The sequence below is a fragment of the Enterococcus dispar ATCC 51266 genome (genome assembly GCF_000406945.1).
In the GTDB taxonomy this organism is placed as follows: Bacteria; Bacillota; Bacilli; order Lactobacillales; family Enterococcaceae; genus Enterococcus_C; species Enterococcus_C dispar.
Window position 1 is genome coordinate 2,297,245 of sequence record NZ_KE136354.1, and the last position, 57,671, is coordinate 2,354,915.

The window sequence follows — 57,671 nt, forward strand, 5'->3', positions numbered from 1 at the left end:
ATCAATCTGTTGGTTCAGAGCATTTATTATTGGCTTTGATTATTGAACAAGACGGTATTGGTGGGAAAGTTTTACGGGAAATGAATATTTCGGAAAATGATGTCAGAGAAGAAATCGAACACTTAACAGGCTATGGAACGATGAAATCTTATCCGGCAGGGGCATATTTACCTTATTCACCTCGGGCAAAACAAATTTTTGCTTATGCTGGTGACGAAGCCAAACGCCTTGGGGCACCTAATATTGGGACAGAACATTTATTGTTAGGCCTTTTACGTGATGATGAAATTTTAGCTTCTCGCATTATGGTCAATCTTGGTTTGAGTTTAGCCAGAATGCGCCAAATTTTGAAAAAGAAAATGGGTGTCAGTGAAAGTAAAGCACCAAATAATGGTCTGGGAGGACGCCGTCGCCAAGCACCACAAGGGTCAAAAGGCACACAGCAAGGCACTCCTACTTTAGATGGGTTGGCGCGCGATCTTACCAAATTAGCGCGAGAAAGCCGTTTAGATCCCGTAGTTGGGCGTAGTAAAGAAGTAAAACGTCTGATTCAAATTCTTTCCCGTCGGACAAAAAACAATCCGGTTTTGGTAGGTGAACCAGGTGTTGGTAAAACGGCTATTGCTGAAGGACTCGCACAACAAATCATCCGTGGCGAAGTCCCGGAAGATATGCAGCAAAAACGTTTGATGATGCTCGATATGGGTTCTCTTGTTGCTGGTACAAAATACCGGGGCGAATTTGAAGATCGTATGAAAAAGATTATTGATGAAATTTACCATGATGGGCAAATCATTTTATTTATTGATGAATTACACACGTTGATTGGGGCTGGGGGAGCAGAAGGCGCCATTGATGCTTCCAATATTTTAAAACCGGCTTTAGCTCGCGGTGAATTGCAAACAATTGGTGCGACAACACTAGACGAATATCAAAAATATATTGAAAAAGACTCCGCTTTGGAACGTCGTTTTGCTCGTATTCAAGTAGATGAACCGACACCAGAAGAAGCTGAAGAAATCTTAAAAGGGCTGCGTCCCCGCTATGAAGAACATCATGGCGTTGAAATTTCTGATGATGCGCTTCATGCGGCTGTTCAATTGTCCGTGCGTTACATCAACTCCCGGCAATTACCAGATAAAGCGATTGACTTAATGGATGAATCTGCGGCGAAAGTCCGCTTGGATAAAGCTGATGAACCTTCTGAAATCATTGGGTTACAAGAGGATATTGCCAATTTAATGAGTGAAAAAGAAGAAGCGATTCAAAACCAAAACTTTGAAGCGGCTGCTCGTCTACGACAAAAGGAGAAGAAATTAAGCCAACGTTTAGCAGAATTAGCCTTTGCGGAAACAAAAGAAGCATCCGGCTTTGCCGATCGGGTCACCGCAGAAGATGTAGCTTCTGTCGTTTCCCAATGGACGGGTGTGCCGTTGCAACAAATGGAGAAAAAAGAAAGCGAACGCTTATTGGATTTAGAAAAAATTCTTCACCAACGTGTTGTCGGGCAAGATGAAGCGGTGAAAGCTGTGGCGCGCTCCATTCGTCGTGCTAGAAGCGGGTTGAAAGATCCAAACCGTCCAATTGGTTCGTTTATGTTCTTAGGGCCAACAGGTGTCGGTAAAACGGAATTAGCCAAAACCTTAGCTGAAGCGATGTTTGGGAGTGAAGACGCCTTAATCCGCGTCGATATGTCAGAATTCATGGAAAAATATAGTACCAGCCGTTTGATTGGTTCACCTCCAGGTTATGTAGGATATGATGAAGGGGGCCAACTAACAGAAAAAGTCCGTTCTAAACCTTATTCGGTAATCTTATTAGATGAAGTAGAAAAAGCGCATCCAGATGTCTTTAATATTTTATTACAAGTCTTAGATGATGGACATTTGACTGATTCTAAAGGTCGAAAAGTCGATTTTCGCAATACGATCTTAATTATGACCTCAAATATTGGTGCCACTCAAATTCGTGAAGAAAAAAATGTCGGTTTTAACGTGACCGATCTTACGAAAGATCATGGGGCTATGCAAAAACGCATTTTAGAAGAGTTGAAAAAAGCGTTCCGTCCTGAATTTTTAAACCGAATTGATGAAACTGTGGTCTTCCGTTCATTAGGTGAAGCTGAGATTCAACAAATCGTGAAGATTATGAGTAAATCCATTGTGAAACGTTTAGACGAACAAGATATTCACTTGAAGATTACGCCAGCTGCTAATGAAGTAATTGGTAAAGCTGGTTTTGACCCGGAATATGGCGCACGTCCAATTCGGCGGGCGCTCCAAAAAGAAGTGGAAGACCGTTTATCTGAAGCCTTGTTATCTGGCCAAATTCATTTAGGGGATAACGTCACAATTGGTGCAAAAAAAGGCAAGATTACCTTAACAGTGAAAGAAGCTGCAGAAAATCGCAAATTGCAAAAAGCTTAATTTTTGACTGAATTTGTAAAAGCCACAATGTTACGAAATTTCGTAGCGTTGTGGCTTTTTTTGGGGGGTAAAGAGAATTATATGCTTTTCATAAGGAATAAGGCCGCTATACAAAAGTTGTCGGTGTTTCGTGCCACAAACGAACGTTTAACGACATTAAGAAAAAAGAGTAAAACGCGTTTGGTTCATTTTTCTTGGTATTTAGTTTTTCTTCAATAATAAACTTTTAAAAATAGTAGGATTTTTGATTGCTACTTCTAAAATGACACACCCTGTGATAAGATAATTGAGTTATTAAAGGGGGAAGAAGATGATTGAACTAATCACAACGGTAGCTTCAGTTGATCAAGCCAAAGCAATGTTGGCTGCTGGCGTGGATACCATTTATTTTGGGGAAGAAACATTTGGGTTACGCCTACCGTATTCATTTTCACGTACAGAACAACAGGAATTAGTTAATTTAGCCCATGCTGCCGGGAAAAAAGCAGCGATTGCCGTCAATGGCATTATGCATCCCGAAAAGATGAAAATTGTGCCGGAATACTTAGCCTTTGTCAAAGAAATCGGTACTGATCAAATCGTCGTAGGAGATCCCGGGGTCGTTTATGTCATGATGCAAGATGAAAAACTAGCAACTCCTTTTATTTATGACGGCGAAACTTTGGTCACCAGTGCACGGCAAATTAATTTTTGGGGTAAAAAAGGCGCAGTTGGGGCCGTATTAGCCAGAGAAGTTCCTTTTGCTGAAATGAAAGAATTAGCACCACAATTAACAATACCAACGGAAGTTTTGGTCTATGGCGCCACTTGTATTCACCAATCCAAGCGCCCGCTTTTACAAAACTATTATAATTATACAAAACAAGATGAAAGTACCAGTAAAGAACGTAATTTATTCTTATCTGAGCCGAAAAAGCCCGAGACCCATTACTCGATTTATGAAGACAGTCATGGCACCCATATTTTTGCCGATAATGATGTGGACTTGATGAATGAGTTGGCGCAATTAGCCCAAACTGGCTTTAGGACTTGGAAATTAGAAGGTTTATTTACCGATGAAGAAAACTTTGTGGCTGTAGCGCAATTATTTGTAACGGCAAAAGCCGCAATTTTAGCTGGTACTTGGGATGAAACGCAAGCCAAAGCCCTAGACGAAAAACTTCGCGCTTTGCATCCAGACAAGCGGGGATTAGATACCGGATTTTACTATTTAGACCCGAATAAAATTCGTTAAAGTTAAAAGTAACTGTAACTTAAACTTAGTTGCAGTATGAAATTAAGTGAAAAAGAGCAAAAAAGTATGTCAATAAGTGGGAACTGAAATAAGCATAGACCGCTTCATCAGCTTCAGCTTTATTGCATTCTTTTAAGCGAGCTTTTTTCACAGCTAAGAAATTGAGGTGACAAAAGACCTGACAACGGGCTTTAAGCCCATTTCTTGAATGAGAGAAACGTATTAAGAGAGTGCAAGCTTAATGCAGGTATCAATGTGGTCTTTTAACATCTAAAGTAGGAGTGACAGGAAAACATGACACAAAAAGTCTTGAAGCGCCCGGAGGTTTTGGCTCCGGCAGGGACATTGGAAAAATTAAAAACGGCAATTCACTATGGCGCTGATGCGGTTTATATCGGTGGAAATGCCTATGGTTTACGTAGCCGTGCGGGTAATTTTACGTATGAAGATATGCAAGAAGGAGTAGCCTTTGCCAAAGCCCACAATGCCAAAGTGTATGTGGCGGCGAATATGGTAACGCATGAAGGCAATGAAGAAGGGGCGGGGGATTTTTTCCGGGAATTACGCGATGTTGGGATTAGTGCAGTTATCGTATCGGATCCAGCTTTAATTGAAATTTGTGCTACTGAAGCTCCAGGTTTACCGATTCATTTATCAACCCAAGCATCTGCCACGAATTTTGAAACATTGGAATTTTGGAAAAATGAAGGTTTGGAACGTGTTGTTTTAGCCCGAGAAGTTTCAATGGCCGAAGTAGCGGAAATTCGCAAAAATACAGATATTGAAATTGAAGCCTTTATTCATGGGGCAATGTGCATTTCGTATTCGGGACGTTGTACATTATCAAACCATATGTCGATGCGGGATGCCAATCGCGGGGGGTGTTCCCAATCTTGCCGCTGGAAATATGAATTGTACGATATGCCCTTTGGAACGGAACAACACCGCAGTTTGACTGATAAAGGACAAGTAACTGAAGAATTTTCCATGAGTGCAGTCGACATGACCATGATTGAACATATTCCAGATTTAATTGAAAATGGCGTTGACAGTTTAAAAATTGAAGGACGGATGAAATCCATTCATTATGTTTCAACTGTTTCCAATGTTTATAAAGCAGCAGTTGATAGTTATATAGCTGATCCGGAAAATTATGTGTGCAAACAAGAGTGGATCGATGAATTGTGGAAAGTGGCTCAACGGGAGCTTTCTACGGGCTTTTACTACCATACTCCAAGTGAAAATGAACAATTATTTGGTCCCCGTCGCAAGATTCCGCAATACCAATTTGTCGGAGAAGTAATGGCATATGATCCGGCCACAAAAATTGCCACCATTCGCCAACGGAATCATTTTTCAGTTGGGGATGAAATTGAATTTTATTCACCAGGCTTTAAACATTTTGAACAATCCGTCGAATGGATGAAAAATGATGAAGATGAAATGATTGATCGGGCACCAAATCCAATGATGATTTTAACGATGCCTGTCGTACAGGATGTCGCTGTTGGAGATATGATTCGTAAGAAAAAAGAATAATTGCTGTAAATAAAAAACTCCTGTCTAAATGTGCAGATTGTGAAGCGTTCGATTTTTGACGAACGTTTGGCGATTGCGACCAATAGGCAGGCGTTTTTTTTATAGGTAAAGAGGCTCTTTGTTTTCTCCAAGAAATAAGAGCATAAAGCATTTCTAAAATCCAGCTTCATGAACTAGCTTATTGCTAGCGAGCTGAACGAGTTCATTTGGCTTTTCTTTGATCTAGCTTCCCAAACGAACTCTGTACGGTAATAAGCTGAAATTTGAAGAAATTTGGAAAACAATTTATTAAAATTCCATCTTATTACTTGAGAGTTACCCACGTTTGCTCAGCTTTTCTGACCTTATTCATGTAATTCAAGGGGCAGACCATTGGGATCAAAGAAAAATGTCATTTTCTCATTGGTGAAAGTATCATGACGGATTTCTTCACAGCGGACACCATTTGCTTTTAAGTAAGCGACTTGGGCTGTGATGTCATCTGTTTTAAAAGCTAAGTGGCGTAATCCAGCAGCTTCAGGAAAACTGGGGCGCTCAGGAGGATTTGGTACGGCAAAGATTTCCAACTCGCAATTTTCTAATTGTAAATCGAGTTTGGTATCCTTTTTTTCCGGACGGTAATGTTCACGGATAATGGGTAAGCCTAGAATATCGACATAAAAATGTTTGGCCGCAGCCAAATCGGAGACGATAATGGCAACGTGATGAATTCGGGTAAATTTTAGCATGGTTTTCCTCCGTTTATAGTCTAATAAATATTACGTAAACAGCAGATGCAATAAAGACAAATTTAAAATAAGTTTAGCCTATAAACAGCCTACTAGCTTATCATTTTTCTTTCAAGTACAATACAGATATTGAAAAATATGGTAATCCTGAAGTGATGAAGGGGAGAATAGTGTGAAAAGTTATGATTATATTGTTATCGGCGGCGGCAGTGGCGGGATTGCATCAGCAAACCGCGCTGGGATGCATGGTCAAAAAGTGCTACTGATTGAAGGAAAAGCACTTGGCGGAACTTGTGTTAATGTCGGTTGTGTGCCAAAAAAAGTAATGTGGCAAGCGAGTGAAATGTTGGAAATGATACATCGGGATGCCCCGAGTTATGGTATTACAGCAGATGTGAAAAAGTTTGATTTTACTGAACTGGTAAATCGCAGAGAAAAATACATTTCATTTTTACATGGTGCATATCAAAAAGGCTTGGATAGCAATAAAGTGGATGTAGTAACCGGCTACGCCAAATTTGTCGATGCTCAAACAGTTGTGGTAGGTGATGAAGAATTTTCTGCCCCTCACATTTTGATTGCAACCGGCGGACGTCCCAGCCAAATGAATATCCCTGGGGGCGAGTATGCCATTGATTCAGACGGATTTTTTGCAATGACTGAAAAACCGGCCAGCATGATTGTATTGGGTGCAGGTTATATTGCAGCTGAGCTTTCTGGTATGGCCCAACAAATGGGAATTAAAACTACATGGGCTTATCGGCAAGGTCGGCCTTTGCGAACGTTTGATACTATGTTAAGCGACAATATTGTGGAAATGTATCAAGAAAACGGCGTGACGTTGTGCCCTGAGCACGTCGCCAAAGAGATTATTAAAAATGAAGACGCCACATTTACTGTTGTTTTTGAAAATGGTGCAACTCACACAGCAGCACAAGTTTTGTTTGCCGGGGGACGCTTACCCAATAGTCAAAAACTTGGATTAGAAAAAATTGGCGTAAAATTAGACGAGCGCGGCTTTATTGTCGTGGACAAATTTCAAAATACTTCTGTAGCTGGTATCTATGCAGTCGGCGATATTATTGGCAAGGTGGAGTTGACCCCAGTTGCAATTGCGGCTGGCCGGCGTTTATCAGAACGCCTGTTTAATGGCAAGAAAGATTTGCATTTAGATTATGATTTGATTCCAACTGTCATTTTCACGCATCCACCCATTGCGACAATTGGCTTAACAGAAGAACAAACCTATGAAAAATATCCAGATGAAAAAATAAAAGTCTATCGCTCGCGCTTTACACCAATGTATTTTGCTTTAAATGATTACCGCCAAAAATGCGAAATGAAACTGATTTGCGTCGGTGAAGAAGAACGAATTGTCGGCTTACACGCGATTGGTATCGGAGTCGATGAAATGTTACAAGGTTTTGCTGTCGCCATTAAAATGGGCGCAACGAAAGCTGATTTTGACAATACCGTTGCTATTCACCCCACTGGTGCTGAAGAATTTGTCACGATGCGCTAAGAGCTTGCTAGTATAGCGGTAGATGTTTTTGCAGAAATATGTTCTATTTCATTAAGTTTTAGGCTTTAACGGATGAAATTAAGACTTATAATTTAAAAGAACCCGTCCCATGTCAGCTTTTCTACTAACGGGAGTCGGGTTCTTTTTTGTGGTTATTTCAAAATAAGTATAATCTTTTGTTAATTTTTCCGCTCTAAAATCGTCTGAGTCAAGCGTAAAAGGATCGCTTTGGTATTTAAATCGTTGTCTGGAAGCTTTTTAATGCCTTTTAGGGCTTTATCTGTATAGTCTTCGGCATAGGCTTTAGCAGCCTCTACGCCACCAAATTCGTGGACATAACCATATAGGGTTTCCACTTCTTCATCTGTTATTTCCCCACGCTTTTCTAAAAGAGGCAACACTTGTTGGGGAGCTTTTTGCAAAGCCAACAATAAAGGCAGAGAGTATACTCCTTGGCGCACATCTTCTAGGACTGGTTTGCCGATAGCGGTTGCCGGTTGTGAATAGTCTAAAATATCATCAATGATTTGAAAGGCCATACCAATATTTTGACCGATATCCCCACATTGTTTGGCAAAACGTTCGCCAGTACCACTTTCTAAGGCCCCTACAGAACAACTTAAGGAAAACAATTCTGCAGTTTTTCCCGAAATATTTTCTAAATAATCATTAATGGTGACGTTTGTATCAAAACGTGTATCCATTTGACCTAATTCACCGTTTAAGATTTTTTCCATACTGCGAGAATTAATTTGTAAGCTGCGCATTGAACTTGCGTAATCCGCCATTAACTTAAAGCAGCAGACAAAGAGAAAATCACCGGCATAAACGGCTACGGCATTGCCAAACTCTGAGCGAATCGTTTGGAGACCGCGGCGCAAATCCGCTTCATCGACAATGTCGTCATGAACTAAAGTAGCGGTGTGGAGCATTTCAATCGAGGCAGCTAAAGAAACAGCTTTTTTACGGTCTTGTTCTGGGCCAAATTGAGAAAAAAGGAGTTGATAGGCCGGGCGCAGTAATTTGCCTCCTGAGTGAATCATACTTAAAATGGCATCGGCGACAGGTTTGTTTTTCAATTTAATCGAATCTTCCATTAGCGTCAATGTTTGGCGCAATTCGGGTTGTAAGGCAGGATATTCCTGCCAAAGTGGATGTAACTTCATAAAATTCTCCTTTAGGTTTTAAAAGGCAAGAAATGCAGGTCCTTTCAATAATCAGTGGTAACAAGTATCAAAGAAAGCGTAACTAACGCCAACTTTGTTTGGTTTGGTTTTCATAGGCAATTTGGAATTTTTGCAACGTTTGGACGCGACGCAACAAAAAGTTCGCGGCAATCCCAATGGCAATTCCGGATAAAATACCAAAAAATGATAAGATTGGCAGATATAACATCACGGTCCATGATTGGGCAATAAAAGAAGCAGTGAGGAGTTGTCCTACATTATGCATAAAACCGCCTGCAGCACTAATGCCAATAATACTAATGCGTTTTGGACCCAAAATGCGTAAGAAAGCCATCGCAAAATAGCTTAACATGGCACCGCTCATACTATAAAGAAAAGTTGAAAGGGTCCCGCCTAGCAGAGTGGTTAAAATCAAGCGCATCCAGACTAAAGTAAAGCTGTCTTTTTTAGGCATTGTGAAAAGGGAGATAATCGTAATTAAATTAGCTAAGCCCAATTTAGCACCAGGCGCAAAGGCAAACGGATAAGGAATCATATTTTCAACCAGACCAATAACCACGCCTTGAGCCACTAAAAGGGCAATATAAATCATTTTTTGTGTACGACTCATTTGATAGGACGTTTAATTAATAAATTAAATCGTCGCTGTCACCTCCTTGACTACCTTGTACTTCAATGACAAGTTTATGAGGCAAACAGACAATGGTCTCACCATTTTCTTTGGCCCAACCGCGTCTTACGCAGACTTGGTCGCCACAATTGGCTTCTTTGATTCTGATTTGATCGTCTTTTACTTCAATTAAATTGTAATCCCCATCGGCATCTTCGTAACGATAGGATTCGTTTTGGCCTTTAAAGAGTTTAAAGGACTTGATTTCTTTGCCATCGACACGTAAAACAGCTACTTTGGTGGTAACCGGCGCGTCTGTTTGTTGCAAACCAAAAATAATCGTTGGAATAAACGAAGCAATAATTAAAAAGACAACGATAATAAAATCCCAGGGTTTTAGTTTGCTGGCTTTGATAAATTCTTTTATTTTCAAAGGGGTCACCTTTCTAACTGCTTTTAAAACTGTGTTGCTGCAAAAAATAGACGTTTTATTCTATTGTAAGGTAGTGCTGCTGTTAAAAACTCGCGAATTTTAGTCCGGAATAAACAACTGATTTGTTAAATTGCAACCGAATTTTAGCGCGAACTTTTAAGCAATCTTTATTTTAACATAGGAACTTGTCAGAGAACTAAGAAAAGACCCAGACAACAACTGCCCGGGTCTTTTTTACGTGCCTTACAGCAAGTTTATTTTTGATTGTAAAGTGATTTCGGCTTGCCGTACCACCAGCCGCCTAGTTTTTTCTGAATCCAAGGAATTACCCAGCGGTCTAAACCGACTGCACGGCCAGAACCGTTCATTAAGGCAAAGGCAACTGGAATAAACCAAATGTTAACCCAGTAGAACATCCCAGACATACAAAACATTGCGACTAAGATAATTGTTGTTCCGTTCATTAACCAAGTGAATAAACCGGCCATGATACAAAGTGCAATACCGATTTCAACAAAGACCATCATTTTTTGGAAGAACATTGCAACATCCATGTTTGGCATCATAACTTTCATAATACTGCTAAACCAGTCAGGTGCTTTATCTAACACAGCCATTGGTTCTTCACCGTAAGCATAACTTAAACCAAAGTGAGCCGCATGTGTTGCCGCTTCAGCGCCACCACTTGTCGCAGCATCAGCAGCCCCAGAAGCACCACCGACAGCATCGGCAACACTTGAAGCACTTGTGGCAGCAGTAGCAGAAGCGCCACCGACAGCGTCAGCTGCACCAGAAGATGCTGTTGTTGCAGCTTCTTTGGCGTAATCCCAAGTCCAAGGGAAGACAGAGTTGCCAGTAAACCATGAACCTTCACCAAACCAAGTGGATGGTTTTAATACTTCGCCATTGCCGACGATTTTTTTGAAGGCTTCAATAAACCAAACTAAACCATAAAAGATACGCAGTGGAACACTCCACAAAACATTACCATAACGAGAAGAATGGCCACGAGTAACGTTGCGGTCATCTTTAATATGGAAGAATTCATGCATCATGTATTGGAACATATAGTAACCAGAACGAATATCAAAGAAATATTTCAAGTTGACGACATGTTTCATAATAATGGCTAAGAAACCACTTAAATGGATTTTGCCGAATAATTCTGCGACACCCCATTTTGAACCAACAGAAACCATGAAACCTTGGTAGTTACTCTTAAATTTGTGTTTTTCACCGTCGCCTTTAATTGCTGAAACGACATTAGCTGCAGCACAATGTCCTGTTTGTTCAGCCGCTTGAACGATTTGTGGTGTTGGTGTATTTGGTTGTTCTTCGTAATAAACCAAATCTCCGATGATATAAATATTTTTATCTTCGTAACCTTTAGCTTCCATATATTCATTGGCAACTAAACGGTTCCCGCGAGCAGCTTCTAAACCAAAGTCGGCTGCATCAGAAGTTGCTTTAACACCAGCAGTCCAGATTAATGTGTGGGTGGGAATAGTTGAGCCGTCTTTTAATTGAATATGATCTGCATCAACTTCAACGATTGGGGCGTTTAAAACAAGTTCAACATTTTTCTTTTCCAAGTAACGAACTGCTTTGTTGGCATCATTACGATTTAACATGTTCAAAATTGTTGGCATTGCTTCAACAACTTTTAAAGTAAATTCATTTGGATCTAATTTGTAGTCTTCTGCCAAGCGGTCTTTCCATTCCACTAATTCACCGATCATTTCAATCCCGGTAAAACCAGAACCACAGACAACAAATGTTAACATTGCTTTACGTTTTGTTGCATCTGGTTCAATCGCAGCTTTGGCTACTGTGTGTTCGATGTGTTCGCGAATCCGAACAGAATCTTCAAACGACCACAATGTGAAGCCGTGTTCTTTCACACCAGGGGTACCAAAATCGTTTGGTTCGCCACCCATACCAATTATTAAATGATCAAACGCGTAACTACCAGCTTGTGTTTTTACAACTTTTTGTTCTTTGTCGATTCCAACTACAGTATCTGTTACCAATTTGACATTTTTCTTACGGGAAAATAACCGTTGTAAGTCATATTGAATCGCAGTTGGTTCCACGCGGCCACCGGCAACTTCGTGTAGTTCTGTCATCATGGTGTGATAAGAATGACGATCGATTAATGTGATTTCCACATCATCTTTCTTCAATTTCTTAGCCATGAATTTAGTAGCGGCTACACCTGCGTAACCCGCACCCACAACGACAATGTTTTTCTTTGTCATTGAATATCGCTCCTTAAAATATAAAAATAGTATGATAATTATTACACAATCCACCCTATTATACAGACAGAAAGACGGTTTGTCTATCCTAAAAAAATTATGAGAACGTGCTTTTTTTGAAAAAATAAGCTTGTGAAGATAGACCATTATTGTGAAATTTTCTCAATATTGAAAACGGTTGACTTTTAGGTAGCTTTAATTACAATGTAATGTGCATCACAAGTACTTCATAAAAAAACAAACGGAAGAGGGGAAACACAAAAATGAAATCGAAAAAATTAGTAGTAGGGTTTACAGTTTTAACTTTTTCTGCCTTAGTATTGGGCGCTTGCAGTCCCGATAATAAAGATGACAGCGCAAGTTCATCATCTAAGACAGAACAAACAACAGCTTCATCAACCACTGCTTCAACAACAGCTGCCAATGCAGATGTAAAAATCGCTGACGGTAAAACAGCCAACGCTGAAGTGCCAGGTGCTGGGACTATCGTTATGCGTCAATTATACACAGCACCCCATGGGGACAAATCATTTGCCGTTGTCAATGTAACGTTAGATGGCGACAAAATTCTTTCCGCACGTATGGATGAATTCCAATACGTTGAAAAAGGCGATGATTGGACTGGCGTTCCAAATGCCGATGCAAAATTAGGCGAAAACTTCCCGGAAGGCAATATTTTAGTTGCCAAAGAAGAAAACAGCAAAGCTTACTCAGCTATGATGAAAGATCATGGTGGCGCAACCCAAACATGGGATGAAAGCATGACTGCAATCACCAACTTTGTTAAAGGTAAAACAATCGCTGAAGTGGAAAAAGCGGTAAAAGATCTTGATGCACAAGGAGAGGACGCAAAAGTTTCTGACGTAGTATCAGGTGCGACATTCTCTGATACAAAGGGTTACTTACAATCTATCGTCGATGCTGCTAAATCTGGTATGGTTTCTGTTGGTGAAAAAACGAGCAATACAGATTTAAAAGAAGCGATAATTTTAGCTGCTCCTCATGGTGATCAATCCTTTGCAACTGTAACAGTTGCCTTAGACGGTGATAAAGTAGCGGCAACATTTGTCGATGAATTCCAATATGTTGATCCAGCCGATTTTGGTGGCGTACCAAATTCTAATGCTGCATTTGGCGAAGGCATTAAAGACAATTTGGTTTTAGGTTCGAAATATGCTAACAATGAAGCTTATTCAGCTCTTATGAAAGACCATGCAAAAGCAACGCAAACATGGGAAGAAAATATTCATGCTGTTGATGCCTTTGCTAAAGGTAAAACAGTAGCCGAATTAGAAACGGCAGTGAAGGATCTGAAAGGCCAAGGCGAAGATGCTAAAGTTTCTGACGTCGTTTCTGGTGCAACTTTTGCTGATACTGCTGGTTACTTACAAGCGATTATTGATGCAGCAAAAAAAGCCGCTGAATAATTTTAGTTAAATAATTTTACAACTTCCAGTCGCTCGCAGGCTGGAAGTTTTTTTGTGAAAAATTGGTGGCTAATCCCTTACTTAGCTAAAAATACAAAATGTACAATAGTCGATCTGACACAGCTTTGGCAGTTATTGAAGAAAGCCGTGGAAGACCCAAAACCATGTGAATTTTATTTCAAAATGAATGATAGATAAGAACAATGGCGAAAAAAAGATACAATAACAGTCATTGTAAATCGTTAATAAGCGTGGAAACGTTTGACTTTTTAGCAACTTTAATTACAATGTAATATGTATCACATACTCGGTGTGTGACAAGAATAAGTGAAATGAAGAGGGGAAATACAAAATGAAATCGAAAAAATTAGTAGCAGGTTTTACAGTCTTAGCTTTTTCTGCCTTATTATTAGGTGCATGTAGCTCAGACAATAAAGATGACAGCGCAGCAAGCTCATCTTCTGCGACAGAACAAACAACAGCATCATCTTCAAAAGAAGAAGCTAAAGTAATTGCTGGTGGCGAAATGAAAGACGGCACTTACAAATTAGAAGAAAAAAATTATTCAAATGGCTACCGTGCAACATTTGAAATGACTGTTAAAGACGGCAAAATTACAGATTCTAAATATGATAACGTCAACAAAGACGGCAAATCAAAAACAGAAGATGCTGATTACAACAAACAAATGAAAGACAAAGCTGGAATTTCACCGGAAGAATTTATTCCTAAATTCAACGAAGAATTCGTTGCAGCACAAGATCCATCAAACATGGACGTTGTAACTGGTGCGACTCACTCATTTGAATCATTCCAAAACTATGCACAACAATTAATTCAAGCAGCACAAGCTGGAAATACAGATACAATTGAAATTGACAATGGTGCAGCACTTCAAGACGGCACTTACTCATTGAAAGAAAAAAATGATAAAAACGGCTACCACGTTGACTTCTCAATCGTAGTAAAAGACGGTAAAATTACAGAATCTAACTACGATAACTTAAACGCAGACGGTAAATCTAAAAAAGATGATGCGGACTACGAAAAGAACATGAAAGACAAATCTGGCGTTGGTCCTAAAGAATATATCGAAGATTTGAACAAAAACTTCTTAGCTGCAATGGGCAAAGAAGACGGTTCACCTGCTGATATGGACGTTGTAACTGGTGCAACTCACAGCTCACATACATTCATCATCTATGCTGAACAATTAATCAATGCCGCTGAAAAAGGCGACACTACACCAATCGAAATTGACAACATTGTAACTGAATAATTGTTTGTCTACTGAAAACCCGACCGCACTTTTCTATGCGGTCGGGTTTTTTGCGACTTCAACTAGGCGTTCTCTGCCGTAGTTGAATCGTATGGGAAACGAGGAAAAGGATTTTTGCTAAAAAAATCATCTCCTTAATTGGAGATAGCTGCGACTTCAACTAGGCGTTTTCTGCCGTAGTTGAATCGTATGGGAAGCGAGGAAAAGGATTTTGGTTTAACGAAAAGACGCTATTATTGCAAAAAACGAGCCTCAAAATGAAAAATCTTTTTGCATTTTTCTGATTAAAAAATAATGAAATAGTATTAAATATCTTGTTTTGTTAAAAATAAGTGATAGCTTTCATTTTTTATTAATGCGTAAGAATTACTTGTGAAAAAAACAAAAGTAAATTTTAAAATTATTGGTGTATCAAGTTATCTGTGGAATTGTTATTTTGCACAAGAGCTTTTTTTGATATTGATGTTATTTCAAATTATGTTTAAATTTGGCTGATAACGCTTTTTTGACAAACTTGTGACTTTGCAAACAAGCCAAAAACAGCTATGATGTAAACGTTGATTTTAAGGAGGAAAGAACATGAAAAAATATTGGCACCTCATGCTGGTTGCCTTCATCGGTATTTTCTTTTTAGCCGCTTGTGGCAAAGGCGACAGCGAAAAAAAGACGGCAAAATTAAGAGAAGAACCTTATTACCAAGAAAAATTTTTGATGGGAACTTACGTTAGAATTCGCGTTTACGATGAAGGCAAAGAAGATGCATTGAAACCAGCCTTTGATCGGGTCAAAGAATTAGCGGATAAAATTACCATTAATCAAAAAGGCTCAGAAATTGATGCGATTAATGCACAAGCCGGTGTGAAACCAGTCAAAGTGACCAGTGATATGTATTATCTATTAAAAGAAGCATACAAATATAGTGAAGAAACCAATGAAGCATTTAATATGACCATTGGTGCGATTACGCAATTGTGGCGGATTGGTTTTGATGATGCTAGAAAACCGGCTCAAAGTGAAATTGATGCGGCATTGAAGAAAATTGATTTCCATAAAGTAAAATTCAATGACAAAGATCAAACCGTTTATTTAGAAGAAAAAGGAATGATCATTGATCTAGGGGCAATTGCCAAGGGCTATATCACCGATGAAGTGGTCAAAGTCCTAAAAGAAAAAGGCGTGACTTCAGCCATTGTCGATTTAGGCGGAAATGTCTACGTCTTAGGTCACAGTAATCGCGGTGAGAGTGATCCGTGGAATGTGGGGATTCAAGACCCTAATAAAGATCGCGGTTCGATTGTGGGTAGTATCAAAGAAAAAAATCGGACAATTGTTACTTCCGGAATTTATGAACGATTTTTAGAAGTCGACGGTAAAAAATACCATCATATTTTTGATTCAAAAACCGGCTATCCTTATGATAACGATATTGCCGGTGTGTCAATTATTACCAATAAATCAATTGACGGCGATGCCCTGTCAACTTCTGTTTTTGCGATGGGAGTTAAAGAGGGTCTAGAATTTGTGGAAGAGCACGAAAAAGGCAGCGATGCGATTTTTGTTACGAAAGATGATAAAATTTATGTTACCAATGGGATTAAAGACAATTTCAAAATTGGTAAAGATTCGGGTTACACTATGGGAAATCGCAGCGAGTTGAAATAAGCAAAAGCTGCCAACTTGTTGGCAGCTTTTCTTCATAATGTGATGGGGAATTTTGATATGTTTTAAAAGAAAAGGAGTTTGGTTTATGTCTTTAAAGGTTTTTTTGGAAGTTGTTGAGATTAAAACAAAAATTGCCAGTGTTTTTCCCTTTTTAGTAGGAGCTTTGTTTTCTGCTACTTTTTACCATTCATTTCATTTAGGGTATACGTTGTTGTTTTTTGTCGCCATGTTAATTTTTGATTTGACGACAACGGCCATTAACAATTATATGGACTTTGAAAAAGCCCATTCCAAAACGTATAAGTATCAAGAAAATGTTATCGGCAGAGAAAATGTTTCGCCACGCTTGGTGCGTCAAATGATTGTCGCAATGCTGATTATTGCGGCTGTTTTGGGTTTTATTTTAGCGTATCAGACGGGATGGTTATTGCTTGTCTTAGGTTTTGTATGTTGCTTTATCGGTGTGTTTTATACGTATGGCCCCATTCCTTTATCGCGTATGCCTCTGGGAGAAGTTTTCAGCGGGGTGACGATGGGCTTAGGGATTACGGCTATGGTCGTTTATATCAATACCACTAGTCCTGAGATAATGTATTTGAATCTTGATATTGCAAGTGGAAAATTCTCCTTAACTGGTAATTTTTGGTTAGTAGCTGCGCTGGTTTTAGCCGCAGTACCGCTAATTTGTACGATTGCCAATATTATGTTGGCGAATAATTTGAGAGATTTAGAAACAGATATTAAAAATCACCGCTATACATTAGTCTATTATATTGGTCGTGAACACGGGATTCACTTATTTTCTTACCTGATGTATGCCAGTTATGTGGCCATTTTAGCCGGCGTAATCTTGCAAGTATTCTCTTGGCCTTTACTACTTGTCTTTTTGACATTGCCAAAAGTGCGGCAAAACTTAGCAGCTCATAAAAAAGAATTACCAGCACCTCATAGCTTTGTCTATGCACTAAAAAATATGGTGCTTTTTAACAGCGCATATGTGATTTGTTTAGGACTGTCTCTAGTTTGGCAACTTCTCAGCTAATTTATCTATAAAAAACTGCCTTTTCTGCAAAAGCGGAAAAGGCAGTTTATTTCTATTAGCTAAAGGAAATGATTTTCCATAAGGGATGAGGGCGCGATATACCAAAAATTTCATCTTCTTGCTTTTGAGCTGAACACATTCATTTCGTTTTTCCAATGGCACTTAAGCTAATTTCACCAGAGTTTAAGGTAAACGTTTGTTGCGGTGTTTTCACAACGAGCTGTCCTTCATCGGTAATATCTTGGGCAATGCCGCTGTAGGTTTGGCCGTTTTGATTAAAGCTAACATTTTGACCTAAGACAAAAGAACGTTTGCGGTATTCGGTTAAAAAATCTTGCTGCGGCAAAGCTGCCAGTAGTGCAAAGAAATGTTGCCAAATCTCATGAATAAGCAGATTTCGTTCAAATGGAGCAGTGCCGTCAGCAAAAAGTGAAGTGGCTTTTGTTTGCAAATCGGCGGGGAAATCTTCTTGGGCAATGGCAAAATTTAACCCCATTCCAATAATGACATGGGAGATAATGCCAGATTCAAAGTCGCTTTGGGCTTCGGATAGGATGCCGCAAATTTTGCGTCCATCTAAATAAATGTCGTTCACCCATTTGATTTCTGGCTTGTAGGGCGTTAATTTTTCGATTGCCTGACAAACTGCGACCGCCGCTAAAATAGTATATTGTGGCAGTTCTGCAAAAGATTGGTTGGGAGTGAGTAATAAACTCATATAGATGCCTTCACCTTTTTGCGCGAAAAATGGGCGATTAAAGCGGCCATGAGCTGCTGTCTGCATATCAGCTACTACTAAAAATGGGGCTTTGACGCCGCTGACTTGCGCGAGCTTGGCATCTTTCATCGTTGATTCTGAAATGTCTTTGGTGGCCACTGCTAGGTCTGGTAATCCAGTCGCGATTGCTAGATCATCCAAGCGATCTTGTGGCAAATAACGATACCCCGTTTTTGAATGTTCAAAAGTATAGCCGCCCTTTTCTAATTCCTTAATTGCTTTCCACACAGCCGTCCGAGAAATGGCTAATTTCTGGGCGATTTTTTCACCAGACAAGGTAGTGTTACTCTGTTTTAAAAGTTTGAGAACTTGCGCTTTGGTGGTCAATAAAAAACCTCCTATCGATTTTTATGGTCATATAAAAGATAAAGGATTAAAGCCAAAAAAGAAACAAAAAGACAGCCGATGCGAATCACCAATAATGTAGGGGATTCAAAATGACGGTGGTTTAACACTTGTCGAAAGAAAAATAATAACGTTATCAATAAAGTTGCCAAGATGACTTTATGACGATTCCACTTAATAAAAAAAGCAGAGATTATCAAAAAGAGAGCGACGGGAATCCAAAAGATAAGACCGCTAAGACGTTCCATAAAAAAACACTCCAAATAAAAGATTCAAATTTAAAAGTACTCCTATTGAACAATATTTTTTGTAAAATGTCACGAAAAAATTGTTAATAATTGAACAAGAAGCGAGATTTGTTTAAAACGATTGCATTTTTAAGGGCAAATGTAGCTTTTTTGAAACGCAAATGAATAAAATTGTTTGGATAAGCCAATGAAATGAGCCAAGAAGTGTGCAAATATTTGGCCAAAAACAAATCCGCTTTTTCTAATTATTTTTTTCTTAACAAAGTATTAAGGAAAAGCCCTGATTTGCATTGCAGCCATTGACAAAACAATATTTCGTCTGTATAATCGACAGAGCAAAAACTATCTAATGAAAAGAAGGAAGCAGGAACGATCTATTGTCCGTTTCGGCTTTGCCATAGGAAAACAAAAGTAGAAAGGTCAGTTTGAACGTTCTATCTTTTGGTTTTTTTTATGCCCAAAAGCCGCAAAAAATGCTTTTTGTTACGAAGATTTAATATTTGTAATCTTTTTGTAACGAAAGTTGGATAGCCTTTTTGAAAGAAATTTTTAAGGGGTGAAGAGCTTGGCTGGACACGTAGTAAAATACGGGAAACATCGCGAACGTAGAAGTTACGCTAGAATCAGTGAAGTATTGGAATTACCGAATTTGATTGAAATTCAAACCGACTCTTACCAATGGTTTTTAGATGAAGGTTTGCGTGAGATGTTTGAAGATATCTTACCAATCGATGACTTTAACGGTAATTTGTCACTGGAATTTGTTGATTACGACTTGAAGGAACCAAAATACACAGTTGAAGAAGCTCGTGCGCATGATGCAAACTACTCTGCGCCACTACACGTTACATTACGTTTGACAAACCGTGAAACAGGCGAAATCAAATCACAAGAAGTTTTCTTTGGTGATTTCCCATTAATGACAGAACAAGGAACATTTATCATCAATGGTGCTGAACGGGTTATCGTATCTCAGTTGGTACGTTCACCGGGTGTTTATTTCCACGGTAAAGTAGATAAAAATGGTAAAGAAGGTTTTGGCTCAACTGTTATTCCTAACCGTGGTGCATGGTTGGAAATGGAAACAGATGCTAAAGACATTTCTTATGTTCGGATTGACCGCACACGCAAAATTCCATTAACAGTTTTAGTCCGTGCCTTAGGTTTTGGCTCAGATGATACTATTCTTGAAATTTTTGGCGAAAGCTTGTCATTACGCAACACAATTGAAAAAGACTTACACAAAAATGCAAGTGATTCTCGTACTGAAGAAGGCTTAAAAGATATTTACGAACGACTACGTCCAGGCGAACCAAAAACAGCCGACAGTTCTCGTAACCTTTTGAATGCCCGCTTCTTTGATCCAAAACGTTATGACCTTGCCAACGTTGGTCGTTACAAAGTAAATAAAAAATTAGACCTTAAAACACGTCTATTGAACTTAACCTTAGCGGAAACATTGGTTGACCCTGAAACAGGCGAAATCATCGTTGAAAAAGGAACTGTTTTGTCTCACCAAGAAATGGACAAATTAGCACCGTTCTTAGAAAACGGCTTGAATGCTGTAACTTACTATCCTTCAGAAGATGGTGTCGTGACAGAACCAATGACCGTACAAGTGATTAAAGTCTTTTCTCCAAAAGATCCAGAACGTGAAGTAAATGTGATTGGTAATGGCTATCCTGATGCGACTGTTAAAACAGTTCGTCCGGCTGATATCGTTGCTTCTATGAGCTATTTCTTCAACTTAATGGAAGGTATCGGCAATGTGGATGATATCGATCACTTAGGTAACCGTCGTATTCGTTCAGTTGGTGAATTGTTACAAAACCAATTCCGTATCGGTTTAGCCCGGATGGAACGTGTGGTACGTGAACGGATGTCGATTCAAGATACCGAAACATTAACACCACAACAATTAATTAATATTCGTCCAGTGGTAGCAAGTATCAAAGAATTCTTTGGTTCTTCTCAGTTGTCACAGTTCATGGACCAAACAAACCCATTAGGTGAGTTGACCCATAAACGTCGTCTATCAGCCTTAGGGCCTGGTGGTTTGACCCGAGATCGTGCTGGCTATGAAGTACGTGACGTTCACTATTCTCACTATGGTCGTATGTGTCCAATTGAAACGCCTGAAGGTCCAAATATCGGGTTGATCAATAGTTTGGCATCTTACGCTAAAGTAAATAAATATGGTTTTATTGAAACACCATACCGACGGGTTGATCGTGCAACAGGTCGCGTAACCGACCAAATCGACTATTTAACAGCCGATATTGAAGACCATTACGTTGTTGCCCAAGCAAACAGCCCATTAAATGAAGATGGTACGTTTAAAGAAGAATTGGTTATGGCCCGTGCGACTTCTGAAAACTTAGAAGTAACAATCGACAAAGTTGATTACATGGACGTATCACCAAAACAAGTAGTTGCCGTTGCGACTGCGTGTATTCCTTTCTTAGAAAACGATGACTCCAACCGTGCCTTGATGGGTGCCAACATGCAGCGTCAAGCTGTACCGTTGATTAATCCTAAATCACCATGGGTTGGGACTGGGATGGAATATAAATCAGCCCATGACTCAGGTGCTGCTTTATTATGTAAAAACCCAGGTGTTGTTGAATTTTGTGATGCATCTGAAATTCGTGTTCGTCGTGAAGATGGCGCGTTAGATGTTTACTCTGTTACAAAATTCCGTCGTTCAAACTCAGGTACAAGCTACAACCAACGCCCATTAGTAAAACTAGGGGAAGAAGTTGAAAAAGGCGACATCTTAGCGGATGGACCTTCAATGGAAAACGGCGAAATGGCTTTAGGCCAAAACGTCTTGGTTGCCTTCATGACTTGGGAAGGTTACAACTATGAAGATGCTATCATCATGAGCCGTCGTTTGGTGAAAGATGATGTTTATACTTCTATTCATATTGAAGAATATGAATCAGAAGCTCGTGATACAAAATTAGGGCCTGAAGAAATTACCCGCGAAATTCCAAACGTTGGGGAAGACGCATTGAAGAACTTGGACGAAATGGGGATCATCCGCATTGGTGCTGAGGTTAAAGACGGAGACTTATTAGTTGGTAAAGTAACGCCAAAAGGTGTAACTGAATTATCTGCTGAAGAACGTCTTTTACACGCAATCTTCGGTGAAAAAGCCCGCGAAGTTCGCGATACTTCTCTACGTGTTCCTCACGGCGGTGGCGGTATTGTCCACGACGTGAAGATCTTTACCCGTGAAGCAGGCGATGAATTATCACCAGGGGTTAACATGTTAGTGCGCGTTTATATCGTGCAAAAACGTAAAATCCATGAAGGGGATAAAATGGCCGGTCGTCACGGTAATAAAGGGGTTGTATCTCGGATTATGCCAGAAGAAGATATGCCATATCTTCCAGACGGCACACCGGTTGATATCATGTTGAATCCTTTAGGGGTGCCATCACGGATGAACATCGGACAAGTGTTGGAATTACACTTAGGGATGGCTGCACGTCAATTAGGTATTCACGTTGCGACACCAGTATTTGATGGAGCTAACGATGAAGATGTTTGGGCAACAGTTAAAGAAGCAGGGATGGCCAGTGATGCCAAAACAGTTCTTTACGATGGCCGAACTGGGGAACCATTTGATGGTCGTATCTCCGTTGGGGTTATGTACATGATTAAACTAGCCCACATGGTTGACGATAAATTGCATGCCCGTTCAATTGGACCATACTCACTTGTTACCCAACAACCATTGGGTGGTAAAGCACAGTTTGGTGGACAACGTTTCGGGGAAATGGAAGTTTGGGCACTGGAAGCTTACGGTGCAGCGTATACCTTACAAGAAATCTTGACTTATAAATCAGATGACGTTGTGGGTCGTGTGAAAACATACGAAGCTATCGTTAAAGGTGAACCAATTCCAAAACCTGGTGTACCAGAATCCTTCCGCGTATTAGTGAAAGAATTACAATCATTAGGTTTAAATATGCGCGTTCTTGATATCGATGATGAAGAAATTGAACTTCGTGATATGGACGACGATGATGATGATTTAATTACAGTAGATGCTTTGACGAAATTCGCCGAACAACAATCTGCTAAAGAAGTTGAACAGGCAGCTGCTGCTGAAGAAAAAACTGCAGAAGAAGATTTGAACCAAGAAATCGAAACTGCCGAAGACGTTGAATAAGCTTTAACATAACGGAGAATTTGGCACTTTTTCGTACAAAAACGGCTAAGTGTCAAAACTCCCTTAAAAGCTTACGTTTATATTCAGTTGCAACCCGCTAGAAATGAAATGGAGGGAACCCCTTTTGATCGATGTAAATAAATTCGAAAGCATGCAAATAGGTCTGGCATCTCCTGAGAAAATCAGAAGCTGGTCATACGGGGAAGTTAAAAAACCTGAGACCATCAACTACCGCACGCTAAAACCGGAACGGGAAGGTTTGTTTGACGAACGCATCTTCGGTCCTACTAAAGACTGGGAATGTGCTTGTGGTAAATACAAACGTATTCGTTACAAAGGCATCGTCTGTGACCGTTGTGGCGTGGAAGTAACACGCTCAAAAGTACGTCGTGAACGTATGGGTCATATTGAATTAGCTGCTCCGGTTTCACATATTTGGTATTTCAAAGGTATCCCATCACGGATGGGCTTAGTTTTAGACATGAGTCCACGGGCATTAGAAGAAGTTATTTACTTTGCTTCTTATGTCGTAATTGATCCAGGCGATACTTCATTAGAGAAAAAACAATTATTGACCGAAAGAGAATACCGTGAAAAACGAGATCAATATGGTCAAACATTCACTGCTGCTATGGGTGCTGAAGCAATTAAACAATTGTTAGACAGCGTTGATTTAGATGGCGAAGCAGCTGAATTAAAAGAAGAATTAAAAACTGCTTCTGGTCAAAAACGGACACGGGCAATCCGCCGTTTAGACATTTTGGAAGCTTTCCGCAAATCTGGCAACAAACCAAGCTGGATGGTAATGGATGTTATTCCTGTTATCCCGCCAGATCTACGCCCAATGGTGCAATTAGAAGGTGGCCGTTTTGCAACGAGTGACTTAAATGACTTGTACCGTCGTGTAATTAACCGTAACAACCGGTTAAAACGTTTATTAGATTTAAATGCACCTTCTATTATCGTGCAAAACGAAAAACGGATGTTACAAGAAGCCGTTGATGCGTTGATCGATAATGGTCGTCGCGGCCGTCCTGTTACAGGACCGGGTAACCGTCCATTAAAATCACTTTCTCATATGTTGAAAGGGAAACAAGGTCGTTTCCGTCAAAACTTATTAGGGAAACGTGTTGACTACTCTGGTCGTTCCGTTATCGTCGTTGGACCTTTCTTGAAAATGTATCAATGTGGTTTGCCAAAAGAAATGGCAATTGAATTGTTCAAACCATTTGTAATGAAAGAATTAGTTCAACGTGAAATTGCTTCTAACATCAAAAATGCCAAACGTAAAATCGAACGTATGGAAGATGAAGTCTGGGACGTTTTAGAAGACGTCATCAAAGAACACCCTGTTCTATTGAACCGGGCACCTACTTTGCACAGATTAGGTATCCAAGCCTTTGAACCAGTCTTAGTTGAAGGTCGCGCTATTCGTTTGCACCCATTAGTGTGTGAAGCCTACAATGCCGATTTCGATGGTGACCAAATGGCCGTTCACGTACCGTTAAATGACGAAGCACAAGCAGAAGCGCGGATGTTAATGTTAGCGGCACAAAACATCTTGAATCCAAAAGATGGTAAGCCAGTTGTAACTCCTTCTCAAGATATGGTCTTAGGGAACTATTACTTAACGATGGAAGAAGATGGCCGTGAAGGTGAAGGTATGATCTTCCGTGATATGGATGAAGCTGTGACTGCTTGGCGCAATGGCTACGTGCATTTACATTCACGTATTGCAGTTAACCCAAGAACTCTAGGGGACAAACCATTCACTGAAGAACAAAAAAATCGTTTAATGGTAACCACAGTTGGTAAAGTAATCTTTAACTCGATTATGCCACCAGAATTCCCTTACCTAAACGAACCAACCGATTTCAACTTGACGATTCAAACGCCAGATAAATACTTTGTGGAAGCTGGAACCGATATTCCAACCTTCATTAAAGAACAAGAACTCGTTGGACCATTCAAGAAGAAAAACTTAGGAAATATCATTGCCGAAGTCTTCAAACGTTTCAAAGTTACGGAAACTTCTAAAATGTTAGACCGCATGAAAGACTTAGGTTACAAACATTCAACTCATGCCGGTATCACAGTAGGTATTGCCGATATCATGGTTTTAGCTGAAAAACATGACATCATTGAAAATGCCCACAAACAAGTCGAAACCATTACCAAACAATTCCGTCGTGGTTTGATTACAGATGATGAACGTTATGAACGCGTTATTGGCGTTTGGAATGCTGCTAAAGATGAAATTCAACAAAAATTGATGGAATCCTTAGATGCCAAAAACCCAATCTTCATGATGAGTGACTCTGGTGCCCGTGGTAACATCTCCAACTTTACACAGCTTGCTGGTATGCGTGGTTTGATGGCGGCGCCAAATGGTCGAATCATGGAATTGCCAATCATCTCAAACTTCCGTGAAGGATTATCTGTCTTGGAAATGTTTATCTCCACTCACGGTGCCCGCAAAGGGATGACCGATACCGCCTTGAAGACTGCCGATTCTGGTTATCTTACACGTCGTTTAGTTGACGTGGCCCAAGACGTTATCATTCGTGAAGAAGATTGTGGCACAGACCGTGGTTTAGATATCAGCGCGATTCGCGAAGGTAACGAAATCATTGAATCACTAGAAGAACGTTTGGTTGGACGTTACACACGCAAGTCAGTCGTTAATCCTGAAACTGGTGAAATCATGCTAGGCTCAGATGCTTTAATTACAGAAGATCTTGCAAGACAAATCGTTGACGCCGGGATTGAAACTGTTTCAATTCGTTCGGTCTTCACATGTAATACCAAACATGGTGTATGTAAACATTGTTATGGCCGTAACTTGGCAACAGGTGCTGAAGTTGAAGTTGGTGAAGCAGTTGGTACTATCGCTGCCCAATCAATTGGTGAACCAGGTACTCAGTTAACCATGCGTACATTCCATACCGGTGGGGTTGCCGGGGACGATATTACCCAAGGTCTTCCTCGTGTCCAAGAAATTTTTGAAGCCCGTAATCCAAAAGGACAAGCGGTCATCACCGAAGTTACGGGTGAAGTAATTGAAATTGCTGAAGATGCTGCAACTCGCAGTAAAGAAGTGACAATCAAAGGCACGACCGATACACGGACATACACTGTTCCTTATACAGCCCGTATGAAAGTGGCAGAAGGAGATTACATCCATCGTGGTGCACCTCTAACTGAAGGTTCTATCGATCCTAAACAATTGTTACAAGTTCGCGATGTTTTATCTGTTGAAAACTACCTATTACGTGAAGTACAACGTGTTTACCGTATGCAAGGGGTAGAAATCGGCGATAAACATATCGAAGTGATGGTTCGTCAAATGTTGCGTAAAGTTCGCGTAATGGACCCAGGTGATACTGAAATCTTACCAGGTACATTATTAGACATTGCCGACTTTAAAGACCAAAACTACAACACATTGGTTGCTGGTGGCGTACCAGCAACATCTCGTCCAGTGTTACTAGGGATTACCAAAGCATCATTAGAAACAAACAGTTTCTTATCTGCTGCGTCATTCCAAGAAACAACACGGGTGTTAACAGACGCTGCTATTCGTGGCAAACGTGATCCATTGCTAGGTCTAAAAGAAAATGTTATCATCGGGAAAATTATTCCTGCTGGTACTGGTATGGCACGTTACCGCAATATGGAACCAAAAGAAGTCACTGTGGCTTCTGAAAATGTCTATAGTATTTCTGACATCGAAGCACAAATGGCTGCTGAAGATGCATTAAATAATCAAGACTAATTTAAAGGCCTCCTGTTTTAAACAGGAGGCCTTTTTGTCTGGTGAAAAGTTAATTTGTGGCTGCCTCAAAAATTTTAAAGAGTCGCTCCTTTTTAACGCAAAAAAACATATTGAACCGAAAGAAAGCAAAATATGCTATACTCTCTGTAACGAATTCGTGACAAAGAGGTGGAGTGGAGATGTTTATTTACGTTGGCTGTTCTGGTGGCGGTACTTCCAGTATGTTTTGCCAAAAAATGGTAAAAGAGATTGCCAAGCAAGGAAATTTGAGTGCAGTATTTACCGATGTAACAACGGCTTTTTTAAAACGGCGAGAATATGGTAATGCCTATGATTTAGTTTTTGTGTATGGGGGTATTGGTATGATTACCCAAAATACGGTTGATGATTTTGGGCGATTGTTTGATGTGGTTTTTGTAGCGCCGCAAGTACGATTTTTAACGGAATCAATCCAAAAGTTATTAAAGAATTTTCCAACTATTGTGAAAGATATTCCTATGAAAATCTTTGGAAAAATGAACGCTTATGATGCTTATGATTTACTTTTAGAAGAATTAATTTTTTTAGATGAAAAAAGAGCTTATCAATCGGATATGGTCACAGTTACCAAAGCACAGGATAAGGATATTGAAATACTAGTAGTGGGAGGCAGTAGTCAGGAGAAATATTTTAAAAAACAATTTAGCCAATGGGAAAAGCAAGAAATTCTATTTTCGACTGAGCGTTTTTCTCTAATCGGACTTTATGATTTTCAACCGCAAGAAGATGTTTGTTTGCGATTGTTATTTTGCAATGGTGGCCAAATTAAAGAAGAAGAGTTAGCGCAACTGACGCGGCGAATTGATGGCGTATGGTTAATGCCAGCTGCTTATTTAGGTTTTGAAAAAAAGTTAAAATGGTTTGAGGAGTATCAAATTCCTGTTTTTAGTCCTTCTTTTGAAGAAGTAAAAGACAGCTTTGAAAAAGATTTAGTGACTGACTTTTTACTCACAGTAGAGCAATACGCAGCTGCAGCAACTCAAAAAAGTGTCGCGTTACATGAAAATGTACAATTAAAGCCGCGCAAATCATTTTTGAATATTATCAGCTGGGGGTAAAAGATTCGCTACACGCACCCACTGTAAAAAATCTTTTTCGTGTTGAAAAAGATATAAAATGCGTTCTTTGCCTAAAATATATTCTGTGATTTGAAGTTGTTTCCCAGATTTTAAAGCAGCTTGAATAACTTTGAGTTGGTCTGCTTTATTTTCTTGCAGTCCTTTAGTTAAAGCGTTTAAACTTAAACGTAAATTTTCCTGTGGTGGAAAACCAAAAACGCGAACCATCGCATCGTAAGTTGTTAACCAAACGGTGCCGCTTTTACGAACTTCACCGTCAAGAAATTTGCCCCGCAAGGCAGCTTGTCGGATTGTACTGCCGTTGGCTAATCCCCATTTTTGAGCTGCTTCGGTGAAGGTTAAGACTTGATTCAAATCGATCACAGGCTTTCACGTCCTTTCTCTATCATTTTAGCCTAAGGGTGCCAAGATGAAAAGACGAGAAAACAAAAAGGAGAAGATAGTCAAAAACTGCAGCAATTTACATCTCATGATAAAATAAAGACAATCAGAAGTTTTTAAGCACACATGCAACTACAAATAATCCCCCACTTAAAAAAGGGATAAAGGGCAGCGTGTCGGTATGTTTTTTTACTATTTTGGCGCCTAAAAAGTAAAGCAGACCCAAGCTGCTGCTAATTAACAACAGGAGACAGAACTGGCGAAAAGAAAGCCAAGGACTCCAAGCAAGTAATAAATATAAATCGCCAGCTCCTATTTTATTTTGATAATAACGGAGAAAAAAGCAGGCGAGAAGTCCACAATAAAGTAGCGTTTCCCAATGAAAGACCGAATGTAAGCTAAACTGAGCGCACCACAGCAGGAAAGTTGTCCCAAAAAAGATTTTGCTATCTAATGTTTGCGTATAAATATCAACGATGCTTAACAGCCAGGCAGTATAGAGCCAAAACACGAGTAATAAAGAGGTAGGCAGAATTTTAGCGGGTAAACAAAGTAAAAATACTAACCCGCAACTCAATTCTGCCCAAAAATAAGTGCTGGAAAATTTGACGTGACAATGACGACAGCGTCCAGATTGGATTAAAAAGCTGAAGAGGGGAATCAGTTCGTACCACGTGAGCTTACTTTTACAAGCTGTACAATGAGAAGGCGGCCATGCCGAAGAAATTCCTGCCATATGCCGGGTTATGAGAAGATAGCCAAATGAACCAAAACAACATCCGATAATAAATGTCATAGCAATTCTCCTTTCAAAAGAAGATACGCAAAAAAATTGATTTTATTTTGGCACAATTTTATTAGGTTGAAGATTAACTGAGGTAGCGCAATAGTTGGCAAAACAATTTTCTATCAAAGAATAATAAAAGTGAATTGATTATGTGACGGGCATAAAAATTTGTAAAACTTGTTGTAAGGATCAAAAAAAGAGGTGGGAGAAAATGAAGAAACGAAGTATTTTTTTGATGGTTTTAATGGCGTTTATTTTAGGTGGTTGTAGTCGCGCCATTCCGGCAGAAGATGCAGGAAAATTATTTGTTGATCGCGTAGTGTACGATAAGGACACCGAAAAATTTACCGAAAATTTTGCCAATGGGGAAGAGTTAAATAAAGGTTTTAAAGAAAATGAAAAAAATTTCAAAGACAATTTTACTGCAGGTCTAATCAGTGTTGGAGATGTGGTACCAGAAGACAAGGCAGATGAGTTAACCACATTGCTAAATAAGCAAATTAAAGACGTGACTTCTTATCAAGTGGAGATTAAAGCAGCTGGCAAAATCTCCAATGTCACTTATGAAGTTAAAGGGTTGGACTTTGCGGCAATCATGAAAGAAACGTCAAAGGGAATAACCAAAAAAATGATCGCGGACAATAAATTGGCTAGTGATCAAAATAAAATAATCGAAGAAACGCTTGCTTTATTAAAGGAAAATATTCAAAAAGCCAAAGCCAAAGAAAAAGCCGTGCCGATTATGATAGAAATGAAACCCGAAAAGGGCAAATGGACCGTTGTAAGAGGTCAAAGAGAACAAATTAATAACTTGTATTTTGCTTTTGTGGCGGGAGTCAAAGACCAAGAAGCATTGACAAATGAGTGGAATCAAGCAATGGCAGAAGTTGTAAAAGAAGTTCAAGAAGAATTGAAATAAAAAAAGAGGGATTTTCAGTGAAGATTCAGTAAATTTACTTATTTTTCTAAAGTCATCCCTTATTTGAAATAACGCATGAAGTGTTTTGTTGTACTTTTTTTTAATTTCGTACTATGATTTTAATGTAAACAATTTGAAGGAGGATGCGAAATGAAATTTGCAAAAACAAAAGAAGTATTAAACCAATTAGTGGCAGATTTAAGTCAAATGTCTATGGTTATTCATCAAACACACTGGTACATGCGAGGACCTGGTTTCTTAACATTACACCCAATGATGGATGATTTCATGGATGATGTGAACGCACAATTAGATGAAATATCTGAACGTTTAATCACATTAGATGGCTCTCCTTTTTCTACTTTGAAAGAAATGGCTGACAACACTAAAATTCCAGATGAAGTAGGCCGTTGGGATCGGACAATGGAAGAACGTTTGACTACTTTAGTAGAAGGTTACCGCTATTTAGCTGACTTGTATCAAAAAGGGATTGAAGTATCAGGTGAAGAAGGCGACGATCCAACTCAAGATATTTTCATCGAATTTAAAACAGCAACAGAAAAACGTATTTGGATGATTCAAGCACATTTAGGTAAAGCACCTGAAATTGATGCTTAAAATGAAATAAAAAAAGACTCAGCCTGTGGGCTGAGTCTTTTTTTAATAGGTAAAAGGTCTATTTTTTTTGATAAAATTTATATTTTTTTAGCTTAAATTGCATTTTTTTTATTTTTTTTAGGAAAATTTAATTTTATTTTGGTATAGCTGGTAATTTGTTTGTCTTACAAAGTAATTTTAGCTTTTTTTTGGTTGTTTTATTTTTGCGAATAATAAAATAATGAAAAAATAAACTTGGGGTCTGAGATCTAAATAGTTAAAACCGCCGTAATATAACTTTTGTCATCCAAAATGATTCTATTAAAGAAAACTAATTTTGGTTTTTTGATTTTAGGCCATTTCAACATTTATTATAAGAAAAATGTCATTTTAAATAAAAAAAAATATAGAAATAGAAGAAATGATGTGATAATATTTAGACCGTGAAGGAGGTGAATGAAAAAGATGTGGGTAAAAATGAAAATTTTATTATTTTCTATTTTGCTTTCTAATGTATTTATTGCACCCATAAGTGAAGCAACTGCGACTTCAGAAAATTCTATAGCAGACATCCCCCCTCAGACTGAAGAAAGTGGGGACGTCTCATCATTACAAAGTAGTACAGGTGAAATGACAGCTACAACCTCGTCTAGTTTGGCAACTACTTCAGAGGAAAATTCAACGGCCAGTACAACGAGTTCGACTACTGAGAAAAAGACTTCCTCTGCTGAAAGTGAAACAAGTGACAGTACGATAACAAAACCTAAAAAATCAGCACGTTTAGCGGCAAATGAAGCAGAAGTAAATAATTGGGCGGATTTTGTCAGTGCGATTCAAAATGAGACCATTACAAAAATTATTTTGACAGCGAGTTTTGACAATCCGAGTTCATCAGACAGCTCTTTATCGGGGTATGTCCGTAAAAATGACTTAGAAATTGACGGGCGCAATTATCGAGTCGATTTTAAAAATTCATCGATTCAATTGGGTGCGCCACAAAATGCGATTGGAAACTTTCATATGCACGATATTGTCTTGAATCAACGATATGGGGGTGCTTCTTCAGAAGATATTGTCGGCACTCGGCTGAACAATACCAATGGTGCCAAATGGAAATATCGGTTTGGTAATATCACAACAGAGCCCGGCGTGCAACGTTTGGCTCGAGCGTCTTATTCCGAAGTTCGTGTTTATGGCAAGATGGATATTGATACACGGGCGGAAAATTTTTATTTAGGTAGTCTCATTATGGAAGACGGAACGCAATATAAGGGAAACGTGAACAACTATGACTTTTCTATTTTTTGGTACAACGTAACAGCTAGTAATACTTCAACAGGTGCCTCACGAGAATTTACGATTGGTAAAAATTGTTATGTTGAAGCGGGCCAAACGCAGACTGGTGGACGAACTTATCCCGCTGTTTACAGTCATTATTTAGCGATAACGGTAGGAGAGAATAGTGTCTTTAACGTTGATATGCCAGGAAATGCGGTGCGGTTTGACGATAATGGCGCAGGGATGACCATTAAAAAAGGTGCGGTGGTGAATTTAACTAGTAAACAAGCATCGGGTTCTGTGGTGGCATTTAGTAATGACAATACGTATTTAATAGCTGATCCGGGAAGCTATTTTTATGTCATTGGCACTAGTAGTCAGCCTTTAATTAATTTGGCAGCGAATGGTTTAGGAACGGGTAGTGTGATTCGTTCGGGGAATAGTTTTACTTTGAATAGTCCGGCACAATACGATTTGCGTAATTTGAATAATAGCCAAAGCGCGGTGAACGTAGCTTATCTAAATCGTAGTGAAAATAGCTTTAATATTTTAGATTCTGATATTGATTTGTGGAAAGTTGGTGTACCGGTTTTGGGCCCTTCAAGTGAAACGTATGCCAAAGTCCAAAATCTAAATGTTGTGGGGAGTGGAACAAGAGAAGTTGTCACCACCTCAGATGCTGGTTTGCAACAGTTCAAACAAGCCAACTATCGCCGCGTTTCAGGGATGAATCAAAATCCTAAAATTGAGTGGACGCCAGTGACAGATGCCGATCGCACGATTAAAGGACGTGTGATTATTGGGGAAGTACCAGATAATAACGGCTTAGTGAATGGGGAGATTCATTATATACCAGTTTATGCTTCAGAAAATCAAGCGAATGTAACGTTAACTGATACTTACGGTAATGTACATGAAAATTTAATGACGGATTCCGAAGGTTATATTACGTATACAGACGTGAGCAATCCCGCCCAATTTCAAAAAGCTGGTGAAAAAATAACGGGGATTGCAAAAAGAGGTCCTTGGGTAACGCCAGAGGCCATCGCAACGACAGTCTTAGATGTTACACCACCAGAACCCGCTAAAGTCGATAATTCGGACGCCATCCAAAGTATTACGACAAAATTAACGGGCACTGGAGAACCTAACAGTATTATAACACTAACAGTAAATGATCAGCCACAAGCAATTCCAGCGCAAATGGTGAATGAAGACGGAAAATGGGAAATTGACATTTCCAGTCTTACTATAACTCGGGGTGACGTTATTCAAGTTTTTTTACAAGATCAAAGCGGTCTGGCAACCCAACTCAGTGAATCACAAAGACCAAGTACCAATAATGCGATTGGAAATATTAATCCTGCTACAGATATGAATTATCGGGATGCTACTTTTAAAGCAGCCACAAAAGTTACCGTCGTCGGCTATCTATCACTAACAGCAGTACCAGATAGATTGGAATTTGGTACCAATCAGATTTCCAATCAAAATCAATATTATCAGCCAACGGTTGTAGGAAAACTGATTGTCTCTGATACAAGAGGTGGGGCCAAAAAGCCTTGGCGTTTAACCTTGCATCAGGCAGAAACGTTAAAAAACGGAACAGTATCATTAGAAAATGCCTTATCTTACACCTCCTCACTGGGGAAAAAGCAGATTACAGCGGCGACTCAAATAGTAGAATCCGGTGAATTCACAAGCGATGGCAGCAAAGAAATTTCAGCAAATTGGACGGGAAACAATGGATTTGAACTAACCGTTCCAGTTGAAAAACAACGTATTGGTGAATATACCGGAAAATTATCGTGGCAGCTAGAAGATGTTCCAGGAAATTAGGTGAGTAGATGAAAAAAATACTAATTAGCGGCGTTATAACAATTTGGTGGTTATTCACGGCTGTACCTGTCTTTGCCACCGCGGGCAACTATGATAGTAATACTGCCACTTCCTTTTACGGGCAATATGAGTATCAAGATCAAAACCCAAAAGATGCAAAAGAAGGAACAAACTTGACTCCAGGCAATCCGACTCCCAACTATGCCAGTTCTTTACCAGCATATAAGGGACAAGAAGTGATTATTCCCTTGACGGGGGACATTTCCTATCATCTAACTTCTGGAATCGGAATAAGTATGTTGCTGCTGATTTTTTTCAAATTAAAAGGAGGCGGGAATACTGAAAAATTTTCAAATTATTAGTCTTCTTTGCCTTATTACTTTTATTTTGACTAGCGGTGGGAACGCTGAAGCTTCAGAGACAGCTACACACCTGAATTATCAAAGTAATGAAGATGCACTGATAAAACCATTGGATCCCTTGTTACCCGATCCGGCAAAACCGGTATCTCCCGTTGACCCCACTGATCCTAATGGTCCAGCTACTGGTATAGGCGGAAGCCTTTCTTTAGATTTTGCCTCAAGTTTTCAGTTTGGACAGCAGGCAATTTCTACAAAAGATAAAACTTATTATGCCCAGGCGCAAGAATATGTGACAGCTGCTGGTCTAAAAACAAGTGGCCCTAACTACGTACAAGTCACAGATATTCGCGGAACCGGCAGTGGTTGGCGCCTAGCAGTTAAACAAACAGCACAGTTTCAAAGCGCAACAGGAAAAGTACTAAAAGGAGCCGAACTTTCTTTTCAACAAGGCGAAATGGTTTCAAATTTGTCAGCTGACTTAGCACCGACTGCTGTATCTTCATTTACTTTACCTCTTAATAGTGAAGTAGATGTAATAACCGCTCAAGCAGAAAAAGGAATGGGCACTTGGCTGTATCGCTTTGGCAATGATGAGGCAACAGGTGTAAAGGGAATTTCATTGCGTGTGCCCGGCAAAACAGTTAAATACGCCCAGCGATATCAAACGGCATTGACGTGGACACTCAAAGATGTGCCATAGCATAAGTGAAGAACGAAAAATAAAGAAATTGAAAAAGGAGTAGTGAAGATGAAAAATATCCGTTTTATGACAGTTACGACAATTGCGGTACTATCGCTTTCTTTAGTGGGTGGCATTGCTTCTCATGCAGCGACAACAGCTGAATACAATTCAAATGGGGTTGTCGAGTTTATCCCTAATCCTGATCCAACAAAACCTGTTGATCCAACAAATCCCGACCCCACGAATCCTGTTGACCCCGTTGACCCAACAGATCCCAATGGCCCCAACCCTGGTATGGATGGTCCATTATCCATCGATTATGCTTCAAGTCTGGATTTTGGGGTTAATAAAATTACCAATAGTGATCAAGTGTATTACGCTCGGGCGCAACAATATAAAGACGGTCGTAGCGCAACACCTAACTATGTTCAGATTTCAGATAATCGGGGGAATAATGCCGGTTGGACTTTAACCGTAAAACAAAACGGCCAATTCAAAGCCGGCAGTACGTTAAATGATACGTTAACTGGTTCGGTTGTAAAATTTGTGACACCAACAGTTGCCAGCAACTCGACAGCGACTTATCCGACAGCGGCTAATGAAATTACTTTAAATCCAGATGGAAGTGAAAGTTTAGTCATGTCCGCTAAAACAGGGGAAGGCGCTGGAACTTATGTGGATCGCTGGGGATCAGTAGAAACGGTGAAAGAAAAAGATAAAGCCGGCAATGAAGTAGACAGCGAAGTCACTAAAGCTATTACTTTATCTGTTCCTGGCAGCACGCCAAAAGATGCTGTGAAATATAGCACTACACTAACATGGAGTTTGTCTGACGTACCGGCAAATTAATTAAAAAGGAGTATACAATCATGAAAAAAATGGGTTATTTATTTTTAGCAACTAGCATTTTAGCTGGTATGGCAGTTAGCAGCACGACCGCATTTGCGGCCAATGGGGCAAATTATGATTCAAATGGGGTGATTACCTTTACCCCGAATGAAGATATTACGGATCCGGTTGATCCAATTGATCCAACCAATCCCGTTAAGCCGGTTGATCCTACTGATCCAAACGGGCCTAATCCTGGTACAGCAGGTCCTTTATCCATTGACTATGCCTCAAGTTTGGATTTTGGTTCCCAAAAAATTACCTCAAAAAATGAAATCTATAAAGCGAAAGCACAAAAATATTTGGATAAAGATAATGTAGAAAAAACCGGTCCTAACTTCGTTCAAGTAACGGATAATCGGGGAACAGAAGCCGGCTGGACCTTACAAATGAAACAAAATCATCAATTTAAGACAGCCGATGATGAAGTATTGACAGGAGCAGAAGTTACTTTTAAAAACGGGAATGTCGTCACTGCTTCTGATTCAGCCAAACCAACGGGACAAGGGACAATTATTGCAGATCCAAATGGGGCATTACAAGATGTTATGGCCGCTAAAGCAGGACAAGGTGCCGGAACCTACTTGTTGGATTGGGGCACTGATGCCGCAACTGCTGCTGATAGTATTGAACTTAGTGTGCCAGGTTCTACAACCAAATATGCCAAAGAATATACCACAACATTTACTTGGGTTTTAACAGATGCCCCTGGTAATTAAAAGCGATAAAAGAGTAATCCAAAACACAATAGAATAAGTATTCCCGAATAAGGGAGAATAAAAAAGACAACCTGCAAAAAAGTTCGCTTTTTTCAAGTTGGGTCTTTCTTCTTCCTTGTTCGGGTCTTCTGTGTTGTATGTCTCTTTTTTACTGAAAGGATTAAATGAAATGAAGTTTAAAAAGCTAATTGTACTTGTCACCATTGCTTTTGGCTGTGTACTATTCCCACAGCCAAATTTTGCTGCGGAATTCAATTTTGCAGTTACACCGCAGGCATCTGCTAATCAAATAGATAAAACCAAAACATACTTTGATTTGTTATTGGCACCAAACCAAACAGATGAATTAAGCGTGAACTTACGTAATGATACGGCCCAAAAAGTTGTCGTCGAAGCTCAAATCAATAGTGCGACCACCAATAGTAATGGTGTGGTGGAATATAGCCCCAATACGATTAAAGCTGATCAAACGCTCAAATATAATATGAAAGATTTGGCAAAAGCACCTAGTGAAATAACGCTGCCGCCTCATTCTGCTGCTGAATATAAAGTAAAACTAAAAATGCCGAATGAAAAGTTTGCCGGGGTTATTGCAGGGGGGATTACTTTTAGAGAAAAAACTGCAGAAAAGAAAAAAGAAGATGCTAGTCAAGAGGATAAAGGTTTAGCAATAAAAAATGAGTATTCTTATGTTGTTGCCCTTTTAATGCGGCAAACAACGAAGAATGGCACTCCCGATTTGAAATTAACCCAAGTAGCAGCCAATCAGCGGAATGCACGAAATGTTATTCAAGGGAATTTACAAAATCCTAATCCTACTTATCTAAATCAATTGGCAACCAAAACGACCATTACAAAAAAGGATAGTGACAAAGCGCTTTTCACCTCAGAACAAATGGGGATGCAAATGGCGCCTAATTCTAATTTTGATTTAGCCGTTGCTTTAAATGGCGAGCCACTAAAAGCAGGTCAGTATACCATGAAAATAGAAGCTTTTGGACAAGAAAATCCGCAAGGCCAATACCAGTTTAAAGGTAGCGGAGCTAAAACAAAGTATGAATATCACTGGGTACTGGCAAAAGACTTTGAAATTAAAGCGGAAGTAGCCAAAAAATTAAATGATACCGACGTTACGATTAAAAAGGACTACACTTGGCTGTATATTCTAATTGGGCTCCTACTATTGCTGCTTATTCTTTTAATCGTTGTACTTTGGCGCAAAAAGAAAAATAAAGATGATGAAACCACAAATCCGGATTAGTCTGATTTTATTGTACTGTGTAGCGGTTTTTTTGCTCTTTTTACCCTTTTTAAAGCAGGCGCTACTCATCTATCAAGCAGAAAATATCACAATCACAGCAGCTTCTTCAAAAGAAGTAGTAAATCCTGTTCCGCTGGAAGCAGTTCAACCGCCTGATTTAGCTGATGTGTTAGCTTTTAAGAAAAATACCGACTTTCAGGCAATGGGCAACATTGTCATTCCAGCTTTAGAAATGAGCGTGCCGGTTTTTAATGGCATTACGAATCAAAATCTATTAGTTGGCGCCGGTAGTCTATTTCCTGAACGGCAACCATACAACCATAATATGGTGCTGATTGGCCATCATTTGGGATGGGAGAATTTATTATTTGGTAAATTATTGCAAATAAAATTAGGAGATAGTATTTATTTGCGTTATGAAGGGAAAATTTATCAATATGTGGTGAAAGAAACCACATTGGTACATCAAACAGAACTACAAGTATTAGATGATCATCAACAAACAGAAATTACGTTAATTACTTGTGATAAACCGACTCAAACGCAATGGCGTTTTGTCGTGCGGGGACAACAGGTGCAAAAAAGCACCCAGAGTCTTGCGCAAATTAGACAGCAGGAAAAAACGATTGTGCAGAAAAATCAGCACCACAATCAAAGTTATGCTCTTTTTGTGGTCTTGTCGCTTTTTCTTTGCCTTTTATTGGGGATAATCACGATTAAAAAAATCAGTTCAGAATAAGGGGGGATAAAATGAAAAAAAAGACGTATTCTGTATTTTTAGCATTAGGTGCTTCTGTTTTCTTATTTTCCGAACACGCTTTGGCTCATACAGTCATTTATGATCCCTTAAATCCTAAAAATGCGATTACACCGATTGCTAACGAGGAAACGCAATCCAGTACAGACAATAAGCAAACAAAAGCACAGCTAGCCTTAGATAATCCTAAAAAGCAGTCTGTCTCAGCAAAAAAAGTAGGGAATCATCTTGCGACAGACAAAGATAAGGGGCCAAAGGCTAGCCGCAATTCCGCTTATTTATCAAATCGGCCAGTAAAAAATAAGAAAGCTAAATGGGCTGAAAATCCAGCATATATGCCACCCTACCATGCCCAGGCGAAAAATAATGTCTTAATTTTAGATGAGGAATTTTTTGCGCCAGCGACAATTGTGGCATTACCGCCAGAAGGAAATCACAAATCAGGTAATGCTATTCATGAATGGACCGAAATTGCACAAAGCGCCTATTTATTATCTGGATTAGTATTATATGGCGAAAAAAGTGGCGAATTAGCAGTAGGGAGGGCTGAATTTGTTGGCTGAATTTTTAGCAAAAGAAGAGTGGCGTAAATATCAGATTGTAAAAAAATTGGAACGCAGCCCGTATTTTGCCATCCCGAAAAAAGAATTGATGGAAGATTTAGGAATATCAAATTACGTCTTGAAAAGTTTGATCGATCAACTCATTTTAGACTTAGAACACTATCAGCTGGCTGAGGAAATTCATATTTTTATTGAAGAACCTTTTTTACAGATGGAGATTACTGGTACCGCAAGTTCAGAAAGTTTATTGGAAAAGTATGTCGCAGCCTCTACCAGTTTTCAAATTTTAGCCGGATCTGCTTTAGGGCTGTTCAAATCTTTAAATGAACTTTCTGAAAAAAAGATGATCAGTTATCCCATTGCCCATAGTAATTATAAAAATTTAAATGCCTATTTAAATCAGTTTGGCATGACTATCGATAAAAAATTTCGCTTAACAGGTCAAAGTGAAAAGAATGTGCGGTTATTTTTAACTGAACTATTTGCTCGTATTTTCAAAAATCAGCAAGTAATTTATGATTCAGCTGATAAAAGTCTGATTGAAGCCAAGTTGGCTACATTGAAAATCAGCAAGCTGACTATCCATCAAAAAATTAAGCTCATGCACTATCTTTACGTCACCAATTTACGTATCCAACAAAAATGTTATGTACAAGAACAACAGCTCACAATATTGCCTGCTGATATTTGGCTAAAGGAAATTGCAACGCCCTTTTTTTACCGTGTGCCTGAGGAATGGCGAAAATCAGAAGTAACTGCTTTTTTCTGTTATTATGGGGCACTAGCAAAAGAAGTGGGGATGACATTTCACTTAACGAAAAATTTACAGATTACACAGTGGAGTCAAAATTTGGCTGCGCAATTGCTCCAAGCATTCCCTAAATTGAGGCAAGCTCAAGAAAGTCAGGCTGACTTTTTGTCCCGCTGTAATTTCTTGCATTTTCAACTGTTGGAAACAAGCTCGGCTTATGAAAGTATTCAGCCAGAAATTAATATTGTCTATTTTCAGCAAAATTATCCCGGCGTCCTGGCATTTTGTCGGGATTATATTACAAGTATTCAAACTGTCTTTCCCACTTTATATCAAAAGAAGAAAAACTTGCTGTTACAATATTTATTTTTAATTTTGGATACATTTCCCAAGCACTTGTTGATTGAAGCAATTAATGTGTACGTTGACTTTTCTTATGGCGATTTGTATAACCACTTTATTGCTAAAAACTTAGATTTTTTCCAACAAGTAGGCACAAAAATTACTAATGATATTGCGGAAGCGGATATTTTATTAACGGATTCCCGTGAATTAGGCGAAATTTGTCAAAGGGATTGCGTTGTCTGGTTAGCGCCGCCCCGACCTTTAGATTGGGCGAACTTAGCGCAAAAAGTTATTCATAAAAGAGAAACAAAATACAGTGGGGATTGCCTTCCAACGAGTCCCGCTGAAGACATTTCTAAATAATAGTAGCAAATTTCGATGGGGAAAATTTGCTACTATTATTTATTTTATACATTCACAATCGACTGTATTTTGTTAAAGAGTATGACGTGGTATAGTGGATTTAATAATAATTAAGGGATAAAAATGAAGAAGGTGAGTAGATGGGAGTAAAAACACATTTAGCAACAACTAAGGAAAAAGAGGCAGTGGTGGCATTTTTTGACAAAGTGATGGCTCAAATCGATTATCCAGTAGTCAGTTGGGTACCGGCGATTTATCCGTTAGTAACCGACTTAACGAAAGCTTTAGCAAACGAGGAACTTTATCTGGCAACTATAGCGGACGAGATTGTTGGAAGCGTTATTTTTAATCACACTCATGAAGCGGAATATAGTGAAATCGCTTGGGAAAATCGCACACTTTCAGATACTGCGTTTTTAGTGATTCACACGCTGCTAGCCGATTGTGATTACAAAGGACAAGGGGTTGGCAAAAGCTTACTTGCTTGTGCCAAAGAAGTTGCTTTAGCCAAACAATGTCAGGCGATTCGCTTAGATGTTTTTGCGGATAATCTTCCGGCTAAAAGCCTATACGAAAAATGTGGTTATCAGTGGCGGGAAAGAAAAGAATTACGTTCGTTTGATGATCGTGGTACAGATACATGTGATTTGTACGAACTGACTCTATAAGGGACAGGTTAAATTTGCAGCAGACGTCTTTTGACAGGCGTCTTTTTTCTTGTTAAAATACAAACATACGTTCGGTTTATAGAAGGGAGGAATTTACAATGGATTTGACGAAGAAAATTGGAACTTTGGCTGATGCCGCCAAGTATGATGTTTCGTGTTCCAGTAGTGGAGTCAGTGATACGAACCGTAGTGGCACGATTGGGAGCACGGCAGCTGCGGGTATTTGCCATTCTTTTACTGCTGACGGCCGTTGTGTTTCATTATTAAAAGTCTTATTTAGTAATGCCTGTATTTTTGACTGTCATTATTGTGTCAACCGGCGTTCCAATTTACGACCTCGGGCGACATTTAAACCGGCAGAACTGGCAAATTTAGTGATGGATTTTTATTTGCGCAATTATATTGAAGGCTTGTTTTTAAGTTCAGCGATTGTGAAATCACCCGATTATACTTGTGAGCTGATGATTAAAACATTGGAAATTTTACGTTTTGAAAAAGGGTTCCGCGGTTATATTCACGTCAAAGCCATTCCGGGAGCCGATAGTTTGTTAATTGAACGTTTGGGTTATTTGGCTGATCGGATGAGTGTCAATGTGGAATTACCTTCAAAAGACAGCTTGCAGCTTTTGGCACCGGATAAAGATCCTTATGAACTTTATAAACCGATGAAACAAATTGCGCTAAAAAAAGAACAAGACAGCTTATTGCCCGCTGTCAGACAAAAGGCGACACCTTTTGTACCTGCCGGCCAGTCTACGCAGATGATTATTGGTGCCAGTCCTGAAACCGATCGGGCAATTGTCAAAATTTCCGGAAATTTATATCAAAAATATCAATTAAAACGTGTCTATTACTCGGCATATATTCCCATGAATCAAGATTCCTTGTTGCCGGCAGTAACAGAAAAGCCGCCGCTATTGCGGGAACATCGTTTGTATCAGGCCGACTGGTTGATGCGTTTTTATAACTTTACCCCCGATGAAATTTTAAAAAAGGAACAGCCTAATTTTAATTTGTATTTAGATCCCAAAGCCAATTGGGCGATTCAAAATTTGGAGCGTTTTCCAGTCGATGTACAAAGTGCCAATTTAGATACTTTGTTGCGGGTGCCAGGAATTGGGCCCAAAAGTGCGCGCAATATTTTACGGGCGCGCAAATATTATCATTTGCATTTAAGCGATTTGAAAAAACTAGGGGTCGTGGTTAAACGCGCGCAATATTTTGTTACCTGTAATGGTGAAAAAGTAGCGGGACTTGTGCAAGATCCCCAGTGGATTATTGAAGCCTTAATTTCAAAGCGCCAGTTTAATCAACTAAAGGCCCTTAATACCCAAAGTTTTGGTGAGCAGATGAGCTTATTTGATGTCGAACGTTTTGAACGCCAAAAAGGCGAGCAAAAACAGTTTGCCCTGCAATAATCAGTTTAAGCAGCAGAAAGAAGGAATTGAAGATGGTGTGGATGAAAGAAACCATCGATATTTTAGAATATGACGGTACATTGGCAGGCTTTTATACGGTGATTGATTTATCATTTCGCCGGCATCAGTTTCCGGCGGTGGTGTTAAACCCCGTGACAACAGAAAATAATTTATTTCCTCCTGAATGGATTAAAACCGATGAAAAAAAAGCGGCAAAAATTGGGCGCCGTTTGCGGGAAGTTTTGACGCCCAATAATTATGTTTTTTTACACGATGGTTTTAATACCAGTCTAGAAAACAAGGAAACGTATTTGTTGCACGCTTTGCATATTGCCCTTGATACCAAAGATCATCTGCAAAATTTTATCGGAAAACCTGAAATTTTAGCTTTAGATACCGCCATTCGGGCATTATATGGAGAAGCGCATCAATATAAAGGCTTTGTCCGTTTTGAATATGTAGAAGATGTGCTGTTTGCCACAATTACCCCCAAACACTATTGTCTACCTTATATCTGTCCCCATTTTGCCAAACGCTATCCAAAGGAAAAAGTGATGATTTATGATGAAACGCATCAATTACTTGCTTGCATGGAAAATGGTGGCTACCGTTTATTGGAAAATATTACGCTGCCTGAAGATCAGTTTTTACAAGGTAATGATATTGTTGGGGCACAGTGGAGGGCTTTTTTAGAAGGCGTAACCATTAAAGAACGCATTAATCCAGAAGCCCAACGCAATCATTTACCATTACGCTTTCGCTCCCAAATGACCGAGTTTCAGTAAATAGCGAACTCGGAAAGCAAAATCTCCCCGGTGACAGCTAAGGATCAAGCCTGAACGGACAATTTAGTCATTTGCAGCAAAAAACTACCTATAATAATAGAAGCTTTTTGCTCTTGCTAAAAGCGGCGGCCGGTAGCGTTTAGATGCTAAAAATTTTTCTTCTATTATATATAGGTAGTCTGGAAACGGGATAAATTTTTGCTGTAGCAAGTGACAAACTGGTGTAACAAACCATAGTGATACTTAATTTGCTGAATTTTAACAGGCATCTTTTAAGCGGAAATTCCTTACTATTGGGTCTCTTTTTCTTTTTGCAGTTGCACTTGGGCGGCTTTTACTTGCTTTTCTACTTGTGAAAAACCAGTGCCACCATAGGAATGACGATTTTTAACAGCATTGTAAGAAGACAGTTTTTCGTAGATGTCAGGGCCAATCACGTCTTGAATTTGTTGGTACTCAGAAAGAGAGACATCTTGTAAATAAATCCCTCGTTTCAAACAAGACAATACCAGTTTTCCGACGATTTCATGGGCTTCTCTAAAGGGAACACCGTGGCTGGCTAGGTAATCCGCGAGTTCTGTCGCGTTAGAAAAATCAGATTCGGTGGCTTTAGCCATCTGTTCTTTATTGACTTTCATGGTGTCAATCATGCCGGCCATAATATCCAAACTCGTCAAAATCGTTTCAGCAGTATCAAACATGCCTTCTTTATCTTCTTGAAAATCTTTGTTGTAGGCTAATGGCAAACCTTTCATCACTGTTAATAGACCAAATAAGTTGCCATAGACCCGTCCTGTTTTACCGCGAATCAGTTCAGCCATATCAGGATTTTTCTTTTGAGGCATAATCGAGCTGCCGGTGGAAAAACTGTCCGTTAATTCGACAAACTGAAATTCATGGGAACACCATAAAATCAGCTCCTCACAAAAACGGGACAAATGCATCATTAAAATGGCGCTATTGCTTAAAAATTCCAAAATAAAATCACGGTCACTAACGGCATCCAAACTATTGTTATAAACTTGGCTAAAACCTAATTTTTCCGCTGTAAAAAAACGGTCGATGGGAAAAGTAGTGCCTGCCAACGCTGCACTACCTAAAGGCATTACGTCAATGCGTTGCAAATTTTCTATAAAACGCGTCTGATCTCTGGTAAGCATTTCGTAATACGCCAGTAAATGATGGGCAAAAGAAAGTGGCTGGGCATGTTGCATATGGGTATAGCCGGGCATAATAGTGTGCACATTTTCGCTGGCTTTTTCCACTAAGACATCCCGAAAATGCTGTATTTTTGGAATGAGTTGAGATACGGTATCTTTTAAATACAAATGCATATCCGTTGCCACTTGGTCGTTACGACTGCGGGCGGTATGGAGCTTTCCGGCGACTGGCCCAACTTCTGCTGCCAAATAGGTTTCCAAATTCATATGAATATCTTCATTTTCAATCGTAAATTCTAAATTCCCCTGCGCTAGTTTTTCTTGTAAACTGTTTAAACCCGCGCTGATTTTGTCAGCTTCAGCTGCTGTAATAATACCAGTGTGGGCTAACATGCTCACATGGGCCAAACTCCCTTTAATGTCTTGTGCCGCCATTTTTTGATCAAAGGAAATGGATGCGCCAAAAGCGTCAATCCAACTTTCATTTTGACCATCAAAACGACCACCCCATAATTTTGCCATTTTTCCACCTCGTTTGTTGTAAAAAAAGCTGTGACATAAGTTGTGATCAAACTTTAAAGTTCTCATTTTTTGTAAAAAAGAACGTTCACTAATTTAAAATTCTTAACTTAGCAATTCAAAGTGTGTGTTCAACTTATGCCACAGTCCTATTTTGTTTGATGATAGATAAAATAAAGTTCCTGTTTTTCTTTATTTTACCCAATTTTCTACTTGAAGTTGTGTTTGCACTTCAGCGTGAACTTTACTTGGTAGGCCCCATAGTTTAATGAAGCCAACTGCTGCATCTTGATCAAAGGTATCAGCAGAAGTGTAAGTAGCCAAGTTTTCAGAATACAAACTATTTTCTGATTTACGCCCTTCGACAATTACGTTTCCTTTAAATAATTTCACGCGAACGATGCCATTAACATATTTTTGCGTTTCTTTTAAAAAGGCAATTAAGGCATCCGTTAAAGGATTGAACCAAAGTGCGTTATAGATGATGTTGCTTAATTGTTGTTCAATCAGCGGTTTAAAATGCGCGACTTCTCGCACAAAAGTCAAATCTTCCAACTCTTTGTGTGCAGTCATCAATGTCACTGCACCAGGACACTCATAGACTTCACGGGATTTAATCCCGACTAAACGATTTTCCACATGATCGATGCGGCCGATGCCGTGTTTGCCGGCTAATAAATTTAATTCCATAATAATATCGGCAAAATTATACGTTTCACCATTTAACGCCACCGGAACACCTTTTGAAAAAGTGATTTCCACAATATCTGGCGTATCAGGTGTTTCTTCTAGTTCTGCCGTAATTTCGTAAGCTCCTTTAGGCGGTGTCGCCCACGGATCTTCCAAAATGCCGCATTCACAGGCGCGCCCCCAAATATTTTGATCAATGGAATAGGGATTATCCAAATTGGCGGGGATTGGGACACCTTTTTCAGCCGCATAGGCAATTTCTTCTTCACGGGACCATTTCCACTCACGGACAGGTGCAATCACTTTTAATTCTGGCGCTAAAGAATTGATAGCAACCTCAAAACGCACTTGGTCATTTCCTTTACCAGTACAACCATGTGCAACCGTTGTAGCGCCAGTTGATCGGGCTAGTTCAACTAATTTTTTCGCAATTAACGGTCGGGATAGAGCTGATACTAAAGGATAAGACTGTTCGTAAAAAGTGTGGCCTTGTAAAGCGATTAAGGCATACTCATTGGCAAACTCGTCTTTGGCATCAATGGCATAAGAAGCAACAGCGCCTACTTGCAATGCTTTTTCCTTAATAAACGCCGTATCTTTACCTTCTCCAATATCTAAACAACACGCGATGACATCGTAACCTTCATCGGTCAACCACTTAATGGATACGGAGGTATCTAGTCCTCCTGAATATGCTAAGACAACCTTCTCTTTCATTGTAATACGCCCTTTCTGTTGTGCTTTTTAATGTGAGTAAAAATGTGTTGACGCTATCGTATCAAATTGAAAATTAAAAAGCAAGGCAAAGTATAAATATTTATACAAAAATATTTCAAAAAAACGTAAATTATACAAAAATAAGGGTTTTATAAAATTATTTTTGTATAAATCTGTGGATTAGAATAGTGAAAAGTAGAAATGGATTTTCTGAAAATAAGAGAAGTGGAGTGTGTTAAAGATTATTTTTGAAATAGATAAAAATGACAGAAGTGGATTTTTACTAATAGTAGAAAAAATGGAGACTCAAAAAGAAAGTTTAAAAATAGTTGGAAAAGCCGCGACTTTTGATTGACTTTGCGCCATTTTACCGTTATTATGTTAAATGGTATTGTTTACCCCACAAAGAGCCCCGGAAACTCAAGTGATTGTAAACATTCGAAATTGAAATTGGAGGAAAAAATCTTGCGTACAACATATATGGCCAAACCAGGCGAAGTAGAACGTAAATGGTATGTAGTAGACGCTACTGATGTTCCAATGGGACGCCTTTCAGCAGTCGTAGCTTCAATCTTACGCGGTAAAAACAAACCAACTTTCACCCCCCATGTGGATACAGGTGATTTTGTAATCGTCATTAACGCTGACAAAGTGAAATTAACAGGTAAAAAAGCAACTGATAAAATTTACTACCGTCACTCAAATCATCCTGGCGGCTTGAAACAAGTTTCAGCTGGTGAATTGCGTGCTAAAAATTCTCGTCGTTTGATCGAAACTTCTGTAAAAGGCATGTTACCTAAAAACACTTTAGGTCGTGCTCAAGGCATGAAATTGCATGTTTACGGTGGTGCTGAACATCCACACGCAGCGCAACAACCAGAAGTATTAGACATTACAAACTTAATTTAATAGGAGGGAATTTCATTGGCACAAGCTCAATATAGCGGCACAGGCCGTCGTAAAAATGCAGTAGCTCGCGTACGTTTGGTACCAGGTACTGGTAAAATTACTATCAACAAAAAAGACATTGAAGAATATATCCCACATGCTGATTTACGTTTAGTTATCAACCAACCATTTGGTGTAACTGAAACAAATGGCGCTTACGATGTAATGGTAAACGTAAACGGTGGGGGCTACGCTGGACAAGCTGGCGCAATCCGCCACGGCATTTCACGTGCATTATTAGAAGTTGATCCTGACTTCCGTCTTGCATTAAAACGTGCTGGTTTATTAACACGTGACGCTCGTATGGTTGAACGTAAAAAACCAGGTCTTAAGAAAGCCCGTAAAGCTTCTCAATTCTCTAAACGTTAATCGTTGTTATACCAACGATTTCAAGCACTTTCCATTCAGTTGGAAGGTGCTTTTTTTATTTTGGTTACGAGTTTGGTTACGACTATTTTTTTCAACTTGTTTTTTGCCGGTAATCCTCCAAGTGCTTGACGGTTTCTTTCTGAACTTCTGGATTTACATGCCCGTAAACATTTCGTGTAATCTCTGACGTTTCCGCATGACCGACTAGAGATTTTACGATTAAATCATCCACACCATTGTTTAAAAGGTCACTGACAAAAGTATGTCGTAAGCCGTGGGGTGTTATTTTTGGAAGGTCAAATTTCTTTGAAAGGGCATCAAGTTTATTGTTAAGGTAGTCTGGATGCAAAGGTTGATTCAGTTCTCCCTTTTGAGTTGTATAAGTGAAGATAAATTGATCATCGGTTGGAAAAATATTGACTTGTTGAAGTTCATTAAATTGAACCGTTTTCCATTTTGCCAATAGATTAATAACGGAATCTGCTACTGGAATCGTTCGAAATCGATAGGAGTTTTTCATCCCTTTTACACGTTCGTATTTTCCGGTAGCTTTATTTTTCACCAATTTATGCATGAGGGAAATCGTCTTGTTTTTGAAATCAATATCTGACCAGACCAAGGGATAAATTTCTCCTTTGGCTGCCCCTAATTGATAAATCAAAGAAAGTAACGTATAGTCTCGCACCCCATATTCTTGCTTCATCAAAGTTAACGCTTGTTGGATGAGTTCCTTAGAATAGTACTTTTGCTGACGTTTTTTTTCCTTTTTGTTCTTTAGGTCTGCATTTACAGGCATCTCCAACAAATCATAGGGATTCTTTTGGATATAACCTTTCACTAGGGCATAGCGTAATACTTGTTTGGTGTAGGAGACACAGTGTTTATAGTTAGCATAAGGTTTAATGCCTTTTTCCTCATTGCCAAATGCCCACAAAATTTGGGTATCTTCTAATAGGTCATAGGTAATCTTATTAATCGGAACATCCCCTAAGTAAGGAAGAATTCTCTTCTCAAAGCAAGTCTTAGTTCGATCCAAAGTAGACTGCTCATGATGTTGTGTAACGGTGTATTTCTTATCCCACCACATTTGGTAAACCTCTTTGAATGTATAAGAACCTTTCTTCTTTTTCACTTCTCCTTTCAATTTTTTTAGTTTTGCTTCTGTTTCTAAAATCTCTGCTTCATGTTTGCTGTCCGCATAAGCCACATATCGAGAAGCATCCGCCCCCATATAAACATTGACTTTATACGAGCCATTTTCCATTAGACTAATTGCCATTTCTATCTTCCTTTCAAAAATGGCATATCAGTATCACTACACACTCATCATACAGCGCCTTGCTGTGCTTTGGAATACTCCCTTAGCCATTTATCTATCTCTTCTCGCTGGAATCGTACAACACCCCAAAGATGTATCATGGGAAGTCCTGCATCAATCCATTTATCAAGCGTGTTGTTGGCGATACCTAAATACTCACAAGTCTCTTTTTTTGATAAATAGCGATTCTCTAAATGTACGGCTATTCGTGCGTTTCTCACTTCATCTACCATTAAGGTATACATATATTCTCTTAAACTCGTCTCTTGATCAGGCGAAAGTGTAATTTCAACTGCCATTGATTGATCTACCTCCGATCTAGAAGTGAAAAGAAGAAAGGTGCTATTCAGTTTTCAAAGGGCATTTCAAAAGTACTTATAAAAGTACTTTTGTTTATCGTACACCCAATTCGATAGAATGTCAATAAAATAAAGTTCGAAAATAAGTACTTTTGTATTTCGATTATTAAGAAGGTTTGATATGATTAAACTAGAAAAATATCGGAGTGATGAGGACTATGAAAGTTGATCAACAAAGAGTAGCAAAAAAAATCCGTGAAATAAGGACGGATTTAGGCTACAGTATGGCTCAGTTTGGTGAGCTAATCAGTAATTCTCCCAAAACCACAGTTAATAATTGGGAGCGAGGAATTAATCTGCCCAAAGAAGATAAACTAAAAAAAATCGCCTTATTGGGTAAGACGACGGTAGAAGAGCTATTGTATGGGACGTCAGAGGAAGTACTAACAAATTTATTGAAGGACCATTTTCAGTTACAAGTGAATCCAGCATTTCTACAACAAATGTTGGTATTCTTGAAACAGCAAAAAGTGGATGTCTATGATGAAATGACGATTATGGAGTTTCTGCAAGGAATTATGGATTCCGGTATGTTAGTGGAGAGAAATGATCCGTATCTAACGTATTCCAAAGTTGAAGGAACAGATTCTCTTTATACGGCGGCCGCGGCTAATGACCCATTGGATCCATCACCACGTTATTATGCCTATGTAGACGTTAAGAACAACCGAGTTCATTTGTTGCCTTATACATTTGCGAAGCGACAAAAATATCTATACCATAATTTTCCGGATTTAAGGAATCAAATTGAAATTGATTATTTTACACGAGCTTTTCCAATGCTAGGCGTAGACTTAACTAAGTCTAGAATTATTTACTATGGCTTTGAACGTGCGCAGGAAAAATTGAATATTGTTGAGTATAGTTATAACAGCCAGTCAAAACGATTTGAAGTTAAGAACGAAGATACTACGAATTTTATATACAAGGCTTTTAAATCTGAGGCAAGTAGAATGCAAATTTATTTTTTAAAATTGAAATAGTGCGGTTGATACGTATAATTACTTGATAAATACCATCTATTACTTTTTGGGTGATAGGTAGTATTTACATTTTTGCAGTAAAGGTTTCAAAGTAAAGTAAGAAATAAAAAGACAGAAGCGATTGACAATATATAGATGTTCATCTATATTATTCATAGACATCCATCTATGTAAAGGAGTAGAAGATATGAATTATGATGAAATATCGATAATGCTTAAGGCTCTTGCTGATCCAAAACGTTTAAAAATCATTGATATATTGTCTTGCGGTAGTTTGTGTGCCTGCGATATCTTAGATCACTTTGACTTCACTCAGCCAACTCTTTCACATCATATGAAAGTATTAGAAAAGGCTGGGATTGTCACAGTGACTAAGGATAAAATATGGCATCATTATCAATTAACGGAAAGCTTCGCCGATCAATTTATGGGTTCAATGATGCAATTGTTTTCTGATAAAGATGATTGCATTTGTAATAAACTAAATTGTAATTGTAAAGGGGAAAAAAATGATGAAAAAATTGGAGCTATTTGAACCAGCAATGTGTTGTTCAACAGGAGTCTGCGGTCCATCAGTTGATGAAGAATTACTAATGGTAACCTCAGTATTTGAAAATTTCGAAGGACTGGATTCAATTGACGCTTCTCGTCACAATTTAACCAGTGATCCAGATGCTTTTGTCAAAAATCCAACAATCTTGAAGTTGCTTCAAGAAAATGGTAATGATATTTTGCCGATAACCTTATTAGATGGAAAAATTGTCAAAGAAGGTTCTTATCCAACCTTAGAGGAATTCGGAAAGTATGGAGAGGTTCGCTTTGTAGTTCAATCAGCTAGTTCTGGTAGCTGCTGTGGAGGGAATAATGGGAGCGAAGGCTGTTGTTAATAGACCTCTTTAAAAGGGAAAGGGAGGAGATACAATGCTTCAATATATACCAAAAAAGATAGAATTAACTAAATATCTGTTTTTCACAGGTAAAGGTGGGGTTGGGAAAACGACTACGGCTTGTGCCACGGCGACATCTTTAGCGGAAGACGGCAACCAGGTTATGCTAGTCAGCACAGACCCGGCTTCAAACCTGCAAGATGTTTTCCAAACAAAATTAACAAATAAACCGACTACGGTTGACGGAATTAGCCATTTGAAAGTTGCAAATTTTGATCCAATCACAGCGGCAGAAGAATACAAAGAGAGTATTGTCGGTCCTTATCGGGGAATCTTACCAGATAGTGCACTAGTTAATATGGAAGAACAATTATCAGGCTCTTGTACAGTAGAGATTGCTGCTTTTAACGAGTTTGCGAACTTTTTAACTGATAAAGAAGTTGCAGAGCAATTTGATTATGTAATTTTTGACACCGCCCCCACTGGGCATACGCTAAGAATGCTACAATTACCTTCTGCTTGGAATAATTATCTGGATGAAAATACAACTGGAGTTTCTTGCTTGGGACAATTATCCGGATTGGGTGATAAAAAAGAGATATATGAAAAAGCAGTGGAGACACTTACAGATGCAACCCAAACATCTTTAATTTTAGTGACCAGACCGCAAAAAGCACCACTAATTGAAGCTGAACGTGCTTCCGAGGAACTATTGAAATTAGGGATTAAGAATCAATTACTAGTGGTTAACGGATTATTGAATAATCCTGATGATGTGATTTCTCAGGTAATCTACGGTGAACAACAAAGTGATCTAGAAGAAATGCCAAAGCCTTTGAGCAAATTAGAAAAGTACTATATTCCACTTCGCCCATATAACGTTGCAGGAATAGATAAGCTTCAAATTTTATTGAGTAATCAACAGCCAGCTGTTCACCAACATGAACAGGAACCGATTGAGTTTCCAACGTTAGATTTTATTGTGAGTGAGTTTATTCGAACGAATAAAAAGATTATTTTTACGATGGGAAAAGGTGGCGTTGGCAAGACAACTGTTGCTATTCAAATCGCAGAAAAATTGGCACAATCAGGTAAAAAAGTTCGTTTAGCGACAACGGATCCTGCCGATCATCTAAATCTTTTTATTTCGAATGAGTTGCCAATTTCAATCAGCCATATCGATGAAGAACAGGAACTAGAATCTTACAAAAAAGAGGTTCTTTCAAAAGCTCGTCTGACGATGAATGCGGATGATGTCGCTTATGTCGAAGAAGACCTTCGTTCACCTTGCACGCAAGAAATTGCAGTATTTAGAGCATTTGCGGAAATTGTAGATAAGTCAGAAAATGAAATTGTGGTAATAGATACCGCTCCAACAGGACACACATTGCTTCTTTTGGATTCCACGCAAAGCTATGCCAAAGAAGTTGAAAGAAGTTCTGGCGAAGTGCCATTGTCGATTCAAAAGCTATTACCAAGATTACAAAATAGCAATGAAACGGAAGTATTGATGGTTACTCTGCCTGAAACAACGCCAGTGTACGAATCGATGCGTTTAGATGAAGATTTGAATCGTGCAAAGATTGCTCATACTTGGTGGCTAATCAATCAAAGTATGTATGCTACCGATACGTCCAATGAAGTATTAAAGGCGCGCGCTACAAATGAAATTGAGTGGATCAATAAAGTAAAAGATCTTTCAGATGGGCATTTTGCGGTAACAGAGTGGGTTCCTAACTTTGACGCAAAATTAGTTCATTAATTTTTTGACCTATATATAGATAACAATCTATATATAGGTTCATCTATTCGTTTGAGGAAAATAAATTTTTTATTCTGCTGGAGATGGAAAAATGAATCAAGTAACTAAGAAATTGTCTTTACTAGATCGATATTTGACATTATGGATTTTTATTGCAATGGCAATTGGTATAGGAATGGGGTATTTTTTTCCCAATATTCCTAAAGTAATAAATCATTTAGAAGTTGGGACGACTTCGATTCCAATTGCAATAGGTTTAATTTTGATGATGTACCCACCACTTACAAAAGTAAAATATGAAGAAATGTGGCGTGTTTTTAAGGATTGGAAGGTACTCTTACTTTCACTAGTTCAAAATTGGATTGTCGGTCCAATTATTATGTTTGTTTTAGCAGTAGTCTTTTTGCACAACTATCCAAGTTATATGGTTGGGTTAATTATGATTGGGCTTGCTCGATGTATTGCTATGGTAATCGTCTGGAGTGAGCTTGCCCAAGGAGACAACGAGTATACAGCTGGATTAGTAGCATTTAATTCTATTTTTCAAATTGTATTTTACTCATTATTTGCATATATCTTTGTCACAGTATTACCGAACTGGCTTGGTTTAGAGACACATACGATTAATATTACAATGGGAGAAATTGCCAAAAGCGTTTTTATTTATCTGGGAATCCCATTTATTGCAGGTTTTAGTTCAAGATTTATTTTGATCAAAATGAAAGGGAAAAAATGGTTTGAAACTAAGTTTATCCCTAAAATAAGCCCAATAACTTTGGTTGCATTACTATTTACAATTATCGTAATGTTTTCCGTAAAGGGTGAAAAAGTGATTGAGTTGCCATTAGATGTAGTTCGAATTGCTATCCCACTACTATTCTATTTTGTAATTATGTTTTTTGTATCATTTTTACTCTCAAAAAAAATGGGCACAAGTTATCCAATCGCGGCATCGTTATCTTTTACGGCTGCAAGTAATAATTTTGAACTAGCGATAGCCGTAGCAGTAGGTGTATTTGGGATCAATTCGGGTGAAGCATTTGCGGCGGTTATTGGCCCCTTGGTCGAAGTTCCAGTTTTAATTGCTTTAGTGAATGTTGCTTTAAAATTTAAACAAAAATATTTTTCGAAAGAAGGCGCAAGCCATTAGGAGGAAATAAATGAGTTCAGAGAATGAAAAACAAGGATTAGGTATTTTTGAAAAATATCTGACGTTATGGGTAATTGTGTGTATGGTTATTGGGGTGCTAATTGGAAAATTTTTGCCGAGCGTTCCTGACACCTTAAGTAAGTTTGAATATTATCAGGTATCAATACCTACAGCAATTTTGATATGGTTAATGATTTATCCAATGATGTTGAAGATTGATTTCACTAGTATTGTTAGTGCAGCCAAAAAGCCTAAAGGATTAGTTGTTACCTGCGTGACAAACTGGTTAATCAAACCTTTTACAATGTATGCTATATCCGCTTTTTTCTTCTATGTGATTTTTAAGAATCTTATACCTATAGAATTAGCAAAAGAGTACGTTGCTGGTGCTGTTATATTAGGTGCTGCACCTTGTACAGCTATGGTATTTGTATGGAGTTATCTAACGAAAGGTGACGCAGCATACACTCTGGTACAAGTAGCGATCAATGATTTAATTATTTTGATTCTATTCGCACCCATTGTAGCGTTTCTACTTGGTGTGGACAATGTTGTTGTTCCAATGGGAACATTGCTATTATCTACAGTTCTTTTTGTAGTAGTGCCACTACTTCTAGGTTTCGTTACTAGAGTAATGATAATAAAAAATAAAGGTAAGTACTATTTCGAAGATGTCTTTTTAAAGAAATTTGACTCTGTTACAATCATTGGATTATTGCTAACGTTGATTATTATTTTTTCTTTTCAAGGTGAAAAAATATTAGCCAATCCAATTCATATTTTATTAATTGCAATTCCACTAACCATTCAAACGCTACTAATTTTTACTATTGCCTATGGGTGGTCAAGGTTTTGGAAGTTGCCTCATGAGATTGCCTCACCAGCTGGAATGATTGGTGCGAGCAATTTCTTTGAACTAGCGGTTGCTGTTGCGATTTCACTTTTCGGCCTACAGTCTGGCGCGACTTTAGCAACAGTTGTAGGAGTGTTAGTTGAGGTACCGATCATGTTGCTATTAGTAAAGATTTCCAACAATACTAAGTCATGGTTTGTTAAGTCAGGTGATACTAACCAAATTGAAAATCTATATGAGTAGTTGGGGTGCATAGTATGAAAATAATAATCATCGGGTCTGTTGCAGCAGGAACAAGTGTTGCTGCAAAAGCGAGAAGGAACACAGAAGAAGCGGAAATCATTCTATATGATAAAGATATCGACATCTCATATTCTGTTTGTGGAATTCCATATGCTGTTGGAGGAGAAGTTGAAAAATTCGATGAATTGACTCCACGGAATGCTGAGTGGTTCAAAAAGAGATACAACGTAGATATTCATACTTCGCATGAAGTACAACGTATTGACCATAAAAAGAAACGTATTTACGGACTAAATTTGATTACTAGAAAGTCGTTTTCAGATGATTATGATGCATTAGTATTTGCAACAGGTTCAATTTACAATACACCGGCTATATTCTCTAATAGACAATTTGAAAATGTATTTCAAATCAAAAATGTTTCCAGTGGTAAAAATATTCACAACTTTATTAAGACTAATAAAGTAGAAAAAGCTGTTATTGTAGGTGCTGGATATATTGGGTTAGAGATGGCTGAACAATTACAGAGACAAGGAATAGCTGTTTCGTTACTGCAACGAGGCAACCATCCAATGTCTCATTTAGATTGGGATATGGCTATAAGAATAGAGAACGAAGTAGCAAAACAACAGATTGATTTTAGGCCAAAAGAAACGGTTGTTGAATTAGTAGGTGAAGAACAACTAACTGCTGTTAAGACTTCAAAAGGGAATGAATTATCAGCCGATTTATTTGTATTGGCAACAGGAGTAAGGCCAAATACAGAATTGGCTCAAACCATAGGAATAGAGTTGGGCAAAACGGGAGCAATTAAAGTAGACAATAGAATGGAAACCAATTTGAAAAATGTCTATGCAGTAGGGGATGTAGCAGAAAGCTACAATCGCATTACTCAACAACCAATCTATCGTCCCTTGGCTTCGACTGCGAACAAGATGGGTAGAATTGCTGGTGACACAATTACTGGTGGCTCTTTACGATTTAAAGGAATATTAGGAACCGGTATTTTGCGCTTTTTTGATTTAGCCATTGCACAAACGGGTCTTACTGAAAAGGAAGCTCTTAAAGAAGGATTAGAAGTTGCCGTTTTATACAATATAAAACCAAATAAACCTGATTACATGGATGGCAAAGAAATGGTCATCAAAGCAATAGCAGATAAAAGCAGCGGTAGAGTTCTGGGTGCCCAAATTATCGGTTATGACGGAGTAGATAAAAGAATCGACGTGCTTGCTACGGCTATTTCCTTTGGAGCATTGGCGGAAGAACTGTTTGATTTAGATTTAGCTTATGCACCACCATTTTCAACAACCAAGGATCCCGTTCATTATACTGGAATGGCCTTAGATAACGCGGTGAAGAGAAGAGCGCCTTTGATGTCCCCGATTGAGTTAATTGAACGACAACACAGAAAAGAAAAGTTACAGATAATTGATACAAGATCCAAAAAGCAATTCGAAAAATCAAAGGTTAAAGGAGCTATTCATATTCCATTATCTGATTTGAGGACACGCTACGATGAGTTAGACAAGAATGTTTTGACAATTACGTACTGTAATAAAGGTGTTACCGGGAATGCTGCACAAAATATACTGTTAAACGAAGGATTCAAACACGTGTACAATCTTTCCGGAGGAAACAAAAATTATCAAGAAATTTATGAGAATATTGATTAAATAGTAAATTGCTGAGGTAATATAATTTATGTCTGAAGAAAAGAGAGCCGTTGCTAGATTATTTGGGATGTCACTGGCATTTATTCTAGCTAAATTACTAAATTATCCAATTAGTATTGGAATATTTATCAACTTTATTACGTTAATTTTGGTATTCTATTTATTGGCCAAAAGGAAAGAAAGACAAAGTAAGAAAAAATAAGGTCATGTGGTCAATTGACCACATGCCTTTTTACAGTATAAAAGTTAGAGCGACTTCTAATTTAAGAATTGTTTTACGAAAGGAAAAAGTATATGGAATATGCACTTGAAATAACGAATTTAAAAAAAATCTATGGAACAGGTGTTGAGGCATTACGTGGAATTGATCTCCAGGTTGAAGAGGGTGATTTCTATGCCCTTTTAGGGCCCAATGGTGCTGGGAAGTCGACAACCATTGGTATTATTACTTCTCTTGTCAATAAAACATCTGGAATGGTAAAAGTTTTCGACTACGATCTTGATAAAGACTTAGAAAGAGCAAAGCAGCAAATTGGTCTTGTACCACAAGAATTCAACTTCAATCCATTTGAGACTGTTCAACAAATTGTAGTGAATCAGGCAGGTTATTATGGTGTTCCGAGAAAAGAAGCATTGAAGCGCAGTGAGAAGTATTTGAAGCAATCAAATTTATGGGAAAAACGTAACGAACGTGCTCGGATGCTCTCTGGCGGGATGAAGCGCCGGCTGATGATCGCTCGAGCACTAATGCACGAACCAAAGCTATTAATTTTGGATGAACCAACCGCTGGGGTGGATATTGAACTGAGACGTGAAATGTGGTCCTTCTTAAAAGAATTAAACGAAAATGGAACCACTATTATCTTGACCACTCATTATTTGG

The 57,671-nt window shown here is 38.8% G+C and carries 48 protein-coding genes (2 of these 48 only partly in view); 36 read left to right on the forward strand and 12 right to left on the reverse strand.

What is annotated here, in order from left to right:
* From RK01_RS10820 to RK01_RS10830, 3 genes are all read left to right on the forward strand, one after another.
* Positions 1-2,426 carry the 3' portion of an ATP-dependent Clp protease ATP-binding subunit gene (locus tag RK01_RS10820; RefSeq protein WP_016173317.1) on the forward strand. It extends 73 nt beyond the left edge of the window, so 2,426 of the gene's 2,499 nt are visible here — the last part of the coding sequence; its start codon lies beyond the left edge, outside the window; the stop codon is at positions 2,424-2,426.
* Positions 2,427-2,736: 310 nt separating this feature from the next.
* Positions 2,737-3,660, forward strand: coding sequence for a peptidase U32 family protein (locus tag RK01_RS10825; RefSeq protein WP_016173318.1), 924 nt, complete (start codon positions 2,737-2,739; stop codon positions 3,658-3,660).
* 294 nt (positions 3,661-3,954) lie between these two features.
* Positions 3,955-5,199, forward strand: coding sequence for a peptidase U32 family protein (locus tag RK01_RS10830; RefSeq protein WP_016173319.1), 1,245 nt, complete (start codon positions 3,955-3,957; stop codon positions 5,197-5,199).
* 344 nt (positions 5,200-5,543) lie between these two features.
* Here the strand turns inward: RK01_RS10830 and gloA2 are convergent, their stop codons facing one another.
* Positions 5,544-5,927 carry an SMU1112c/YaeR family gloxylase I-like metalloprotein gene (gloA2, locus tag RK01_RS10835; protein WP_016173320.1) on the reverse strand — a complete coding sequence of 128 codons (384 nt, stop codon included), beginning with the start codon at positions 5,925-5,927 and terminating at the stop codon, positions 5,544-5,546.
* Positions 5,928-6,099: 172 nt separating this feature from the next.
* On the opposite strand from gloA2, the gene gor reads away from it, so the two are divergent.
* On the forward strand, positions 6,100-7,449 hold the full coding sequence (gor, locus tag RK01_RS10840) for a glutathione-disulfide reductase (protein WP_016173321.1): 1,350 nt from the start codon (positions 6,100-6,102) through the stop codon (positions 7,447-7,449).
* Positions 7,450-7,628: 179 nt separating this feature from the next.
* Here gor and RK01_RS10845 read toward each other — a convergent pair whose 3' ends face one another.
* From RK01_RS10845 to RK01_RS10860, 4 genes are all read right to left on the reverse strand, one after another.
* On the reverse strand, positions 7,629-8,615 hold the full coding sequence (locus tag RK01_RS10845) for a polyprenyl synthetase family protein (protein ID WP_016173322.1): 987 nt from the start codon (positions 8,613-8,615) through the stop codon (positions 7,629-7,631).
* Between the two features lie 82 nt (positions 8,616-8,697).
* Positions 8,698-9,246 (reverse strand): Gx transporter family protein, encoded by a 549-nt coding sequence (locus RK01_RS10850; RefSeq protein WP_034864730.1) that lies wholly within the window; start codon positions 9,244-9,246, stop codon positions 8,698-8,700.
* A gap of 16 nt (positions 9,247-9,262) precedes the next feature.
* On the reverse strand, positions 9,263-9,679 hold the full coding sequence (locus tag RK01_RS10855; RefSeq protein WP_034864728.1) for a NusG domain II-containing protein: 417 nt from the start codon (positions 9,677-9,679) through the stop codon (positions 9,263-9,265).
* A 254-nt stretch (positions 9,680-9,933) separates the two neighbouring features.
* Positions 9,934-11,937, reverse strand: coding sequence for an NAD(P)/FAD-dependent oxidoreductase (locus RK01_RS10860; RefSeq protein WP_016173325.1), 2,004 nt, complete (start codon positions 11,935-11,937; stop codon positions 9,934-9,936).
* Positions 11,938-12,200: 263 nt separating this feature from the next.
* On the opposite strand from RK01_RS10860, the gene RK01_RS10865 reads away from it, so the two are divergent.
* The 4 genes from RK01_RS10865 to menA all read left to right on the forward strand — a co-directional run bounded on the left by RK01_RS10865 (position 12,201) and on the right by menA (position 17,347).
* Entirely contained in the window at positions 12,201-13,364 is a 1,164-nt protein-coding gene (locus tag RK01_RS10865) for a hypothetical protein (protein WP_016173326.1), read from the forward strand.
* 352 nt (positions 13,365-13,716) lie between these two features.
* Positions 13,717-14,643: an extracellular electron transfer flavoprotein PplA gene (gene pplA / locus RK01_RS10870; protein ID WP_016173327.1), complete on the forward strand. Its 927-nt coding sequence runs from the start codon at positions 13,717-13,719 to the stop codon at positions 14,641-14,643.
* A 579-nt stretch (positions 14,644-15,222) separates the two neighbouring features.
* Positions 15,223-16,305 (forward strand): FAD:protein FMN transferase, encoded by a 1,083-nt coding sequence (locus RK01_RS10875; protein WP_016173328.1) that lies wholly within the window; start codon positions 15,223-15,225, stop codon positions 16,303-16,305.
* Positions 16,306-16,390: 85 nt separating this feature from the next.
* Positions 16,391-17,347 (forward strand): 1,4-dihydroxy-2-naphthoate polyprenyltransferase, encoded by a 957-nt coding sequence (menA, locus tag RK01_RS10880; protein ID WP_016173329.1) that lies wholly within the window; start codon positions 16,391-16,393, stop codon positions 17,345-17,347.
* Between the two features lie 139 nt (positions 17,348-17,486).
* Here the strand turns inward: menA and RK01_RS10885 are convergent, their stop codons facing one another.
* A complete protein-coding gene (locus tag RK01_RS10885; protein WP_016173330.1) occupies positions 17,487-18,452 on the reverse strand; it encodes a biotin--[acetyl-CoA-carboxylase] ligase in 966 nt (321 codons plus the stop codon).
* Positions 18,453-19,283: 831 nt separating this feature from the next.
* On the opposite strand from RK01_RS10885, the gene rpoB reads away from it, so the two are divergent.
* From rpoB to RK01_RS10905, 3 genes are all read left to right on the forward strand, one after another.
* Positions 19,284-22,898: a DNA-directed RNA polymerase subunit beta gene (gene rpoB / locus RK01_RS10895; RefSeq protein ID WP_016173332.1), complete on the forward strand. Its 3,615-nt coding sequence runs from the start codon at positions 19,284-19,286 to the stop codon at positions 22,896-22,898.
* A gap of 124 nt (positions 22,899-23,022) precedes the next feature.
* A complete protein-coding gene (gene rpoC / locus RK01_RS10900) occupies positions 23,023-26,673 on the forward strand; it encodes a DNA-directed RNA polymerase subunit beta' (protein ID WP_016173333.1) in 3,651 nt (1,216 codons plus the stop codon).
* Between the two features lie 179 nt (positions 26,674-26,852).
* Positions 26,853-27,770: a PTS sugar transporter subunit IIB gene (locus RK01_RS10905; protein WP_016173334.1), complete on the forward strand. Its 918-nt coding sequence runs from the start codon at positions 26,853-26,855 to the stop codon at positions 27,768-27,770.
* Here RK01_RS10905 and RK01_RS10910 read toward each other — a convergent pair.
* Entirely contained in the window at positions 27,741-28,154 is a 414-nt protein-coding gene (locus tag RK01_RS10910) for a helix-turn-helix domain-containing protein (RefSeq protein WP_016173335.1), read from the reverse strand. The two genes, RK01_RS10905 and RK01_RS10910, sit on opposite strands and share 30 nt — an antisense overlap.
* 124 nt (positions 28,155-28,278) lie before the next feature.
* Positions 28,279-28,968 (reverse strand): prepilin peptidase, encoded by a 690-nt coding sequence (locus RK01_RS10915; RefSeq protein ID WP_016173336.1) that lies wholly within the window; start codon positions 28,966-28,968, stop codon positions 28,279-28,281.
* Between the two features lie 202 nt (positions 28,969-29,170).
* Between RK01_RS10915 and RK01_RS10920 the strand changes: the two genes are divergently transcribed.
* The 14 genes from RK01_RS10920 (at position 29,171) to RK01_RS10985 (ending at position 43,154) form a co-directional block, all read left to right on the forward strand.
* Positions 29,171-29,878, forward strand: a complete 708-nt coding sequence (locus tag RK01_RS10920; protein WP_016173337.1) for a DUF5105 domain-containing protein — start codon at positions 29,171-29,173, stop codon at positions 29,876-29,878.
* Positions 29,879-30,028: 150 nt separating this feature from the next.
* Positions 30,029-30,496 (forward strand): Dps family protein, encoded by a 468-nt coding sequence (locus RK01_RS10925; protein WP_016173338.1) that lies wholly within the window; start codon positions 30,029-30,031, stop codon positions 30,494-30,496.
* A 444-nt stretch (positions 30,497-30,940) separates the two neighbouring features.
* A complete protein-coding gene (locus RK01_RS10930; RefSeq protein ID WP_016173339.1) occupies positions 30,941-33,592 on the forward strand; it encodes a pectate lyase-like adhesive domain-containing protein in 2,652 nt (883 codons plus the stop codon).
* An 8-nt stretch (positions 33,593-33,600) separates the two neighbouring features.
* A complete protein-coding gene (locus tag RK01_RS10935) occupies positions 33,601-33,954 on the forward strand; it encodes a hypothetical protein (RefSeq protein WP_016173340.1) in 354 nt (117 codons plus the stop codon).
* A gap of 25 nt (positions 33,955-33,979) precedes the next feature.
* Positions 33,980-34,654 carry a WxL domain-containing protein gene (locus RK01_RS10940; RefSeq protein WP_016173341.1) on the forward strand — a complete coding sequence of 225 codons (675 nt, stop codon included), beginning with the start codon at positions 33,980-33,982 and terminating at the stop codon, positions 34,652-34,654.
* A gap of 48 nt (positions 34,655-34,702) precedes the next feature.
* Positions 34,703-35,485 (forward strand): WxL domain-containing protein, encoded by a 783-nt coding sequence (locus RK01_RS10945; RefSeq protein WP_016173342.1) that lies wholly within the window; start codon positions 34,703-34,705, stop codon positions 35,483-35,485.
* Between the two features lie 20 nt (positions 35,486-35,505).
* On the forward strand, positions 35,506-36,243 hold the full coding sequence (locus RK01_RS10950; RefSeq protein WP_016173343.1) for a WxL domain-containing protein: 738 nt from the start codon (positions 35,506-35,508) through the stop codon (positions 36,241-36,243).
* Between the two features lie 169 nt (positions 36,244-36,412).
* Positions 36,413-37,504 carry a WxLIP family cell surface protein gene (locus RK01_RS10955; protein ID WP_016173344.1) on the forward strand — a complete coding sequence of 364 codons (1,092 nt, stop codon included), beginning with the start codon at positions 36,413-36,415 and terminating at the stop codon, positions 37,502-37,504.
* Positions 37,479-38,243 carry a class A sortase gene (locus RK01_RS10960; protein WP_016173345.1) on the forward strand — a complete coding sequence of 255 codons (765 nt, stop codon included), beginning with the start codon at positions 37,479-37,481 and terminating at the stop codon, positions 38,241-38,243. The genes RK01_RS10955 and RK01_RS10960 overlap by 26 nt, the downstream gene beginning before the upstream one ends.
* 11 nt (positions 38,244-38,254) lie before the next feature.
* Positions 38,255-38,824: a hypothetical protein gene (locus tag RK01_RS10965; protein WP_016173346.1), complete on the forward strand. Its 570-nt coding sequence runs from the start codon at positions 38,255-38,257 to the stop codon at positions 38,822-38,824.
* Complete coding sequence (locus RK01_RS10970; RefSeq protein ID WP_016173347.1) at positions 38,817-40,283, forward strand: helix-turn-helix domain-containing protein; 1,467 nt, start codon at positions 38,817-38,819, stop codon at positions 40,281-40,283. Before RK01_RS10965 ends, RK01_RS10970 begins: the two co-directional genes overlap by 8 nt.
* A gap of 140 nt (positions 40,284-40,423) precedes the next feature.
* Positions 40,424-40,951: a GNAT family N-acetyltransferase gene (locus RK01_RS10975; RefSeq protein ID WP_016173348.1), complete on the forward strand. Its 528-nt coding sequence runs from the start codon at positions 40,424-40,426 to the stop codon at positions 40,949-40,951.
* A gap of 98 nt (positions 40,952-41,049) precedes the next feature.
* Positions 41,050-42,369, forward strand: a complete 1,320-nt coding sequence (locus RK01_RS10980) for a putative DNA modification/repair radical SAM protein (protein WP_016173349.1) — start codon at positions 41,050-41,052, stop codon at positions 42,367-42,369.
* A gap of 32 nt (positions 42,370-42,401) precedes the next feature.
* Positions 42,402-43,154 carry a TIGR03915 family putative DNA repair protein gene (locus tag RK01_RS10985; RefSeq protein ID WP_016173350.1) on the forward strand — a complete coding sequence of 251 codons (753 nt, stop codon included), beginning with the start codon at positions 42,402-42,404 and terminating at the stop codon, positions 43,152-43,154.
* Positions 43,155-43,444: 290 nt separating this feature from the next.
* On the opposite strand, the gene argH is transcribed toward RK01_RS10985, so the two are convergent.
* The gene (gene argH / locus RK01_RS10990) at positions 43,445-44,836 is read right to left on the reverse strand and encodes an argininosuccinate lyase (RefSeq protein WP_016173351.1); all 1,392 of its coding nucleotides are present in this window, start codon (positions 44,834-44,836) and stop codon (positions 43,445-43,447) included.
* Between the two features lie 189 nt (positions 44,837-45,025).
* Positions 45,026-46,240, reverse strand: a complete 1,215-nt coding sequence (locus RK01_RS10995) for an argininosuccinate synthase (RefSeq protein WP_016173352.1) — start codon at positions 46,238-46,240, stop codon at positions 45,026-45,028.
* Between the two features lie 232 nt (positions 46,241-46,472).
* Between RK01_RS10995 and RK01_RS14020 the strand changes: the two genes are divergently transcribed.
* From RK01_RS14020 to rpsI, 3 genes are all read left to right on the forward strand, one after another.
* On the forward strand, positions 46,473-46,595 hold the full coding sequence (locus RK01_RS14020) for a hypothetical protein (RefSeq protein ID WP_262929461.1): 123 nt from the start codon (positions 46,473-46,475) through the stop codon (positions 46,593-46,595).
* 107 nt (positions 46,596-46,702) lie between these two features.
* Positions 46,703-47,149, forward strand: a complete 447-nt coding sequence (gene rplM / locus RK01_RS11000; protein WP_308618381.1) for a 50S ribosomal protein L13 — start codon at positions 46,703-46,705, stop codon at positions 47,147-47,149.
* 15 nt (positions 47,150-47,164) lie between these two features.
* A complete protein-coding gene (gene rpsI / locus RK01_RS11005; protein WP_016173354.1) occupies positions 47,165-47,557 on the forward strand; it encodes a 30S ribosomal protein S9 in 393 nt (130 codons plus the stop codon).
* A 91-nt stretch (positions 47,558-47,648) separates the two neighbouring features.
* Here the strand turns inward: rpsI and RK01_RS11010 are convergent, their stop codons facing one another.
* The gene (locus RK01_RS11010; RefSeq protein WP_016173355.1) at positions 47,649-48,836 is read right to left on the reverse strand and encodes a tyrosine-type recombinase/integrase; all 1,188 of its coding nucleotides are present in this window, start codon (positions 48,834-48,836) and stop codon (positions 47,649-47,651) included.
* A 47-nt stretch (positions 48,837-48,883) separates the two neighbouring features.
* Positions 48,884-49,174: a helix-turn-helix domain-containing protein gene (locus RK01_RS11015; protein WP_003128904.1), complete on the reverse strand. Its 291-nt coding sequence runs from the start codon at positions 49,172-49,174 to the stop codon at positions 48,884-48,886.
* 218 nt (positions 49,175-49,392) lie between these two features.
* Here RK01_RS11015 and RK01_RS11020 point away from each other — a divergent pair, with 218 nt between their 5' ends.
* The 8 genes from RK01_RS11020 to RK01_RS11055 all read left to right on the forward strand — a co-directional run.
* Complete coding sequence (locus RK01_RS11020; RefSeq protein ID WP_016173356.1) at positions 49,393-50,217, forward strand: helix-turn-helix domain-containing protein; 825 nt, start codon at positions 49,393-49,395, stop codon at positions 50,215-50,217.
* A gap of 187 nt (positions 50,218-50,404) precedes the next feature.
* Complete coding sequence (locus RK01_RS11025; RefSeq protein WP_016173357.1) at positions 50,405-50,752, forward strand: ArsR/SmtB family transcription factor; 348 nt, start codon at positions 50,405-50,407, stop codon at positions 50,750-50,752.
* On the forward strand, positions 50,730-51,104 hold the full coding sequence (gene arsD, locus RK01_RS11030; protein ID WP_029487385.1) for an arsenite efflux transporter metallochaperone ArsD: 375 nt from the start codon (positions 50,730-50,732) through the stop codon (positions 51,102-51,104). Before RK01_RS11025 ends, arsD begins: the two co-directional genes overlap by 23 nt.
* A 34-nt stretch (positions 51,105-51,138) precedes the next feature.
* Positions 51,139-52,866, forward strand: a complete 1,728-nt coding sequence (gene arsA, locus RK01_RS11035) for an arsenical pump-driving ATPase (protein WP_016173359.1) — start codon at positions 51,139-51,141, stop codon at positions 52,864-52,866.
* Between the two features lie 91 nt (positions 52,867-52,957).
* Positions 52,958-54,016, forward strand: coding sequence for an ACR3 family arsenite efflux transporter (gene arsB / locus RK01_RS11040; protein WP_016173360.1), 1,059 nt, complete (start codon positions 52,958-52,960; stop codon positions 54,014-54,016).
* Between the two features lie 10 nt (positions 54,017-54,026).
* On the forward strand, positions 54,027-55,112 hold the full coding sequence (gene arsB / locus RK01_RS11045; protein ID WP_016173361.1) for an ACR3 family arsenite efflux transporter: 1,086 nt from the start codon (positions 54,027-54,029) through the stop codon (positions 55,110-55,112).
* 14 nt (positions 55,113-55,126) lie between these two features.
* On the forward strand, positions 55,127-56,788 hold the full coding sequence (locus tag RK01_RS11050) for an FAD-dependent oxidoreductase (protein ID WP_029487387.1): 1,662 nt from the start codon (positions 55,127-55,129) through the stop codon (positions 56,786-56,788).
* A gap of 294 nt (positions 56,789-57,082) precedes the next feature.
* Positions 57,083-57,671, forward strand: the 5' portion of a protein-coding gene (locus tag RK01_RS11055) for an ABC transporter ATP-binding protein (RefSeq protein ID WP_016173364.1). It continues 347 nt past the right edge of the window; 589 of the gene's 936 nt are visible here — the first part of the coding sequence; its start codon is at positions 57,083-57,085; the stop codon falls past the right edge of the window.

Bases quoted from the DNA above. Each gene is read 5' to 3' on its own strand.
- RK01_RS10825 (WP_016173318.1), top strand. From the start codon at position 2,737: ATGATTGAACTAATCACAACGGTAGCTTCAGTTGATCAAGCCAAAGCA.
- RK01_RS10830 (WP_016173319.1), top strand. From the start codon at position 3,955: ATGACACAAAAAGTCTTGAAGCGCCCGGAGGTTTTGGCTCCGGCAGGG.
- gloA2 (WP_016173320.1), bottom strand. From the start codon at position 5,927: ATGCTAAAATTTACCCGAATTCATCACGTTGCCATTATCGTCTCCGAT.
- RK01_RS10845 (WP_016173322.1), bottom strand. From the start codon at position 8,615: ATGAAGTTACATCCACTTTGGCAGGAATATCCTGCCTTACAACCCGAA.
- RK01_RS10850 (WP_034864730.1), bottom strand. From the start codon at position 9,246: ATGAGTCGTACACAAAAAATGATTTATATTGCCCTTTTAGTGGCTCAA.
- RK01_RS10860 (WP_016173325.1), bottom strand. From the start codon at position 11,937: ATGACAAAGAAAAACATTGTCGTTGTGGGTGCGGGTTACGCAGGTGTA.
- RK01_RS10865 (WP_016173326.1), top strand. From the start codon at position 12,201: ATGAAATCGAAAAAATTAGTAGTAGGGTTTACAGTTTTAACTTTTTCT.
- pplA (WP_016173327.1), top strand. From the start codon at position 13,717: ATGAAATCGAAAAAATTAGTAGCAGGTTTTACAGTCTTAGCTTTTTCT.
- RK01_RS10875 (WP_016173328.1), top strand. From the start codon at position 15,223: ATGAAAAAATATTGGCACCTCATGCTGGTTGCCTTCATCGGTATTTTC.
- menA (WP_016173329.1), top strand. From the start codon at position 16,391: ATGTCTTTAAAGGTTTTTTTGGAAGTTGTTGAGATTAAAACAAAAATT.
- RK01_RS10905 (WP_016173334.1), top strand. From the start codon at position 26,853: ATGTTTATTTACGTTGGCTGTTCTGGTGGCGGTACTTCCAGTATGTTT.
- RK01_RS10915 (WP_016173336.1), bottom strand. From the start codon at position 28,968: ATGACATTTATTATCGGATGTTGTTTTGGTTCATTTGGCTATCTTCTC.
- RK01_RS10920 (WP_016173337.1), top strand. From the start codon at position 29,171: ATGAAGAAACGAAGTATTTTTTTGATGGTTTTAATGGCGTTTATTTTA.
- RK01_RS10925 (WP_016173338.1), top strand. From the start codon at position 30,029: ATGAAATTTGCAAAAACAAAAGAAGTATTAAACCAATTAGTGGCAGAT.
- RK01_RS10930 (WP_016173339.1), top strand. From the start codon at position 30,941: ATGTGGGTAAAAATGAAAATTTTATTATTTTCTATTTTGCTTTCTAAT.
- RK01_RS10935 (WP_016173340.1), top strand. From the start codon at position 33,601: ATGAAAAAAATACTAATTAGCGGCGTTATAACAATTTGGTGGTTATTC.
- RK01_RS10945 (WP_016173342.1), top strand. From the start codon at position 34,703: ATGAAAAATATCCGTTTTATGACAGTTACGACAATTGCGGTACTATCG.
- RK01_RS10950 (WP_016173343.1), top strand. From the start codon at position 35,506: ATGAAAAAAATGGGTTATTTATTTTTAGCAACTAGCATTTTAGCTGGT.
- RK01_RS10955 (WP_016173344.1), top strand. From the start codon at position 36,413: ATGAAGTTTAAAAAGCTAATTGTACTTGTCACCATTGCTTTTGGCTGT.
- RK01_RS10960 (WP_016173345.1), top strand. From the start codon at position 37,479: ATGATGAAACCACAAATCCGGATTAGTCTGATTTTATTGTACTGTGTA.
- RK01_RS10965 (WP_016173346.1), top strand. From the start codon at position 38,255: ATGAAAAAAAAGACGTATTCTGTATTTTTAGCATTAGGTGCTTCTGTT.
- RK01_RS10975 (WP_016173348.1), top strand. From the start codon at position 40,424: ATGGGAGTAAAAACACATTTAGCAACAACTAAGGAAAAAGAGGCAGTG.
- RK01_RS10980 (WP_016173349.1), top strand. From the start codon at position 41,050: ATGGATTTGACGAAGAAAATTGGAACTTTGGCTGATGCCGCCAAGTAT.
- RK01_RS10985 (WP_016173350.1), top strand. From the start codon at position 42,402: ATGGTGTGGATGAAAGAAACCATCGATATTTTAGAATATGACGGTACA.
- argH (WP_016173351.1), bottom strand. From the start codon at position 44,836: ATGGCAAAATTATGGGGTGGTCGTTTTGATGGTCAAAATGAAAGTTGG.
- RK01_RS10995 (WP_016173352.1), bottom strand. From the start codon at position 46,240: ATGAAAGAGAAGGTTGTCTTAGCATATTCAGGAGGACTAGATACCTCC.
- RK01_RS11010 (WP_016173355.1), bottom strand. From the start codon at position 48,836: ATGGCAATTAGTCTAATGGAAAATGGCTCGTATAAAGTCAATGTTTAT.
- RK01_RS11015 (WP_003128904.1), bottom strand. From the start codon at position 49,174: ATGGCAGTTGAAATTACACTTTCGCCTGATCAAGAGACGAGTTTAAGA.
- RK01_RS11020 (WP_016173356.1), top strand. From the start codon at position 49,393: ATGAAAGTTGATCAACAAAGAGTAGCAAAAAAAATCCGTGAAATAAGG.
- RK01_RS11025 (WP_016173357.1), top strand. From the start codon at position 50,405: ATGAATTATGATGAAATATCGATAATGCTTAAGGCTCTTGCTGATCCA.
- arsD (WP_029487385.1), top strand. From the start codon at position 50,730: ATGAAAAAATTGGAGCTATTTGAACCAGCAATGTGTTGTTCAACAGGA.
- arsA (WP_016173359.1), top strand. From the start codon at position 51,139: ATGCTTCAATATATACCAAAAAAGATAGAATTAACTAAATATCTGTTT.
- arsB (WP_016173360.1), top strand. From the start codon at position 52,958: ATGAATCAAGTAACTAAGAAATTGTCTTTACTAGATCGATATTTGACA.
- arsB (WP_016173361.1), top strand. From the start codon at position 54,027: ATGAGTTCAGAGAATGAAAAACAAGGATTAGGTATTTTTGAAAAATAT.
- RK01_RS11050 (WP_029487387.1), top strand. From the start codon at position 55,127: ATGAAAATAATAATCATCGGGTCTGTTGCAGCAGGAACAAGTGTTGCT.